We start from the raw sequence: 55,753 nt of genomic DNA, 5'->3' as shown, positions 1-55,753 counted from the left end.
GCCAGCCAGTGCGGCGACGATGGTCAGGCTTTGTGGACGCCTGAAGGCGGCCAGCAGGAAACTGAGGAACAGCGCCGGCAGCATAAAGGACAACGAGGCTTCAATCACCGGGTATTGCTCCAGCGGCCCGTTACCGAACAGCGCTCCGATGGCGGTGCCCGCTACCCACGACAGCCAGGAGCACAGTGAAATGCCGAGCATCCAGTTCTCGCTCCAGCTGCGGTTATTGCGCATCAGTTTGGCGGTAGCGGCGGCGAACACTTCGTCGGTCAGGCCGAACGCCCAGAGTGCGGTTTTACCGGCCGACATGCGTGAGACGATGCGGTGGCGCAGAGCGGGGCCATACAGCAGATGCCGTATGTCCATGGCCATCACGGTCAGCGCGGAAACCCACAGCGACATGCCGGCGCTCAGCAGGGCGGTGATCACGAACTGGCTGGCGCCTGCATAGATAATGCAGGAAAAGAAGATGCTCTCCAGTGGGGAGAACCCTAGCTTAACGGCGCTCAGGCCAAAGGCAAAGGCCACCGGCACATAGCCGATGACGATCGGTAAACTGTCGACGATGCCGTGGGTGAAGGTAGAACTGACGGCTGGGGGATTGAGGTTTTCTGCAGCTTGGCTTTGCATTTTTATTAGTGTCGCAGGATATAGAGATCAATAGTTCATCTGCAGAACATTACCAGAGAGTGAGTAATGTTTATACCCTGCGGCGCTAATAAATTCCCGATATGACTATTCGCTTGCTAATCAGATTGTCGCCGGTCCTTGCGGATCGTGGTGCTTGCCGCGCCACCAGGTCAGCAGGTTGAGCAGGCACAAAACGCCCCCGGCCACGGCAACGCCGGTCCAACCCGCATGTTGATAGGCCGAGGCAGACAGCAGTGAGCCGAGTGCACCCCCGATGAAATAGCTGGTCATGTAGCCGGCGGTCAGGCGGTTGCGCGCTTCCGGCATAATGCGGTAAATCACGCTCTGGTTAGTGACGTGTACGGCCTGCACGGCCAGGTCGAGGATCAGGATACCGGCGATCAACGCCCACAGGGATTGTTTAGCGAAAGCGATGGGTATCCAGGAAAGCAGCAGCAGGACCAGGCCCACGCTGGTGGTTAAACCGGCCTTACCCTGATCCGCCAAATGCCCGGCGCGTGAAGCCGCCAATGCGCCGGCAGCGCCGACCAGGCCAAACAGACCAATCACCCCTTCGGAATAACCAAACGGCGGAGCCGCCAGTAAAAAGGCCATCGAAGTCCACAGCACGCTGAAGTTGGCGAACGACAGCGCCCCGAGTATCGCGCGGGTACGTAGCAGCGGGGTCCCGCAAAACAGGGTGAAGATCGATTTCAGCAACTGCGGGTAATTCAGCCCCGAATGCTGCTTGTAACGCGGCAGTGCGCGCCACAGGATCAATGCCATCAGGATCATCAGCACGCTGGCGACCCAGTAGATGGTACGCCAGCCGCCGAGTGACGCCAGCGCTCCGGCTACGGTGCGCGCCAACAGAATGCCGAGCAGCAGGCCGCTCATGATAATGCCGACGGTTTTGCCGCGTTTCTCCGGATGGGCCAGGGTGGCCGCCAGTGGCACCAGAATTTGCGCCACCACCGAGAACAGCCCGGTAAGCGCGGTCCCGAGGATCATCATCGGCAAGGTCGTGGAACTGGCGGTGATCAGCATGCCGCCCGCCGCCAGCAGCGTCATAAAGACGATCAGGCCGCGGCGTTCAAACATATCGCCGAGTGGCACCAGCAACAGCAGGCCAACGGCGTAGCCCAACTGGGCGGCAGTGACGATAAAGCCGGCCTGATTGACCGATAAATCGAAGTTCTGGGCGATGGTTTCCAGCAGCGGCTGGGCGTAATAGTTACTGGCGACCGCCAGACCGGTGGCGATGGCGATCAGCACGATCAGCGCCGGGCTGAGACCCGGCTGTGAATGTTGTTGGCTCATAAGATATTAATCACAGGGAAAAGTTAGCCGAAGTATCGGGCACGACAGCCGGCGAATCCAATGTATAATTTTCATTTGATCAATCTCATTTTGCGATAGATGCCATGAACCTGAAACAGATACGCTTTGCGTTGGCGGTAGCCGAAGAGCAGAGCTTTACCCGGGCGGCGCAGCGCTGCCATACGGTGCAGTCAGCCCTTAGCCACCAGATCGCCAAACTGGAAGAGGAGCTGGGCTGTACATTGTTCGAACGCACCTCGCGGCGAGTCAGGCTGACCACCGCCGGGCAGGCGTTTATTCAACCGGCGCAACGGCTGCTGGCGGCGAAACAGGCGCTGGTGGAAGAGGTGGTTGCCGCCAGCGGCACGGTATCCGGCACCCTGACCATCGGCACTATTTCAACCATAAACGCGATTGATCTGACCGAAAAACTGGGCAACGTTCATCGCCATTATCCGGCGGTGAATATCCGGCTGTACGTGGGCATGAGCGAAGCATTGCTGGAAGACGTCCGCCAACAAAAGACGGACGTGGCGTTTGTCGGTCTCTGGCCGGGGGATATTGATATGCTGCCGGTGTCGCATCGGCAGCTAACCGATGAGCCGCTGGTTGCGCTGGTGGCGGCGCAGCATCCGCTGGCCAGTCGTCAACGGGTCAATCTGCAAACCCTGTCAGAAGTGCCGCTGGTGGACTTTTACAGCGGGACCGGTGCCCGGCGGCAGACCGATCGTGCGTTTCAGGCGGCGGGTATTAAGCGGCATGTCAGTTTTGAAATTGACCATATCGAATGGCTGGAAAATCTGGTGCGGCGTGGGTTGGCGGCAGGCATTGTGCCCATCTCGACGGCGCAGCGTTTGAGTTCGCTGGTGTCGATCCCGATCGAGGATGGTCCGCGGCGACAGGTGTACTGCGTATGGCCGCAGCCGCTGTCCAGAACCGCCGAGCGGTTTTTGCAGTTTAGTGGGATAGCTATTGCTGAATGAATAGAACGGGGCGCAGTGGTGAACTGCGCCCCGGTGTTATTACTTCTTCGCGGCTTCGGCGGCGGTTTTCACCCAGCCATCAAAGGTGGCCTGATGCGCCTTGATCCAGCCATTAACGTGGCCCTGGATATCGGCTTCTGACGCCTGACCTTCATGCATCCGCAGGTTCTGCGCATTCACGTCGCTAATCGGCAGTTTCATGATGGCAAACAGCTTGGCGGCTGCCGGGTTGGCTTCGGCCCATTTCTTGTTGGCGGCGATGCGCATGGTGTTCACCGGGAACCCATAGTTGGCACCGTTTGGCAGCTTGGTATCCATATCTTTCATTTCGCCCGGCATGGCGGAAAACGGCACCTGCAACCAGACGACATCACGGCCCGGTACCAGCACGTCGCTCACCCAGTATGGCGTCCAGGTGTAATACAGCACCGGTTTGCCTTCTTTGTAGCGCGTAATGGTATCGGCAATCATCGCCGCATAGTTGCCCTGGTTGTGCTCGACGGTCTTATCCAGGCCGTAGGCCTTGATGTGGTGGTTAATCGCCGCCTCACAGCCCCAGCCCGGCGTACAACCGGTCAGGTCGGCCTTGCCGTCACCGTTGGTGTCAAACAACTTGGCGATCTTCGGGTCTTTCAACTGCTCAACGTTGGTGATGTGGTATTTATCGGCGGTTTTTTTGTCGATCAGATAACCCTGCGCCGCGCCGTTGACATAAACCCCTTCACGGTAAAACTTGGCGTCACCGCCGGCGGCCTTGTACTGATCGGCGTGCAGCGGATCCCAGTTCACCGCCAGGAAGGTTGCGTCGCCAGAGGCGATAGAAGTGTAGGCGACGTTATAGTCCACTTCACGGGTGTCCTTGACGTCATAGCCCAACTTTTCCAGCGCCTTGCTGACCAACAGCGTCTGGAAGGTTTCTTCAGATATGGTGCTTTGCACCGGCTGAACGCTAATGCCTTTACCCGGCAAGTCCGCGGCGGAAACCGCCTGTGAGCTAATCAATGTGGTGAGGGCAACCGCCCAGATTCCTGTAGTGCGCATAGTGAAATACCTTTTTTATGTTATGAAGCCGGGATTTCCGGCACGTCGGGATTATTTCGCTGCCGCAGCAGCGGTGCTGACCCAGCCGTCAAAGGTGGCCTGGTGGGCTTTAATCCAGCCGTCTACGTGGCGTTGTATATCGTCGGCGCTGTTCTCGCCCTTGTGCATCCGCAGGTTCTGCGCATTTACGTCCGCCAACGGCAGCTTCATGATGGCGAACAGCTTGGCCGCCGCCGGGTTGGCCTGCGCCCATTGCTTGTTGGCGACGATATGCTCGTTATTGACGAAGAAGCCGTAATTTTTGCCGTTCGGCAAGGCGGTATCCTTGTCTTTCAACGAACCCGGACTGGCGGAGAACGGCACGGTCAACCAGACCACATCGCGGCCGGGCACCAGCTCGTCGCTGACCCAGTACGGCGTCCAGGTGAAGTACAGCACCGGTTTGCCCTGTTTATAGCGGGTCAGGGTGTCGGCGATGATGGCAGAGTAGTTACCCTGGTTCTGAGTAACCGTGTTGCTCAGGCCATAGGCTTTGATATGCGTGTTGATCGCGCTGCCGCACACCCAGCCGGGCTCACAGCCGGCCAGATCGGCCTTGCCGTCACCGTCTGCGTCAAACAGCCTGGCCAGCTTGGGATCTTTCAATTGGGAAATATCGCTGATGTGGTATTTATCGGCGGTTTTCTTGTCAATCAGATAACCCTGCGCTGCATTAGTGATATAGGCGCCCTGGCGATAAAACTTTTTGTCGCCGCCGGCGCTTTGGTACATGTCGGTTTGCAGCGGATCCCAGTTCACCGCCATATAGGTGGCGTCACCGGAAGCGATTGAGGTGTAGGCAATGTTGTATTCCACCTCGGCGGTCGGCTGGACGTTATAACCCAGCTGGGTCAGCGCACGGTTGACCAGCTCAGTCTGAAAGCTTTCTTCGGCGAGGGTGCTTTGCAAGGGTTTAACCGTGACGCCTTTGCCGGGAAGTTCGACGGCGAACGCCTGTGTGCCAAGCAATGAAGTCAGGGCCAAAGCCCAAATTCCTGTCGAGCGCATAGTGGTTCCTTCGATTTTATCGGTGCCCCCGACGCTGGCCGGGGGCAGGGCAATTAAGGCTTTTTGATGAAGGGCCGGGTGACCAGGCCGATGGGGCCGTGTGCGTACCAACGCCCCATGCCTTTACTGCGGCGATCGCGCCCCAGCGACTGGGTGAGACGGTCGAGAATAATCGCCAGGATCACGATACCGACCCCGCCGACGGCGGCCAGCCCCATATCGAGGCGGCCGATACCGCGCAGCACCATCTGGCCCAGACCGCCGACGGCGATCATCGAGGCGATCACCACCATCGACAGTGCCAGCATCAGCGTTTGGTTTACCCCGGCCATAATGGTCGGCATCGCCAATGGCAACTGCACTTTAAACAGCAGTTGGCGCGGGCTGGCACCAAAGGATTCAGCGGCTTCAATCAGATCTTCCGGCACCTGCTTAATGCCCAGAATGGTCAGACGCACGATGGGCGGCAGGGCGAAGATAATGGTGACCACCACTCCCGGCACGTTACCGATACCGAACAGCATGACGATCGGCACCAGATAGACGAAGGCCGGCGTGGTTTGCATGGCGTCCAATAACGGCCGTATGACCTTGCCTGCGTGCTTGCTGCGCGCCAGCCAGATGCCGAGCGGCAAGCCGATGACGATACAGAAGAACAGGGCGGTCAATACCAGCGCCAGCGTCACCATGGCCTGCGACCAGGCACCAATAGCGCCAATGGCAATCAGTGAGACCAGCGTGGCGGCACCCATACCGAGGCTGGAGAGCTGCCAGGCAATCAGCGAGAACAGCAAAATGGCGATCGGTGCCGGCATGCCCAGCAGCAATTGTTGAAAACCGCTGAGGATAAAGTCGACCGGTACGCGGATCCCCTGGAACAGCGGGCGAAAGTGCAGCACCAGCCAATCAATGCCGTGGGTGACCCAGGAGTCAAACGGTACCCAGGTCTTGTGGAACGGATCGAGCAGGTTGAAATGCTCCGGCTGAGCCGGTGCGCTGTTAAGCCAGTCGGCGCCCTGAGCGGCCTGATTAGCGGCGTCATGGCTTGCCGGTGGCGGCGCGCTCGACCAGGCATCGCCGGCGGGAGCCGCTGAATTTGCAGCGTCAGTGGCCGGTGCGGCACTGGCACCAGCGTCGGCAGGCGCAGTGGCCCATGGATCCTGTGTAGTATCACTCATTCGTTGGGCCCTCTTTATCCAGGGCCTGCAGCAGCATGGCCTTGGAAATAATTCCGATATAGTTATTTTCTTCGCAGACCACAGGTACCGCGCAAGGCGCCAGAGCGACCAATGAAATCAGTTCGCTTAGCGGCATGTCGGCCGGTACCGGGGCGGGAGCTTCCAGCAGGGCGTCATCCAGCGTCAGATTGGCCGCCAGCGCCTGCTTGAGTGAATCTACCGACACCACGCCGATAAATTTCTTTCCGCGTTCAACAACATAACCATAATCGCGGTCTTCATCCCGCAGCAGCTGTAACGCTGAGCGCGGACCAAAACCGGGGGTTTTACGAATAAGCGCGACCGGACGACGCTTGGCGATATCCTTGGCGCTGAAAACATGGCTGACATCTACGCCACGGAAGAAGGTGCGTACATAATCGTTGGCCGGATTATTTAATATTTCCTCCGGCGTACCGACCTGAATCACCTCACCGCCCTGCATAATGGCAATACGATCGCCAATACGCATCGCTTCGTCCAAATCATGGGAAATAAAGACGATGGTACGCTGATGTTGGGCCTGTAATTTGACCAGTTCATCCTGCATTTCGGTACGGATTAATGGATCAAGTGCTGAGAAGGCTTCATCCATCAATAATATATCCGGATTATTAGCCATGGCACGAGCTAATCCCACGCGCTGACGCATCCCACCTGAAAGTTCATCGGGATAAGAATGAGCATAATTCTCCAGTCCGACCTGACGCAGGGCCTCGAGGGCTTTTTCCTGACGTTCCTGCGGCGGAATACCGGCTAATTCCATACCGAATGCGGTGTTATTCAACACATTCATATGCGGCATTAAAGCGAATGATTGAAACACCATGCTGATCTTATTTCGACGTACGGTGCGCAGTGCGCTGTCGGATATTTTCGATATATCTTCACCGTCAATCAGCACCTGGCCGCGGGTGGGTTCTATCAGACGATTGAGAAGGCGTACCAGGGTGGATTTTCCTGAACCGGAAAGCCCCATGATGACGAATATCTCGCCTTCTTCAATGGCCAGAGAGGCGTCTTTTACGCCTAGTGATAACCCGGTTTTTTCAAGCAGTTGATCTTTTGTCAGACCTTTCTCAATCAGTTTGAATGCGCGATCCGGATGTTCGCCAAATATCTTATACAGGTTCTTTACTTCGAGTTTAATTGCCATGCAATTTGCTGTTTCCTCTGATGAATTATCAAACGATAAAAAATGTCCCAATAGAAAATAATAGTCGCCTATACCCTAACACAGTGAATATCTGAGACAACCCTCAATGTCCGATGAATGGGATATTAGCGATTTACATCAACATTTCGATTGGCTATGGTAGTGGGGTGGATATTCAATTATTTTAATCTGATATTCGCCTTAAACTCTTGGTTTTAGGTAAAAATAATCCTGCTGCAATAATCTTGTTATTTCCCCGTTCGGCACTGAATTCAGACAATAAAAAACCCGACCATAGGCCGGGTAAAAGTCATCAGTATTTCATTAATTTCAACGACAGGTGCCGATATCGAGGGGATATCGTCGCAGTCATATTATCCGCTTAATATGACAGCCAGATGTCAGATTAAGCCTTGCGATACAGACGGCGTGGATGACCGATATTGCCGTACATCATCTCTACGCGCACGAACTGGGTAGCGACGCAATATTCCAGATAACGCCGGGCGGTGGTTTTGCTGATACCCACCTGTTTGACCACGTCTTCCACCGCGTGCGCCGCCTCCGGCTGTTCGATAAACAGCGCCTGCACCAACTCCAGCGTATTGGTTTCAATGCCCTTGGCACTGGGTTCGCTGGAGAACTGTTTGGATTGCAGGTTATACAGCGCGTCGACGTTGCTTTGGTCAATCACCTTAAAGGTGCGCTGGGTTTGAACAAACTGCATAAAACGTTCCAGCGAGTTGCGCAGCCGCTTATAGGATACCGGTTTGATGATGTAGTCGAAGGCACCGTTGCGGATAGCCTGGCTGCAGGTGTTCATATCGCTGGCGGCGGTAATGAAGATCACCGAACAGCCGGGGTTTTTCACCGCAGCTTCTTCCATCAGCTCGATACCCTGGCCGTCCGGCAAAAAGTTATCCAGCAGGATCAACCGCGGCTGGTGGGCGTTGACCTTGGCTCTGGCCTCGGCCAGCGTAGCGGCATAAGCCACCACCCGCAGAGCAAAGTTTTGCTCGATAAACTCGGCGTGCAGCGTGGCCAACTGCGGCTCATCTTCAACGATCAAAACGTCCAGTGCTTCTGGTTGCATCATTCGGGTGCTCGAAACGGGTTATAAGGTTTTAGGGATAAATAAAGAAAAAATGGCCCCGTGCGGCTCGTTGTCCGACACTTCTATACTGCCATGCGCCTGCGCTACGTGGCTGGCGACCAAATGCAGGCCGATGCCGTGGTCACCTTTATCTTCTTTGGTGGTGACGCCTTGCTCGAACAGCGTATCACGCACCTCGGGCGCAATGCCGATACCGCGATCGGCCACTTCAATCACCAGCTCATTGCTGATATCGCTAATATAGAGTTCTACCGCCTCGTGTGGCTCGGCGCAATGCAGCGTAGCGTCTACCGCATTATCCAGCAAATTGCCGATGATCGACATCAGTTCGGTTTCATTCAGCGCCGCCGGAATTTGTCGTAGCTGGCAGGCGGGATCGAAGCGCAGCTCAACGCCTTTTTCCCTGGCGCTGGAGTACTTGCCCAACAGCAAACCACAGAGTGCCGCCGAGCTGAAACGCTGCGAAATAAAGTCGAGAATTTCTTGCGCGCCTTCCGATTGAGCCTCCACATAGCGGATCGCCTCGTCGTAGCGCTGCATATGCAACAGCCCGGCCAGGGTGGCAGTCCAGTTAAGCTGCTCATGGCGCATGATACGCAGGTTGTCAGCGTAGCGTTTGACCTGACTGAGCTGGCTGCTCAGAGTATTGATGTCGTTCTTGTCGCGGAAGCTGATCACCCAGCCCTGCAGCTCTTGCTCCTGCATAATACGCACCCGGCTGGCGATAACCCGCACGTGGTTAAAGCGGCAAACCTCGTCGTGGGTGTCGTGCCCCAACTGGGAAGCGCCGAAGAAGTCCGGTTGTGACTGGATAATCTCGCCGATATTGCGGCCCATCAGCGCGGCGGCAGGTTGGCGCAGCTCCAGCAGTTCACGTGCCGCGTGGTTGATGGTGATGATCCGCAGTTGCGGGTCGACGGCTATGACGCCTTCATAGATGGCCTCCAGCAAGGCTTTTTGCTGACGCACCAGTAGCGCAATTTCTTTGGGTTCCAGCCAGAACATCTGGCGTTTTAAATTCTTCGACAACAGCCAGGAAAAAACAAACAGGGCGATTAATAACAACACAATGGATCCAACGATTTGCGTCAGGGTTCTGGCATTCAGATTGTCGATATGGGATTTCAGATAGCCGACCGAAACAATGCCGATGACGTTGTTATGCTCATCCATAATGGGCGCTTTACTGCGCAATGAAATGCCGATGCCACCTTTGCGGATGGAAATAATACTTTTCCCTTCCAGAACCTCTTTATTATCGCCCCCGACCATTGGGGTACCGACACGGTTGGTATATTCAGAGTGGTAAAGATGCCGGGTTTGTTTATCGCCGATCACGATATAGCTGGCATCGCTGCTGGCTCGTATTTTTTTCATCAGCTCGGCGATTTTTACCGGGTCGTTTTTTTCCACCGCGCTGACCAGCGAGGGGATCAGGGCAATCTCTCGCGCCTGTACTTGCGCCCGCGCGCCGAGATCGCGGTGCAACTGGGCATCGAGCTGATAGTAGGTATAGGCGCCAATAAAGCTCAGCAGCAGGCAGGAGAAGGCGACCAGGCACAAGAATAGCTTGATTTGAAATGAGAGTTTTATGCGCATGGTCTGGGAGGCACCCTGAGAAATCCTGAGCACTTACCCTATCATGAGTCGGGGTTCATGTAATATTGCGCCGGATCAACTTGTGATCGCCGCCACGGGTTTATTCTTGGCGGGTCGCTGCATTCACGGCCGCAATAAAATTGATAACTTTTAAAGTTTAAATAACATTAACACCATTAAAACCACGCTGTATTTTACATAACCTCAATTAACACCATAGAAACCATAACCACCATTAAAAACCCTTTTTTATTTTGAACAAAATCACAGCAGATAATCCGTGCGTTTCTCTATGATGGCTGAACAAACTAATAAGAGGCCAGATTATGAGCACAACAGATGATTCTTACCTCGTCGCCAAAGATAAAGCCGCTGAAATACCATTGCGTGAAAAATGGTGGCACATACTGGATAACTACAAAGTAGGGATTATTCCGTTGCCGTTCTTTGTTCTGGCCGGCGTGCTTATTTTACTTGATTGCCTGGAAGGGAAATTACCCAGCGATATCGTAGTGATGGTCGCAACGCTGGCCTTCTTTGGCTTTGCCTGCGGTGAGTTCGGTAAACGCCTGCCGCTGATCGGCAAAATGGGGGCCGCGGCGATCTGCGCCACCTTTATTCCTTCCGCACTGGTGCATTACGGCCTGCTGCCGGATGTAGTGGTGGAGTCGACCACCAAATTCTATAAGTCGACCAATATTCTGTACCTGTATATCTGCTGCATTATCGTCGGCAGCATTATGAGTATGAATCGTCAGGTGCTGATCCAGGGCTTCCTGCGCATCTTCGTACCGATGCTGTGCGGTGAGATTGCCGGCATGCTGGTGGGCATGGCCGTTGGTATGGCTCTTGGGCTGGAACCCTTCCAGATCTTCTTCTTCCTGATCTTGCCAATCATGGCCGGGGGCGTCGGTGAGGGCGCGATCCCGCTGTCGATGGGCTACGCGGCGATTTTGCATATGGAGCAGGGGGTGGCGTTAGGCCGTATTTTGCCGATCGTGATGCTCGGCAGTCTGACCGCCATTGTGCTTGCCGGCTTGCTGAATCAACTCGGTAAACGCTACCCGCACCTGACCGGTGAGGGCAGCCTGATGCCGAGCAAGCAGGGTGACAGCGAAATGAGCGCGGTGGATAAAATCAGCGGCAAGGTGGATGTCAGCACCATTGCCTGTGGCGCGCTGTTGGCCATCCTGCTGTACATGGTCGGGATGCTGCTGCACCGCATGATTGGCCTGCCTGCACCGGTTGGCATGCTGTTCGCGGCGGTAGCGGTGAAGCTGGCACACGGTGTTTCCCCACGCATTCAGGAAGGTTCGCAGGTGGTGTATAAGTTCTTCCGCACGGCGGTGACCTACCCAATCCTGTTTGCCGTTGGCGTAGCCATCACCCCATGGCAGGAACTGGTTAACGCCTTCACTCTCCAAAACCTGGTGGTGATTGTCAGCACCGTTTCCACCCTGGTGGCGACCGGTTTCTTCGTTGGTAAAAAAATTGGCATGCACCCGATAGACGTGGCGATTGTCTCCTGCTGCCAGAGCGGGCAGGGCGGCACCGGTGATGTAGCCATCCTGACTGCCGGTAACCGCATGTCGCTGATGCCGTTTGCCCAGATCGCCACCCGTATCGGCGGTGCGATCAACGTCTCACTCTCTTTGTTAGTCCTGGCCAAATTCTTCGTATAACAAAAAAAACTCAGTTTTCTTTGCCTTTCCCCGCCCCCGCGGGGATTTTTTTTGCCTGTGTCATCGCTCTTGCGGGCAGGCTCTGGGTTTTGCGTCAATACTTAGCGCTGCCAAATTTACAATAAGGAGTCGTTATGTTCTGGAAACGTTACCTGCTGGGGGCGGCGTTGGCCGTCATGTCGCTGCAAACTCTGGCCGCTGCGCCACAGGTGAAAACTCCCGCGCCGGGTTTTTATCGCATTATGCTGGGCAGCTATGAGGTCACCGCTTTGTCCGATGGTGTGCTCCGTTTGCCGGTGGAAAAACTGCTGCTTAACAGCTCGCCAAAGCAGATTGAAAACGCCCTGGCCGAGCGCCATCAGAAACTGCCGGTGATCACCTCGGTCAATGCCTATCTGATCAACACCGGCAGTAAGCTGATCCTGATTGATACCGGCGCCGGCAAGTTGCTGGGGGACGGGTTGGGCAAGCTGGTGGCCAACCTGAAGGCCGCCGGCTATCAGCCGCAGCAGGTGGACGAAATTTATCTGACCCATCTGCATCCGGATCATCTCGGCGGCCTGTCGCAAAACGGCAAGGCGGTATTCCCGAATGCGGTGGTGCATGCCAGTCAGCAGGATGCCGATTTTTGGCTGAGCGAGAGCCGATTGAAGCAGGCGAAAAGCGAAGACAGAGCCTCGTTTGAAAGGGCAATGGCGGCGATCAAACCCTATCAGGCTGCCGGGCACTTTAAATCTTTCGCCAGTGACGGTGAGTTGTCGCCAGGGATCAGCGCGTTCGCGACTCACGGCCATACGCCGGGGCACAACATTTATCTGGTCGAGAGCGAAGGTAAAAAGCTGCTGGTGATTGGCGATCTGATCCATGTGGCGGCAGTGCAGCTTCCCGATCCGCGCGTTGCCATAAGTTTCGACAGCGATGCCAAAGCGGCGGTGGCTCAGCGCCTGCGAGTCTTTGGTGATAGCGCCCGGCAGAGTGTGCTGGTGGGCGCTGCGCATCTGTCATTCCCGGGATTGGGTTATCTCAATCAGCAGGGTGAAGGCTACAACTGGGTCCCATTGGACTACGGCACAATGTAAGCCATTGGCCGCCCTTATGGGCGGTTTTTTAGTGGTTGCCTGCGGTGAACACCTTGCTGAACCAGTCGATAAATACCCGTACCCGGGGTGAAAGTTGGCGGCTGCGGGGATACAACAGCGATACCGGCATTGGCGTGGAAGGGAATTGTGGTAACAGCGGCAGCAGACTGCCGCTGGCCAAATCGTCGCGCAGGTGATAGCGCGGCATCTGAATAATCCCCAACCCCATACGAGCCGCAGCCACCAGGCTTTCCGCCGCGCTGACCGACACCGTACAGGGCAATATTAGCTGCTGCGGCTGGCCTGCGACGTTAAACTCCAGTGGCATTATGCTGCCGCTGGCCGAGGAGCGAAAACCCACCATGCGGTGCCCTTCAAGTTCATCGATGCCAAGCGGCGTGCCGAAGCGTTGCAGATAGTCCGGTGCCGCGCAGGTCACTTCTTCCAGCTCACCCAGCCGACGCGCCACCATATCGCTGTCTTTCAGTTTACCTACGCGGATCACGCAGTCGATGCCTTCCCGCACCGGATCCACCAGCCGATCGCCTTCGCTCATAAACAATTCGATATCCGGGTATTGCGCCAGAAAGTCGGGCAACCCCGGCAGCAGAAAGTGCCGTGCCAGCGTGCCATGCACATCAATGCGCAACAACCCACGCGGTTTTGCACCGGCAAAGGCCATCTCGGCATCTTCGATATCCGCCAGAATAGTCAGGCAGCGCTGATAGTAAGCCTCGCCATCCAGCGTTGGGCTGACGTGGCGAGTGGTGCGCTGCAGCAGCCGCACCTGCAACCTGGCCTCCAGTTGTTTGATGGCATCGGTCACCGTCGAACGTGGCAGAGCCAGATCCTGCGCGGCCTGGGTAAAGCTGCGTTGTTCCACCACGCGGGTGAACAGACGCATGGCATCAATTCTGTCCATGTGATTGTTCGCTTTATTCGAATAGTGATAACGAAGATTAGGGGATTATCCGCCATTGCGAAAGGTGCATGATGATCTCACGCCAGCAAGTCTGCCGGCGCAGCGCCGACGAGGAGAGATCAGATGAACACCACCCCCCAACAAGTTGCCATCGTAACCGGCGCATCACGCGGCATCGGTGCCGCCATCGCCGAACGGCTGGCCGCCGACGGTATGACAGTGATCGTCAATTATTCAGGTAATCAGGCTTTGGCCGATCAACTGGTGCGCAAAATCGAGCAAAATGGCGGCCGCGCGCTGAGCGCCAAAGCGGACGTCAGCGATGCCGCAGCGGTGGCAAAAATGTTTGACCACGCCGAACAGGCCTTCGGCGGCGTGGATATTTTGGTCAACAACGCCGGGGTAATTGCATTGGCCCCGGTGGCGGAAATGAGCGATGCCGATGCCGATCGGCTGATCGACATCAACCTGAAAGGCACCTTTAATACTCTGCGTGAAGCGGCGAAACGTCTGCGCGACAATGGCCGCATCATCAACTTTTCTTCCAGCGTGGTCGGGTTGTTACAGCCGAGCTACGGCATGTACGCCGCCAGCAAGGCCGCCGTTGAGGCGCTGACCAGCGTGCTGGCGAAAGAGCTGCGCGGGCGTAATATCACCGTCAATGCGATAGCGCCAGGCCCGACCGCCACCGGATTGTTCCTGGACGGTAAAACGCCGGAGCTTGTCGAACGTCTGGCGAAAATGGCACCGCTGGAGCGTCTGGGCCAGCCGCAGGATATCGCCGCGGCGGTATCATTCCTGGCGGGTGCCGACGGTGCCTGGATCAACGGCCAAACCCTGCGTGCCAACGGTGGCATTATCTGATGCTTGCGGCCGGTTTTTCCGCGGCGGGATCGGGTATCCTGTGGCAGGAAATCCACCGCGAGGAAGCGTTTAATGGTAGGCCGCAGTAGAAGAAGGAAAACGGGCAGTCAGATCGATGATGGCGTCCGTTCGCCCTGCAATAATGTTTGCCAGATCGACACCGAAAAATCGTGGTGCCGTGGCTGTTGGCGCACGCTGGATGAAATCGCCGCCTGGTCGAGTGCCGATGACGATGAAAAGCGAGCCATCTGGCAACGCATCCGGCAGCGTGCCGTGATCTCTGAATGAATATATTGAGGATGTAAGAGAGGGACTTACTATGCCAATAATTACTGTTTTGATACCTGAAAGGCTTGAAGGTCGAATAATAGCGGCAGCAAAACAAAGTGGTATAACTTCTAACAGTTTTATTTTACAGGCAATTACCGAGAAAATTCAGAGAAGAGAACTGCGCCGCAATTTTGAGGATGAGGCAGAAAATCGTTATGCCAATCTAGTGGCAACGGGAAAAACGCTTTCCTGGGGCGATAGGCGAGGTTTTCTCGAAAGTAATGTGCAGCTAGCAAAAGAATGAATTGTAGGGGCGCTGCATGCTGCGCCCGTTCACCGGTTATCGTTATAAGGCGAAGTTATTCGCCCCTGCTATTAACCTCAGAAATCCCAGTCGTCATCCTCGGTATTGACCGCTTTACCAATCACGTAAGACGAGCCGGAGCCGGAGAAGAAGTCGTGGTTCTCATCGGCGTTCGGCGACAGCGCCGACAGAATCGCCGGATTGACCTCCGCCATCGACGGTGGGAACAGCGCTTCGTACCCCAGATTCATCAGCGCCTTGTTGGCGTTATAGTGCAGGAAGGTTTTCACGTCCTCGGTCCAACCCACCCCGTCGTACAGCTCTTCGGTGTAACGCACCTCGTTGTCATACAGATCCTGCAGCAGATCGAAGGCGAAGTTTTTCACCTGTTGCCGGCGGGCGGCATCGACCTTCTCCAACCCTTTCTGGAATTTATAGCCAATGTAATAGCCGTGTACTGCCTCGTCGCGGATGATCAGGCGGATCAGATCGGCGGTGTTGGTCAGTTTGGCGCGGCTCGACCAGTACATCGGCAGGTAAAAGCCCGAATAGAACAGGAACGACTCGAGGAACACGCTGGCGACCTTCTTCATCAGCGGATCGTCACTGCGGTAGTGGGCCAAAATGATGCTGGCCTTTTTCTGCAGCGCACGGTTTTCCTCGCTCCAGCGGTAGGCGTCGTCGACGTCCGGCGTTTGGCACAGCGTGGAGAAAATCGAGCTGTAGGAGCGGGCGTGTACCGCCTCCATAAAGCTGATATTGGAGTACACCGCCTCCTCGTGCGGCGTAATGGCATCGGCGATCAGCGCGGGTGCTCCGACGGTATTTTGAATGGTATCGAGCAGCGTCAGGCCGGTGAACACCCGGATGGTCAGTTGCTGTTCCTTCGGTGTCAGCGTGGCCCACGAGGGAATATCGTTCGACAGCGGCACCTTCTCCGGCAGCCAGAAGTTGGAGGTCAGACGGTTCCACACCTCCAGATCCTTGTCGTCTTCGATGATGTTCCAGTTGACTGCGCGCACCAGCTGCGCCGGTTTAATGCTATTCATAATTTGCCTCACAGTGCGCAGGACACGCAGCCCTGCACCTCGGTGCCTTCCAACGCCATCTGGCGCAGGCGGATGTAATAAATGGTTTTGATGCCTTTACGCCAGGCGTAAATTTGAGCGCGGTTGATGTCGCGCGTAGTGGCGGTGTCGCGGAAGAACAACGTCAGCGACAATCCCTGATCGACGTGCTGGCTGGCGGCGGCATAGGTATCAATGATCTTTTCCGGCCCGATGTCATAGGCATCCTGGTAGTACTCCAGGTTTTCGTTGGTCATATAGGGCGCCGGATAATACACGCGACCAATCTTGCCCTCTTTGCGGATCTCGATGCGTGACACAATCGGATGAATGCTGGAGGTCGAATTATTGATGTAAGAAATGGAACCGGTTGGTGGCACCGCCTGCAGGTTCTGGTTGTACAGCCCGTGCATCATCACTGACTGGCGCAGTGCCAGCCACTCTTCACGGCCTGGAATGGCGATATTGGCGTCGGCGAACAGTGTGCGAACTCGCTCGGTTTGTGGCAGCCAATCACGCTCGGTGTATTTGCTGAAATACTCACCGGAGGCGTAGGTGGAATCCTCAAAGCCGCCGAAGGCGCTGCCGCGTTCAATCGCCAATTGGTTAGAAGCGCGAATGGCGTGGTAAGCAACGGCGTAGAAATAGATATTGGTGAAATCAATCCCTTCCTCCGAGCCATAAAAGATGCGTTCGCGTGCCAGATAGCCATGCAGGTTCATCTGGCCCAGACCGATGGCGTGCGAGCTGCGATTGCCTTCGGCGATCGACGGCACCGAACGAATGTCGCTCATGTCCGCCACCGCCGTCAGCGCGCGGATCGCGGTGTCGACGGCTTTGCCGAAGTCCGGCGCATCCATGGTTTTGGCGATATTCAGCGAGCCGAGGTTGCAGGAGATATCCTTGCCCACCTGGTCATAGCTCAGGTCATCGTGGTAAGTGCTGGCGCGGTTAACCTGCAAAATCTCCGAGCACAGGTTACTCATATTGATGCGTCCGGCGATCGGGTTCTCACGATTGACGGTATCTTCAAACATCATGTACGGGTAACCAGATTCGAATTGGATCTCCGCCAGCACCTGGAAAAACTCACGCGCATTGATGCGTGATTTGCGGATGCGCTTGTCATCCACCATTTCGCGATATTTCTCGCTGACGCTGATTTCCGAGAAGGGCACGCCATACACCTGCTCGACGTCATACGGCGAGAACAGGTACATCTCTTCATTATTTTTCGCCAGCTCGAAGGTGATATCCGGGATCACCACCCCCAGCGACAGCGTTTTAATGCGGATCTTCTCGTCGGCGTTTTCGCGCTTGGTATCGAGAAAACGCAGGATATCCGGGTGGTGAGCATTGAGATAGACCGCTCCGGCTCCCTGGCGTGCGCCCAGTTGGTTGGCGTAAGAGAAGGCGTCTTCCAGCATTTTCATGATCGGAATAACGCCGGAGGATTGGTTCTCAATGCGTTTGATCGGCGCACCGACTTCACGGATATTGGTCAGCAAAAATGCCACGCCGCCGCCGCGTTTCGACAGTTGCAGCGCAGAATTCACCGCCCGGCCAATCGACTCCATGTTGTCTTCAATGCGCAGCAGGAAGCAGGAAACCAGTTCGCCGCGCTGCTGTTTGCCGCAGTTGAGGAAGGTTGGCGTCGCCGGCTGGAAGCGACCGGAGATCATTTCTTCTACCAAATCCTGCGCCAGTGCGGTATCACCCGCTGCCAGCGTCATGGCGACCATGCACACCCGGTCCTCGTAGCGTTCCAGATAGCGTTTGCCGTCAAAGGTTTTCAGCGTGTAGCTGGTGTAGTACTTAAAGGCCCCGAGGAAGGTCTCGAAGCGGAATTTTTTCGCGTAGGCCTGCTGGAATAGCTGCTTGATAAAGGCGAAGTCGTATTGCGCCAGTACGCTTTGCTCGTAATAGCCTTCTTCCACCAGATAACGCAGCTTTTCTTCCAGGTTGTGGAAGAACACGGTGTTTTGATTCACGTGCTGCAGGAAGTAGTGCCGCGCCGCCAGCCGATCCTTGTCAAACTGGATGCGGCCTTCGGCATCATAAAGATTTAGCATCGCGTTGAGCGAATGGTAATCCAGCGCGCTGGTAGCGGGCCTGGTCAGTTCTGTCGTTGCCAAAATGCGGTTACTCCCTGTCGAACGTTTGCAACGTCTTGTGTGGTGCCGAGCAGTTCAAAACGGTAAAGAAAAGGCACCTGACATTTTTTGGCGATGATGTCGCCGGCAATGCCGTACGCTGCACCGAAATTGGTATTCCCGGCGGCGATGACGCCGCGCAGGAAAGCGCGATTCTGTGGATCGTTGAGAAAGCGGATCACCTGGATCGGCACGGCTCCCACGGCGCTGCCGCCGCCATAGCTGGGCACGATCAAAATATAGGGTGTTTCCATCAACAGTTTGCTGCGGGCACCGGCGATCGGTATGCGCATCGCCGGCAAGCCCAACTTTTCAACGAACCTGTGGGTGTTCTCCGAGCTGCTGGAGAAATAGACCAGCGGGTTCATGGTCGGCCTCAAGGCACCAGGGCGTGAGCCAGTGCGCCAATTTTGTCCGGGCGGAAACCGGACCAGTGATCGTCACCGGCGATAATCACCGGAACCTGCTGATAGCCAAGGGATTTGACATGGCTCAGCGCCTGTTGATCCTGGGTGAGGTCGATCACCTGATAACCAATCCCTTGTTTATCGAATGCGCGATAGGTGGCGTTGCACTGGACACAGTCCAGTTTACTGTAAATAATAATGCTCATGATTCGCATTTACCTTTTTAGCTGAAGGAAAGGCGGAAAGGTCAGATAACGGAGCATTGAACGGCGTTTCTGACGGCGTTACCGACCGCGACATATTCCCTGCGGTTGATGGCTTAAATACTATATGTAGATATTTGTTTTATCAACCACGCTATATATGGTGTTTTGTTGGGTTTTTCGCGCAGGGCGCAGCGGGGCTGGAACAGCGGTGGGTAAATTTTTTTTGCAGAGGGTTATTGACGGAAAACCCCTCTCGCCGCGAGAGGGGAAGTGCGGTTTTATCACTGACGCATGCTGATGGCCAGGCGGTTAAAGGCATTCATGATGCTGATGGCGAAGGTCAAATCGGCAATTTCCACGTCGCTGAAGTGCGCCTGCAGTGCTTCAAACGCGCTGTCCGGTGCGCCAGTCGTGGCGATCAGCGTGACGGACTCTGCCCATTCCAGTGCTGCACGCTCGCGCTCACTGAATTCATGGCTGACGCGCCAGCCTGCCAACTGGTCCAGTTTGGCGTTATTGACGCCGCTTTCGCGTAGCGTTTTGCCGTGCATATCCAGGCAGAAGGCACAGCCGTTGATCTGCGAAACACGCATGAACATCAGTTCAATCGTCGCTTTGTCCAGCGCGCCTTTCTCCAGTGCCATCAGGGCGCTCACCATGCTTTTGTACGGTGCGGGGGAGAGTGCGGAATAGTTCAAACGTTGCTTAATCATGGTCAACCTCGGTGTGCGAATAACAGGAACATGACGCTACTTTAACGGTGATATGGACTATACTATAGGGCCATAAAATGATTATTTAACCGGGCCATAATGCACTGTATCCATCAGACCAGCAGTATTGGGCATATGTGTGTGCGACGTTGCTTGAGTGAGCATCTCCCTCTCCTTTGGGAGAGGGCCGGGGTGAGGGGCTTTTGCATCAGTGTGCTTCCCCTCACCCTAACCCTCTCCCAAGGGAGAGGGGACTATTTCGCCTTGATTTGTAGCATTAAGACGTGATGCGTCCGTTTCTTTCCTCCCTAACGCTGGACAGTCGGCTTGCCGACCCGCTGTACCGGCAGATTTATCTGCGAATTAAAGATGCCATTGCGCAGGGAACTCTGCAGGCGGGCAGTCGGCTGCCTTCGGTTCGTGGACTGGCGAGCGATCTGGGCGTGGCGCGCGCGACGGTAGAAAGTGCCTACGCTCAGCTGATTGCCGAAGGTTTTCTGCAAAGTCGGGGGCAGGCGGGAACCTATGTTTCCCCGCAGTTGCAAAACCTGCCGGTGCGTGCGGCGCTGGCGGTGGAGCCTTTGCCAACGGTGACGGCGAATGCGCTGCATCCGAACGGCGCCACACAGCCGTTTCAACTGGGGCTACCGGCGTTGGATGCCTTTCCTCGCGCACTGTGGCAGCGGATTGTCGGCCGCCAGTTACGCACCAGCCCACTGGCTGCTCTGGCCCATCCTTCAACTCAGGGATTGCCTGAGCTGCGTGCGGCGATCGTCAATTATTTACAGCTTTCGCGCGGCATCAGTTGCCGACCGGAACAGGTGTTTATCTGCGCAGGGTATCAGGCGCTGCTGGATCTGGTGATCGGTACCCTGCTCAAGCCGGATGATCAGGTATGGCTGGAGGATCCGGGCTATCCGGTGACGCTGCCGCTGTTTCAAGCCGCCGGCATGCGGCCGGTGGCGGTGCCGGTTGATGAACAGGGCATGAACATTGCCAGCGGTATGGCCAGGGCGCCTCAGGCTCGGATGGCGGTGCTGACGCCGACCCACCAAAGTCCATTGGGGGTTTCGCTTAGCCTGGCGCGGCGCATGGCATTGCTGGAGTGGGCGCAACAGCAGGCGGCATGGGTGATTGAAGATGACTACGACAGTGAGGTTCGTTACCACGGCAGGCCGTTGCCACCGCTGAAAAGCCTCGATCGTCAGGGGCGGGTGCTTTACGCCGGAACCTTCAGCAAAACGCTGTTCCCGGCATTGCGCATGGCGTACTTAGTGGTACCGGCAGGGCAGGTGGAAGCCTTTGGGCGTAGCAGTCGGCTGCGCGGCTGCGGTTGCCCGCCGTTGTTACAGGCCAGCGTGGCGGACTTTATTGAACAGGGGCATTTCTATCGCCATTTGAAACGGATGCGGCCAATCTACCGTCAACGCAGAGCGTGGCTGGCGCAAGCGCTGGAACAACAGTTGGCGGAGTATTTGACGGTGGCGTCGCAGGACGGCGGCATTCAGCTATTGGCTCGTTTTAAACAGGATGGAGAGGATCGGCGCTTGGCGCAGGACGCCTGGCAGTGCGGTCTGTCGGTGCAGGCGCTATCGGACTGGCGAATCACAGAGCCTACAGGTACTGGCTTGCTGATGGGGTTTGCCAACTTTACTCAGCAGACCGAGACGGAGCGTGCGGTGGCCAGATTGGCTGAGTTGTTCAAAGGCAGAAATTAAACGGCCCACGGTTTCCCGTGGGCCAGACGCACATCTGTTTTATCTTTATGACTGCAAGGGGTGTTAACGCCGGGCCAGCAGTACGCCAAGGACGATGCCGACAGCGGCCCCGATCCCAACGCCCTGCCAAGGTTTGTCGCGCACGTAGCTGTCGGCTTGTCCGACGACATCGCGGGCGTGCTGTGTCAAATTGCTGGAGCCATTGAAGCGCGCACGGGCATCGCGTAAAACGCCTTTTGCCTTGCTGTGCAGCTCTTTCAGTTCCTCCTTGGTCTTGTCACCGGATTCGCGTAGCACCTCATCCAGCGTATCCGCCAGCAGGGTGACGTCTTGATCGATGTCGCGTTCTACTTTTTCTGATCTCTTAAACATTCGATTCTCCGTTTCGACACATGTCTTTTAAGTGTAGACCATTATTTAAAATGTGTTGGCGATCACGGAAAAAAACGGCCTGTCCGATGGTCATGCTGTCGCTGTACATTTGGTTACTCGGCGAAACCAATCACTCACGGAAGCGGCTCATCGATTCCTCTAGTATCTGCTTCAACGGCCCAACGGGGCTTACTGAAAAAACACTCTGAGGAATTAAAGATGAAAAAAGTATTAGCCCTGATCGTTGCTGCTACCATGGGTCTGTCTTCTGTTGCCTTCGCTGCCGATGCAGTAGCTCCAGCGGCTGCGGCTCCAGCTGCAACCACTACCGCTGCACCAGCCGCTGCTGCTACCAAGGCACCAGCTAAAGCCACTCACCATAAGAAAGCGCACAAGAAAGCCCCAGCTCAGAAAGCTCAGGCCGCTAAAAAGCACCACAAAGCGACCAAGAAAGCCCCAGCACAGAAAGCCCAGGCCGCCAAAAAGCACCACAAAGCGACCAAAGCCGCTCCAGCACAGAAAGCCCAGGCCGCTAAAAAGCACCACAAAGCCACCAAGCCAGCTGCAGCTCAAAAAGCCCAGGCTGCTAAAAAACACCACAAAGCCACCAAAAAAGCCGCTCCAGCCGCTAAATAAGTGAAGTCTGCGGGTACCGCAGCATCCAGACAGTATTAAAACACCCGGTTTTGCCGGGTGTTTTCTTTTGAGGGCTAGCTCATGATGATCAATCGTTATTTATTCGAAGTGATTTTCAGCGCCGTCACCCTGTGTGGGTTAATTGTCGCCTGGGAGCTGTTCCTGGCCGACGGTTTTCTCTGATTACTGCGCCAGCGTGGTTTCATGCAGGTGCCGCCAACACAGCCCGGTTTGGGTCTGTTCGAACACCACGGTGGAGTTGCGTAGCGTTGCCGCCTGTCCCGGCAACATTTGCTTTTCACGGTAGCTGACCACCGCACCGGTCGGCCATTCGGCCACTAATGTCATCTCTTCTATAGTGATTTCCAGCCCCGGTTTAGCGGCGCGATGCGCGTGGAAAAAGGCGCTCAGTGCGGCGAAATCCAGCCGACTGCCGTTTAGCGCGATCATGCTGAATGCCGGGTCAAAACGTGCCAATAAGGCCTGTTCTTCCCCTGCACCTTTCTCCAGCCAGTTTTCAATGGCGACATGAGCGTCGATCACTTCGGTAAAATAGCGGTTCATCAGTTTTCCTGTTGAGTATTGAGATGGCGCACGATGGCGCGGTTAGCGATGCGCAGACACAGCAGCAGTGGGATCAGCGTGCTGGCGGCGGCCAGGTAAAAACAGCTTTGGTAAGCGACGGCGGGGGAGAAATGTTCAAGCAGCAGATTCAGCAGCAGGCTGAGCAGGGCGACCCCCAGGCAAAAGCTGAGCTGTCGATTGATATTCCACAGGGCGCTGGCATCTGCCAGTTGCTCATCGGCAATCTGCAGGAAAGCGCTGCTTTGCGCGGTGCTGCTGCACAGGCTGCCGCCAAAGCCCATCAGGGCGAAGGCCGCCAGCTGCAACCCATGATCCCCGGCATGGGTAATTTGCGACAGCGCCAGAATGCCCAACCCCTGCAGCAGGCAACCGGCGATAAACAGCGGTCGTGGGCCAAGGCGGTTAAACTTCTTGCCGGTCAGCGTGATGGCCAAAAACGAGGCCAGCGACCAGGGCAGCATCAGGCTGCCGACCTGTGCGGCGTGCATGCCCAATTGATTTTGCAGATACAGCATGGCGACCAGGCTGACGCCGATAAACAGGCCGGGAATGCATTGATAAATCATCATTGAAGTGCGCAGCAACGGATCCTGCATCAGCCGCAAATTCAGCAGCGGTTGGGCAATGCGCAGGCTGCGTCGCAGGTAATAGACCAGCATCAGTGCCCCGGCAGCCAATAACACCATGCCCTGTGCCAGGCCATCGGCTTCACCCAGCCGGGTCAGACCCAGCAGGATTAGCGTCAGCGCAGCGCAGGCGCTGAGCAGCCCATTGAGATCGAGCGGCCTGCGCTGCGGATCGACCGTCTGCGGGCGTAACCACAGCGCGGCCAGCAGCAACGCCAGCGCCGCCAGCGGTAGGTTGGCGAAGAATACCCAACGCCAGTCAAGACTGTCGACAATCAACCCGCCCAGCGCCGGTGACAGCGCCGGTGCCAGCAGGCCGACCAGCATAATGGCGGCGGAAAGCCCGGCGCGTTCGTGGCTGCGATACAGTTGATAGGTCAGCGTTTGGCCGATAGGGATCAGCAAACCGCCGCCCATACCTTGCAGTACCCGCCAACCAATCAACTCGCCAATTGAGCTGGCGTAGCCCGCCGCGGTTGTCGCCAGCATAAACAGCGTCAGCGACAACAAAAATACCCGTCGTCCGCCGATGCGCTGTGCCAGCCAGGCGCTGAGCGGGATCACCAGCGTCAGGCCGAGAATATAACCGTTACTGACCCAGGCCAGTTCACCGACCGAAGCCTGCAGCGCATGGCCGATCGACGGATAAGCGACATTGGCGATAAACATGTTGATCAGATCGACAAAAAATCCGAGCAGATAGACGATTGCGACTTTGATGCGATAGGGCATGAGGCCTCCGGTTGAAGGCCCGCAGTGTAGCGGGTGGGAAACTGCGGATAAATCGGCTGCGAACGATTACACTGTCAAAATAATTTTGACAATAACGGGCAACACTATGCTTAACCTGCAGCGTTTGGCGATCTTTGTGGCGGTGGTGGATGCGGGCAGTTTCACCGCCGCAGCGGTGGCATTGGGGCAAACCAAGGCGGTGGTCAGTTTCAATGTCAAACAGTTGGAAAGCGAGTTGGGCGTCTCGTTGCTGGTGCGCAGCACCCGGCGGTTGGCGTTGACCGATGCCGGTGAACGCTTTTATCAACGCTGCCTGCGGCTACTGCAAGACGCGGAGAATGTGCTGGATGACGTGCGCCGCGATCACCACGGCCTGAGCGGGGTATTGCGTATCACCACCACGCCGGAATACGGCGCACAGGTGGTGGTACCGGCGCTGGCGGCATTTTCCCAGTTGCATCCGCGCTTGCGCATTCAGCATGTTTCTTCTTCTTATCATGCCGATTTGATTTCGGAGCGCTTCGACGTGGCGATCCGGCTGGGGCAACTGGCGGACTCCAGTCATCACGCAGCGCGGCTCGACAGTTTTGCCATCCTGCCGGTCGCCTCACCGGCGTATCTGGCCCGTCATCCTGTTGGCTCGCTGGCGCAACTGGCGCAGGCGCAGTGGATTGCCCACAGCCGCCTTAGTTCACCGTTGAGCTGGCAGGTGATTACCCCGGAACGGCAGGCGGTGCTGTTCAAGGTTGAAGACGCCGCCACACTGATGGGGGACAGCGCCGCTGCACTGCTGGCGTTTGCCCTGCACGGTGCCGGGGTGGCATTGCTGCCCGAATGGCTGGTGCGGCCCGCCATTGCCGAAGGCAAGCTTTGCCCGCTGCTGGCAGACCATCAATTCCCGATACAAAGCATTTATGCACTGTATCCAAACACGCGTCACGTGCCGGAAAAGGTGCGGGCGTTTATTGATTTTCTGCGGGCGCGGGTAGCCACGGGCGAATAAACGTCATTATGGCTGCCACTGTCTTCTGGTGCACCCATTCACGCTGCGTATTGGAGGAAGCGCATAACACCGCTGCGTCTTTCTCCTCTGCGGCCAAAATTTGGCGGCCATTCGGCTGACAAAGCGGAATAAAATCGAAATGGTTACCGTTCGACAGCCGTAGTGCATCAATCGGTTGCTGCCCTGCGTCTTTGGCCAGCGCGGCACCGCCAAGGCCGGGTATCCGGTTATCTGGTTCGAAATGTTGAGGTTCGATGACCAATAAAGGGGCATTGAGCCGACGCAGGCTGGCAGGCAACAGATAAGGCACCATGCCGGGATCGAGGGCAACGGCAAAGCGGATGCGCGGGTCGGTATAATCCGCATCAAATTGCCGGGCGGAAAGCGCAGCCAAATCAACCTTGGCCTGGGTATAAAACTGGCAGTTGGGTGACTGTGGGGCCTGTCGGCAGCCGCTGATGAAATCGGCCAGCCGGACTCGTCCGCCGATGGCGGCAATGGCACTGTAACCGCCCTTGGAGTGGCCGATAACGCCAATCATCTGGCGATTAATGATTTTATCCCACTGGGGATCGGCGGTGATGGCGCTGATCAAGGCGGAAATATCTTCGGTCTGTAACCACAATTCGGCGGAGAGCGCCGGGACAGAGTTGCCGGTGGTGCTGCCGGGGTGATTGGCCGCCACCACGATCACTCCCTGTTGGACTAATGCCGCCGCCAGCCAGCCCTGACTGCTGTTATTACCGCCGCTGCCATGGCTGATAACGATCAGCGGGAAACGTCCACTGGCCACAACGGCATCCGGTTGGCTGTTGATACCGGTAAAGACCGGATTCGCCCCGATGGCCCTTTGTTGAGCGGTCTCGGTGGTGGGGTAGTAAATTCGGCTGTTCAACGAACGTGAACCGGCCTGAAAGACTTGATCGTGGGTGGCGACCTGATAAGGGGTAGCGCTGGCAACGCCGCACAGCAGTATCCACAACAACAACAACGCTCTGTTCATTTTCACTCCTCAAAATGTTGACCTTGCGAGGGTGGCATTGGCGGCGCTATCCGGCGACCTCGATCGCGATCCGGGTCGTTAAATGATTGTTTTGACAGTACACTGCCGGTTCTGTGTGAACACAACAAGATGCCGATAATGCCACTTATTCCGCTCACTTTTCTGTTTGGTTTGCTGTGCCTGGGGCTGTTGTTCCGTCTGGGACGACCGCGGCCGCAGCTTTGGGTTTTCCAGCTATTGCTGCTGTTATGTGCCTGGCAAAGTCTGCTGGTGGGTGTCCGCTACGGCTATGGCGTGACGCAACTCAACCGGTTGCAACCGTTCGGCGCGGTGGCGATCCCTGCGTTGACCTATCTGGCCTTTTTGGTCAGTACCCAGGGCCGGCTTCGCTGGCGTGAGCTCGGGCACCTGACGCCGCTGGGCCTGACGCTGTTAGCCAGTCTGATCGCGCCTTTCTGGCTGGATACCTTGATTGTGAGCGCTTATCTGGGTTACGGCCTGGCACTGCTGTACGCGTTGCGGCGCGGTGAGAACGGCTTACAGCAGGTGGCGCTGGCGGAAAGTTGGCTCAGTTACCGGTTGTGGCGCGGTCTGGGCATGCTGTTAATAGCCATCGCGTTGGCCGAACTGGTGATTGCACTCGATTTCTCACTGTTCGATGGCCGGCACGCAGCTGTGCTGGCGACCCTCGTTAACGTGCTGGTGGCCTTGAGCCTTTATCTGGTGTTGTCCCGTAGCCGTCCCCTGGACCATCCGGTGGAGTCGCTGCCGGAGTCGACGCCGGAGGTTACCGAAGACGAAGAGCAATTGGCCGAGTGGTTTGACCGGGTACAACAGCGGTTGCGTCAGGATGATCTTTATCTGGAGCCTGAGCTGAACCTGGCCCGATTGGCGCGCAAAGTGGGCTTGCCGGCGCGTCGGGTGTCACAAGCCATCAATCGGCATGCGGGCATGAATGTGTCGCAATATGTGAATCAGCTGCGTGTCCACCAGGCGGCGCAATGGCTGCTTGCCAGTGATGATCCGGTGACCGATATCATGCAGGCGGCAGGCTTTACCACCAAGTCGAACTTTAACCGTGAATTTTTGCGTATTTATAGTGTTAATCCGAGCGAGTGGCGCAGGCAACAAACGCGTAGTTAAATAATAATTCGTTATAACTCTCACATTTATCATCGGATCCCATCGGGGTATGCTGAGCACTGTTGCTTACCCCGTTCGATGCGAGCCACCTTCGATGACCGCAATCAGTTCCAAAGAAAACCATCTCCAACTGAATAAACGTATTTTGTCGGTCGTGATGTTCACCTTCGTTTGTTACCTGACCATCGGCCTGCCGTTGGCGGTGCTGCCTGGGTTTGTGCATAACGATCTGGGCTACAACTCGGTACTGGCCGGTTTGATTATCAGCGCCCAGTATTTCGCTACCTTGTTTAGCCGCCCGCATGCCGGACGCTATGCCGATCAGCTCGGCCCGAAAAAGGTGGTGCTGTTCGGCCTGGCCTGCTGCGGCGCAAGCGGCCTGTTTTACGCTGCGGCTTTTTGGTTCAGCGGCCTGCCGTTACTGAGTTTAATCCTGCTATGCGTCGGCCGGGTGTTTCTTGGCGTCGGCGAAAGCTTTGCCAGCACCGGCTCCACGCTGTGGGGTATTGGTCTGGTGGGGCCGCTGCATACCGCCCGGGTGATCTCGTGGAATGGGGTAGCGACATACGGTGCCATGGCGGCCGGAGCGCCACTGGGCGTTTATCTCAACCAGCATTGGGGATTGGCCGGGGTGGCGGCGCTGATTGTGCTGGCGGTCGCGATTTCGTTGTGGCTGGCGAGCGGTAAGCCCAATGTGACGATCGCCGCCGGTCAGCGCATTGCCTTTAGCGCCGTGTTTGGCCGCATCTGGGCTTACGGCCTGGGGTTGGCGATGGGCACCGTGGGTTTTGGCGTGATCGCCACTTTCATTACCCTCTACTATGCTGATAAGGGCTGGAGCGGGGCCGCGTTCTCACTGACGCTGTTCAGCGTTGCCTTTGTCGGTATCCGCCTGATATTTAGCCAGACGATTAATCGCCACGGCGGCTTGAAAGTCACGCTGGTGTCGTTCCTGATTGAGATTATCGGGTTGTTGATGATTTGGCAGGCCGGCGATCCGCTGATGGTGCAGGCCGGGGCTTTGTTGGCCGGTGCCGGTTTCTCGCTGGTATTCCCGGCGCTGGGCGTGGAGGCGGTGAAACAGGTGCCGCAGCAGAATCAGGGTACCGCGCTGGGCACCTACTCGGCGTTTCTCGATCTGGCGCTGGGGATCACCGGGCCGTTGGCCGGTTTGCTGATGAGCCGCATGGGCGTGCCATCAATCTATCTGGCGGCGGCGCTGATAGTGTTTCTGGGCGTGCTGTTGACGCTGCGCTTGCTGCTGCAAAACCGGCAAAATCTATAGTTAAGGATTATTCCTAAACCCACATCCATACCGAAAAATTTATTGTTTCATCTCATGATTACGGTAAGGTCGCTCAGCGGTCCAGAACGAGAGGAGAAATCGATGTATTTACGGCCGGATGAAGTGGCTAGAGTGTTGGAGAATACTGGCTTTGAGCGTGATTATGTCACCGACCAGTCTTATGGTTACCGCAAGGGTGAGCACTACGTTTATGTGAATCGTGAGGCGCGGATGGGTAGAACCGCGTTGGTGATCCACCCGGCGCTGAAAGAGAAAAGCGTGCATTTTGCCACGCCGACCTCGCCGGTGCGCATCAGCAATCAGTACCTTGAGTTTCCCCTGGATTTAAGCAGCGATGCCCCGAGTGCGCGTTACGGCATTCCCCACGGCTTCAGCTCGCGTGATGCGCTTTCGCGCTATATCTACAGCATGTTCCAGTAATGCCTCCCCCGCCAGCGGGGGACACAATTTTACCAATTCGCAATCGCTTCCTGATTAAAACGCTCATTGTAAGCGCGGCGAAACTGCGCCAGTTCGAAAGCGTCGATATCCAGATCGGCAAAGTAAAACAGCGCGGCCTCGGTGTGTTCGGCATGCAGCTCCGGCGACAGCCCGGCGCGTATCAGCGTTTCCCGCCACAGAGCTATCTGGTGGTCATCCGCCTGTTTGATAAAGGTCAGATAGATAAACAGCAAATAGGCCGCCTGGTGCATCTCTTCGGTGTAACCGTTGTTCAGCACGCGGATAAACGTCTGGCTATTGCGGCTGCCCATCTCCTGAATCATGGATTCAATCAGCATCGGTTTTACTTTCAGCAGGTGGGCCAGAGAGTCGATGGCTTTGCGAGTATCGGAAGTCAGAATGCGGTAACCAATAATAAATACAACGATCAGGGCAGCGATGATGATCCAGGTCATTTATGATTTATTACACTCTCATTGCGCCAGTATTTGGCAGGAGGCGCTGCGTGACAGCGCCCGGTGTCAACGCTGTTCGCCGCTGAAATTGTCGGCTGCCCGCTGTTGATGACGCAGGTGGTGGTTGAAGGTGGCTGCATCCTTGGCCAGCGCGTCCAGATGGGCGCCCAGCATTTTGATTTGCTTCACTAACGCGTGCTGCTCCGGCACTGAACTGGCGGTGCTCAGCTTGCGCACCAGCTGCTCATTTTGCATACGCAATGCGACTTCACGCTGTTTAGCCTCTTCCAGCAACTGCTGCAGTGCCTGATAGCTGTGCTGCCATTCACGGTGCTGCTTTTCGAAGCTGGCCTGCAACTCGCTCATGGCATTTTGAAACTGGGTTTCCAGCTCGCGCATTTTCATGGGATCGATCCTTTGCGGCACTCAATAATGGTTTAGCAGTATAACGAAAACTGCACAGAACCTCACCCGTTGACGACAATTGCGGAAAATTCCCGGCTTGCAACCGCGGCAAGCCGTCTTACAATCAGGTTCATCCCCGGCATTAAAGGCCCAGTCTGAGAGTGGCAGAAAGATGAGCAACCAGGACAAAGACTTTTTTGAACAGGCGATGGCGGATGTCATCCCGTTATCCAGCGCCCCCGAGACCCTGTACCTTAAACCGCAGGAGACGATGGATAAAAGTGCGCGGCGTGAGGCGCAGGCACTGCGGCAGGAAAACTTTCTCAGCACCGGCTTTCTCGAACTGATCCCTTGCGAAGTCCCGCTGGAATACAAAGGCGAGGGCATTCAGCAGGGAGTACTGGACAAGCTGAGCCATGGCCGCTATCCGCCGCAGGCCAGCCTGAACCTGCTGAAACAATCGGTGGAGGCTGCGCGGCAGGCGCTGTTTCGCTTTATTTTGCAGGCAGAAAAGCAAAACCTGCGTTCGCTGCTGATTGTCCACGGCCGTGGTCGGGAAGAAGAGAGCCATGCCAATATCATTCGCAGCTATCTCGCCAAGTGGCTGGCACAGTTTGAACAGGTGCAGGCTTTTTGCCGGGCGCAGCCGCGTGACGGCGGTGAAGGTGCCTGCTATGTCACGCTGCGCAAATCGGCCCAGGCCAGGGCGGATAATTTCGAGCGCCACGCCAAGCGCAGCCGTTAGGGGATTGCGGAGGAACAGCCGGCAGCGTTGCCGCCGGCTGGAATAGGCTATTTATTAAAGAATTTATGGTCCAGCGAATAACGCCCGGCACCGGTGACCGCCAGCAACAGCAGCCCGCCGATAATGCTGATATTTTTAAAGAAGTTTATTTCGTTGCCCATCATTTCCATGCCGGTCATTTTCCAGAACGGGTGACCGATAAAAGCGGTGCCCAGGACATAGACGGCAAAAATAACCGCAATAGGCCGGGTAAATAATCCGAGAATAAGCGCGATGCCAAAAAAGAACTCAACCACCACGGCGATAATCGCCGCCAAATAGGGCATTGGCGTGCCATAACCTTCCATTGCGCTAACGGTTGCACCAAAACCGATCAATTTCATCCAACCAAAAATGATAAACAGGATCATCAATAAGATTCGGGATAGCAGAATAACGCCGTCTTTTGAGCCTTCACCCATTTTGAACTCCTCAGCCACTGTCACAATTATGTTGTGTTGCTGATTAAATAGTAGACTAATATCAGGTTTGTTCTAGACCCGTCATCTTTCAAGCTGCAGCGTTGTTACCTGCTTACAAGGCCCATCCATGGTCCTTGCCCTTTCAGGGCCGCTGCAAGCAGCGTTCAAATCTGTTCCCGACAGATTTGTCGCTCACCCCAGTTACTTACTAAAGTAAGCGCCTGGGGATGAGCGAGCTGGGCGCCTAGCTGCAGCTTGAAAGCTATAGGGTATAAATTTATGTATTTTTAAAATGGGATAAATTTATGGATCTTGAAATTCTGGCAGACGAGAAACGTTTTTATATAAACGATCGGCAGGGAAAAATGATCGCCGAGATATCCTTTGTACCGAGCGGAGACAAATTAACCATTATCGATCACACCTGGGTGGATGAGGTATTGAAAGGTCAGGGCGTCGGTAAAAAGCTGGTGGCGCTGGTGGTGGCGAAAATGCGGGCGGAAAACCGTAAAATTATTCCGCTGTGCCCGTTCGCCAAACATGAGTTTGACACCACGCCGGAATATCAGGATATCCGTGCCTGAAGGCTGGGCCATAGGTGGCTTTGGGGGAGGCAGCCTCCCCAATATTGGATATGTTAAGGATTTACTGTGGCAGGGGATAACTACGCGGGTTTATGGGCGGCCAGAATAAAAATCATCGGGCGTTCTTTCTCTTCGTCCAGCGCGGGGTTTTCTGCGATTTGCTGTGCCGAAGGGCCCCATTCATTGAGATAACTCACGACGAAACCTTGCTGCACCAGCAGATTAAGGTAACTGCCGAGCATGCGATGCTGCTTGATCACTCCTTCCGCCAACCAGTTTGAAATGCGTTGCCCCTCCTGCTGATAACCGTTGACCGGCCAGGATTTTTTCCCGTTTTCGTCCATCAGCCAGCCCTGCTGTTTTGGGGCGGTGTAAATCGGGTGTTCGGCGGTGAAAATAAACTGCCCGCCCGGCACCAGCGCCTGATAAACCGTGGCGAACAGGCGTGCCAGATCTTTGATGTAGTGCAGCGTTAGTGAGCTGTAAGCCAGATCAAAAGACTGCGATGGCAATTGAAGCTGTTCCAGATCCTGTTGGCGGTATTCAATACCGCTATCCTCTGTCATCGTCCGTGCCTTATCGAGCATTTTCTCCGACAGATCTAAGCCCAAAGCGCTGGCGGCGCCCTGTTCACGTGCGCTGCGGCAGAACCAGCCATAACCACAGCCAAGATCGACCACTTTTTTACCCTGCAAGTCCGGCAGGATGCTACGGATGCTTTGCCATTCCGGTGCACCATCCAGCCCGTGTACCGAGCGGCTGAGCTGGGCATAACCGTCGAAAAACGCCTGATTGTCATAAATATTCTGTGTCATAACGACTCCTGTTGGGGTAAACCGCTGCCGGATATTCGGGCAGTGCTACCATATTATCCGCACATCCAACTGATTCCTATAATAAAGGTAGTGATAACCCGTGTCGGCTGTCGCATAATCGTCGACCGGAAAAAGCATGAAAACTAACCTCAGGAACGGATATGAAGATGATTTCGGTGCGTCAGTTACCCGAGTTTAAATCTCAGGCGATTCGCTACTTCCAACAACATTGGGCCACGGAAGAGACCCTGATGATGTATGAGGATGCCATCACCCGATGCATTGGCGCGGTCAATCCGTTGCCACAGTTGCATTTGTGCACCGATCTGGAAGGCTACTACGAGAAACAGGGGTTTGCCTTCAATGGGCTGGGCTATCACCCCTGGGGTGAGGCTTCGCGAGTGTATACGCGGACATTGTGAAAAGCCCGACATCTGCTGTGGACTGTTGTCTGAGTGCGATTACAGCCGGCGGCGATGATTATTCCCGCCGAAGAGATGCCCATCCCCCCACGAGTGGTTCAGCGCGCTGGAAAATGCCGGGTGGGATGCGCCATCGCCGAAGGAACGCACATCACGCTCACGTTGGAACTGGGGCTGATGCACGGAGGACAAGCGCACCGGTCCGGGGGCCAGATGACGTTCGGATTGCAATCCGCTGCTGCGCTGGGGCAGGGCATGTTCGACATGACGTTCCGGCTGGCGTGTCGTGGTACGCACTGGGCCTGCGTAACGCTCGGCATTGCGATGCGGATCGAAGGTCGGTGAACGGAGACCCTGATGATCCAGCGGCGTGGCATGCCGTGGGGTAAAGTTGCTGCGCGCCGGTGCGAAGTGCGGTTCGCTGAAGGGCGCGCGTGGCCCATATCCGTTGTGATGCCAACCGTTATTGCTGATAAAGGTCCGGTTGTTATATACCACTACCGGGCTGCCGCCCCAGTGCACACCCCAGTTATTATCGAACATCGACCCGACCATGACCCCGGCGGTAAAGCTGATCAACCCGGTAGCTACCATGTCACTGGTGCTGTAAGCCGGTGGTGGCGCATAGCCCGGATAGTAGGCCACTGGCGGATTGCCATAAACGGCGGTGCCGTAGCTGGGCACATACACCACGCTTGGCTGAGCCGGTTTGATGACGATGGTCTGGGTCGGTGCAGCCGTGGTTTTATTGGCCGCAGTCGCGGGCGTGCCTGCCGCGTTATTAGCGGTAACGATAACTTGCTGTTGTGCGTTGCTTTTCAACGCACCACTGTTGCTGGCGCGTTGACGCAGTAGCTGAACGGCGTTCATCACGTCGCTCGGATCCTGGCTATAAGCGCTGCCCAGAGCCTGAGTCCAACCCGGATTCTGTGCCATTTGCTGCAGCACGTCGGGGAAGGTCACCATGGCTTTTACCGCCGGCGCCCAGGGCTGCGCATTAACTGCCTGCGTCAGTGCGTTGCCGGTCAGGCTTTTGTTCTGCAGCAGCCAGGTATTGGCGGCGGTAACCTGATCGGGTGTGGTGCTGGCTGCCAGGACCTGTGCCAGCAAATTATCCGGGAACAGGGCGATCGGACCGAGCAGTGAGTACAACTGCTGAGTGCTTGCGGCACTCTGTGGTAGGCCGCTATTTTGCACCAGTGGTACCGGCGCGGTGGCAGATGACGAAGACGGCGGTGCAGGGCGGTCTTGCGCTCGGTCGCAACCACTCAGCGCCAGCAGCGCCATCAGAACCCAGGGTAATTTTTTCATGTTGAACATGCGATGCTCCTCTTGTTGAGCCGAGGATCTCTTGAGCCATTCAGGGGGAAGCGCCGACCTGGCTGCGGCGTTTAACGCCATTCCCCGCTCAGTTTCTCGGATGCCCCAGAATCCCATGTTCACTCATTGGGCGATATTTAAACCGGGTCCGGAATCGGACCGCCGGGTCAGAAGCGGTAGGTCACGCCGGTCCATAGCATGCCGCTGCCGCTTTTATCCACCATCGGGCTGTCGGTGATGCTGTTCGCCAGGTGGGTATAGCGCCCGGTGATAAAGGTCGTCCATTGCGGGGTGAGCTGGTAGCTGGCTGACAGTTCCAGATAGGGCGACCAGGACGAGCCGGCCTTATAAGCAGAGAGTCCGCTGCGCGCCGACTCATCGGAAGAAACGCCATAGTAGTAATCATTGGTTTTGCCGTTGCTGTAGGTGACGCCAACGCCGGGCCGAAGTTGCCAATCACCGCGTTCGATCGGGTACAGATAGGCGACGTCGCCGGTAAAGCCGTTGCTGTTGTTCAGCATATCGGTCGCCAGCTCGGTACGGAGGGTGCCCCAACTGGCCTGGTGGCGATAGCCGATACCGCCCATCATGGTGGCGTGGCGGTTGTTCAACTGCTTCATGGCGTCGTTGTCGCTGTCGGAGGCCTTGAAATGCAATGGAGAATAGTAGGCGTTCAGGCTGAGCTGATTCTGCTGGTCCTTCCACAGATAGGCTCCGGCGCTAAGCCCCTGCACGAAGAAACGGTCACTGTCATAACCGATCACCGGCAGTGGCATTACCCGGTCCTGTTCCCCCTGATAAGGGCTGGGGCTGACCAACACCGACGCACCCAGTGTCCACGGGCTTTGCGCCCAGGCGGGGTGGCTTAAGCAACCCGCGCTCAGCAGGATCCAGGTTAATTTCTGTTTTTTAATCATCATGAGGCCTTTTAAAAAAGTGCGGGCCAAAGCGGCCCGCCAGGGTTAATCGGGTCATTTACGGCCGAAGCGACGTTGGACGACAACGAAGAATACCGGGACCAGGAATATCGCCAGCAGGGTGGCGCTGATCATGCCGAACATGACGCCGGTGCCGACTGCGTTCTGCGCGCCGGAACCGGCACCGCTGCTGAGAACCAGCGGCAGCACGCCAAGGATAAAGGCCAGCGAGGTCATCAGAATCGGACGCAAACGCATGCGGGTGGCTTCAAGGGTGGCGGCAATCAGCGGTTTGCCCTCTTTCTCCATCAGATCCTTGGCGAATTCGACGATAAGAATGGCGTTTTTGGCTGACAGGCCAATGGTGGTCAGCAGGCCGACCTGGAAGTAAACGTCGTTATTGAGGCCGCGTAAGGTGGCCCCCAACAGCGCACCGACCACGCCGAGCGGCACCACCAGCATCACGGCAAACGGGATGGACCAGCTCTCATACAGCGCCGCCAGGCACAGGAACACCACCACCAGCGAGATGGCGTACAGCGCGGGAGCCTGGTTGCCGGAAAGTCGTTCCTGATAAGACATGCCGGTCCAGTCATAGCCGATGCCCTTCGGCAGTTTGGCCGCCAGTTTTTCCATCAGCATCATCGCCTGGCCTGAACTGCGCCCCGGGGCCGGTTCACCCAGAATTTCCATCGAAGGCAGACCGTTGTAACGCTCCAGGCGTGGTGAGCCGTATTCCCAGTGCGCGCTGGCAAAGGCGGAGAACGGTACCATCTGGCCGCGGTTACCCTTCACGTACCACTGGTTGAGATCGTCCGGCAGCATGCGGTACGGCGCATCGGCCTGCACATAGACCTTTTTCACCCGACCGCGATCGATAAAGTCATTAACGTAGGTGCCACCCCAGGCGGTGGACAGCGTCTGGTTGATGTCGTCAACCGAAACCCCCAGCGCCTCGGCCTTGGCCTGATCGACATCGACCTTGAACTGCGGCGTGTCCTCCAGGCCATTTGGGCGGATCTTGGTCGCCACGTTGGGGTATTTACCGGCCATAAACAGCAATTGGTTACGTGCCTTGGTTAACGCAGCATGGCCGAGGCCACCGTTGTCGATCAGCTCGAAGTCAAAGCCGGTAGCGGTGCCGAGATCGGTAATCGCCGGCAGGTTAAAGGCAAAGGCGATGCCTTGTTTGATCGTGTGGGCAAAGGCCATATTGGCGCGCTTGATGATCGCCTCAACCTTGTTTTTCTCCCCCGGACGTTGGCTCCAGTCCTTCAGGCTGACAAACGCCAACCCGTTATTCTGGCCGTTGCCGTTAAAGCCGAACCCGGCAACGGTGAAGACCGAATTGACGTTAGCCTTCTCCTTGTTCAGGTAGTAGTGGGTTACCTGGCCCAATACGGCCTCGGTGCGTTGCTGGGTGGCGCCGGCCGGCAGTTGGATCATGTTCATGAATACCCCCTGATCCTCGTCGGGCAGGAAGGCGGTGGGCAAGCGGATGAACAGCAGCGCCATACCAATCACAATCAGAAGGTAGATCAGCAGCATACGACCGGTATGGTTGAGGATATTGCCGATGCTGCCCTGATAATGTTGGGTGCTGCGGTCGAACAGGCGGTTAAACCAGGCGAAGAAGCCGGTTTTGGGCGCATGCACGCCGGGTTTCAACAGCGTGACGCACAGTGCCGGAGTCAGGATCATCGCCACCAGTACCGACAGCACCATGGCGGAAACGATGGTGACCGAAAACTGGCGATAGATGGCGCCGGTTGAGCCACCGAAGAACGCCATGGGAATAAATACCGCCGACAGCACCATGGCGATGCCCACCAGTGCGCCCTGGATCTGCGCCATCGATTTGCGTGTGGCCTCTTTGGGCGGTAACCCTTCCTCCGTCATGACCCGTTCGACGTTCTCGACCACCACGATGGCATCATCCACCAACAGGCCAATGGCCAGCACCATGCCGAACATTGTCAGGGTGTTAATCGAGAAGCCGAAAGCCGCCAGAATGGCAAAGGTCCCCAGCAACACCACCGGCACCGCAATGGTCGGGATCAGCGTGGCACGGAGATTTTGCAGGAACAGATACATCACCAGGAACACCAGGATGATGGCTTCGATCAGCGTTTTCACCACTTCACCGATCGAGATTTTAACGAACGGCGTGGTGTCATACGGATATACCACGTGCATCCCGGCCGGGAAATAAGGTTCCAGACGACCAATTTCAGCCTTCACCGCGTTGGCGGTATCCAGCGCGTTGGCGCCGGTGGCTAATTTAATCCCCAGCCCGGCGGCCGGTTTGCCGTTGTATTCGGCGCTGGTGGTGTAGTTTTCGCTGCCCAGCGCAATGCGAGCAACGTCACGCAGATGCACCTGAGAACCATCCTGATTGACGCGCAGCAGGATATTGCCGAACTGCTGCGGCGAATTGAGGCGGGTTTGGGCAATGATCGATGCGTTGAGCTGCTGCCCCGGTACCGCCGGCAAGGCGCCGAGCTGGCCACCGGCAATCTGGTTGTTCTGCGCCTTGATGGCACGCACCACGTCTTCGCTGGTCAGTTGGTAATTATCCAGCTTGTTGGGATCCAGCCAGATGCGCATAGCGTATTGCGCGCCGAATAACTGTACCTGACCGACGCCGCTGGTACGGCTGATCGGGTCTTTGATATTGGCGACCGCATAGTCCGCCAGATCGGCCTGCGTCATGGCACTGCTGTCGGAAGTGAAGGCGGCCACCATCAGGAAACTGCTGGAGGCCTTCTGCACGTTAATCCCCTGATCCTGCACGGTCTGCGGCAGCAGCGGCATCGCCAGTTGCAGCTTGTTTTGCACCTGAACCTGAGCAATGTCCGGATCGGTGCCGGTGGCAAAGGTCAGGGTGACCGTGGCGTTACCGGCGGCGTCACTGTTGGACGACATGTACATCAGGCCGTCCAGGCCATTCATATTCTGCTCAATCACCTGGGTGACCGTATCCTGCACCGTCTTGGCGTCGGCCCCCGGATAGGTGGCGCTGATACTGACCGCCGGCGGCGCGATGGTCGGATACTGCGCGATCGGCAGCTTCATGATGGACAGGGCACCGGCCATCATGACGATGATGGCGATGACCCAGGCAAATATCGGGCGGTTGATAAAGAAATTAGACATGCCTTGGCGCCCCTTAACCGTGATAGACGTCAGACAAGGCCTGAGCGGTGTCCGGCGTCTCTTCCGTTGCCCGTACCTGCATGCCCGGCTTCAGGCGCATCAGGCCGCTGACGATCACTTTGTCGCCGGCCTGCAACCCCGACGTCACCAACCATTTGTCGCCAATCGCCTGGCTGGCGATCACCTGACGTAACTGTGCTTTATTGTGGGCGTCGACAATCAGCGCCGTGGCTTCGCCGCGCGGGTTGCGAGTGATACCTTGCTGCGGCACCAATAGCGCGTGTTTCTGTTGCCCCTGGTCAATCTCGGCGCGGACATACATGCCGGGCAGCAGGCTATGCTGCGGATTAGGGATGATCGCGCGCAGGGTAATGGAACCGGTGCTTTGGTCAACGGTGACGTCGGAGAATTCCAGGGTGCCAGTCGGCTGATAACGCTGGCCGTTATTCAGGATCAGGCTGACCGGCACTTTGCCGCCGTTGTGGGTAATGGTACCGGAGGCGATAGCCTGTTTAAGCTTGAGGAAATCGTCGCTGGACTGGGTGACGTCAACATACATCGGATCCAATTGTTGCACCGTCGCCAGCGCGCTGCTCTGGCTGGAGGTCACCAGCGCACCTTCGGTGACGCTGGATTTGCCGATGCGCCCGGAGATTGGCGCAATAACCTTGGTGTACTGCAGGTTGATGCGTGCGCTTTCCAGTGCTGCGCGGGCAGCAATGACGTCGGCATCGGCCTGCCTGGCTTGAGCCACGCTGGTGTCGAATTCCTGCGGGCTGACGTAGTTTTTGGCCCGCAGCGGTTGCTCACGCTTTACGGTCAGATGCGCTATTTCGCTGCTGGCCTGGGCCTTTTTCAGATCGCCCAGCGCGCTGTCGCAGGCGGCCTGATAGCTGGCCGGGTCGATCTGATACAGCGATTGACCGGCCTGCACGTCACTGCCTTCAACGAACTGGCGCTTGAGGACAATACCGCTGACCTGAGGCCGGACTTCCGCCGTGCGGTAAGCATTGGTGCGACCCGGCAGTTCTGTTTTTATTGCCAGTGGCTGAGAGCGCAAGGTGACTACACCGACCGGATGCGGCGGAAGCTGCGTGGCCTTAGGGTTTTTATCTTTACAACCGGTAAGCAGCAGACCGCCGCACAGCAGTAAGCTGCCGGTTAAGCATAATGCGTTTTTGTTCATGATTATCCCGTTGGCCAGAGGGTATCGCAATGCGGTCTGGCGGCTGATTAAATACAGAAAGAGATTGATTGCGGTGTATTTTACGGAATAATCACAGCGGAAAGAGTCCGAATTCGGACTGGATAATGATGGGCATAGGATTTTATTACTCTATTATTGCCACTGTGTGTAAGCAATAAGAAAGCAAGAAAGACAATATCAGTAGTGTCCGTTGCCGCTGGCATCCCCAGCGGCCTTTTTTAATAACGCTGAGGCAAATTAAACACCTGAGTCAGGTGGCCTTTCTCCATGGCGATATAACCGCCGGTCTTCAAGTCACTCAAACATTTTAATATGGTGCTGCGCGCCAGTGTGGTGCGTTCCTGAATATACCTCAATGCCGAATAGTCGAGCCTTGTGCTTTCTGGCGCATTGATCAATTCCAATAGCTTACCGCGGATGGCGTCATAAGCATGGTTATTCAGCAAGTGCAGGTCACGCAGGCTGGCGAAATGCAGTTGATAAGCCAAAATGCGAGAAACGTCGGCCCATAACATGGGGTGCTGGTCGAGCTTTTGCAGCACCTTGCTGCCTGCCACCACATGGATCTCACAGTCTTTTTCCAGATGCAGATAGGTTTGTCCCACCGGGTGCAGCAGTTCCGCCAGGCCGATGATATGCGGCGCGTAGATGGTGGTCATCAGCAGATCGTCCGACTGACGATGCAGGTTGACCGCACCCTGCAATAGCAGGAATACCTGAGGATTTTTACCGCTGAACTGACGTGAGCGTCTGGCGGTCACTTCGACGGCCTCGGGTTTCAGCTCCGCCATCAGACGAGCAATGATGTCGCTCGGCTTATGCGGAATGATTTTTTGCAGCGCATCGTTGAAGTGGTCGTTGCCTGGAGCACTCCCGGCTGCATGCGGCTTGTCTGTCACCTTGATTCCCCGTTAATCAGCGCGTTAGCTTGTAGTCTATGCGTGTTGTACCGGCTGAGTATAGGGGAGGCTGCTTAATTCGGGGAATTAAACGTTCTTTATCCTGGGCGTAACCCACTGCCGGGGGAATGACTGGCAGTGGGTATAGCTGAGAATGGGGTTACTTGATCATTTTTTGCAGTTTGGTTTTCTGCTCTGGCGTCAGGGTTTGCATTACGTCAAACAAGTAGCGGTAACGGATATATTCCGCCTGTTGTTGATAAATGCCCATTTCAGCAATGCGTTTTTTTACCGTAGGCTCGTCCCACTGAGAGGAGCCAAGCACTTTCAGAATGGCGCCGTTGTCGACCTTATCCGTTTTGATGCTGTCGAGCTGCAGTTGCGCCTTATCGCGAATAACATGTATTTCCTGACGCTGTGTTTGGCTCAGATCCAATACACCGGCCAGACGACTGGCGCTTTGCAAGCCTTCGGCGGCAAAAACAGAACCGGCGGAAAATAAACACATGCCGGCGATCAGCATTTTTATTCTTTTTTTCATTATCTACTCCTTATATTTGTCTCATGGCGATATTACGCATTAATTTAAACTCAGTGCGGTTGCGAATGTTTCAAAATATATTAAAATTGAAGGTTTTTATTTTATTTCATAAGGTTGTGCCCAGAGTCCGAAATTGGACTCTGGGTTTATTTAAATAAAATGCCGGGAGTGGTAGCCGTATGCGTTAATGGATGCTGGCGGTTAGACCAATCGATGTTCGTGCAGCTTAATGGTATTCATGATGCTGTCCATCATCACCTGCACCCGGTGGGGTAACACGCCACGTTGACGGTAAATAAGATACGCCTGCATATCGATGCAGCGTTCGCGCTCAATGCAGGGCAGCAGTGAACCGGACTCCAGCGCCGAGGCCACCGAGTAGTAAGGGGCATAAACAATGCCCAGCCCCTGCTTGGCTAACTCAATAGCCGGTAGAATATTGTCGCAGATGCTGGTGCCGTTGACCGCTACATTGACCAACTGCCCCAGCGAGTTGTAACAGCTCCAGGTATTACGGCTGCCGCCCAATACCCGCAGGGTGATGCAGCGATGCTGCGTCAATTCAGTCGGCTCCACGAGCGGAGAGTGGGCGATATAATCCGGCGATGCAAACAGCCCCATCCGGAAGCGGGTCAGTGGCCGGGCGATCAGGCTTTCATTCTGTGGCTGGAAGAAGCTAATCAGCAGATCGCTGTCACTGTCGAAAACCGCGCCATATTTTTTCTCACGCTCATCCGGATTGCGGGTCACCAGGTCGACAATCAGTTCGGGTGACTCGCGCAGCAACGGCGGCAGTAGATAACGGGTCAGAAATGAATGGATGCCGATCGGTGCGCCAAGCGTCACCATGCCATTCAGGCTTTGTTTATAGGTGCCGGACATATCGAGCAGGTCGTTATGCTCATCCAATAGCTGAGCGGCGCGGCGTAAAAACTGTTCACCAAACTCGGTCAAAGACAGCGTTCGTGGGCTGCGTAGAAATATCTCCAGGCCAAGTCGCCGTTCCAGTGCAGTCAGGGTGCGCGACACATTGGATTGCGGCATATCCAGCAGCTGTGCCGCCTTGCTGACGCTGGCGGTTTCGGCGATGGTGCGAACGATCCTGAGTTCGTCGATCCTGAAGTCTTTTGCTTTCACGCGGTGAGCCATTCTGAGTTTGTATATCAAAAATGATATACATTTTTGCCGTTATTGTCATATGACTTATCACTGACCGGCGGGTATTCTTTTGGTCAATTATTTGCTATGCATTAAAATTGACATGGAAGATTATAATGAAAAAAACCTGCGCGATAATTTTACCCGTGGCGTTAACATTGACCGCTTGCTCATCATCGGTCACTGAAAAAGAGAAATACTCGACGTTTCTGCCTGATTATAATGATATTACCAAGAGCCAATCTGCCTCCGGTAAGGACGTATTATATTGGAAGGATAAGAACGTTGATTTTTCCAAATATAAATATCTGGTTTACCAGCCGATGATCTATTTCCCACGGCCAAAGCCTAGCGAGATGGTGAGCCAGCAGGCGCTTGATAATATTCTCAGTTACACCAACAGGCAGTTCAAGCAAGCTATGGGGTCGCATTTTACCCTGGAGGATGTTCCGCGTGAAAATACGCTGATTTTCCGTGGAGCTATCACGGCGATCGACACGCAGAAGAAGGGGCTACAGGTGTATGAGGTACTGCCGATTACGCTGCTGGTTGCCGCAACGCAAAGCGTAACCGGCCACCGCACCATGGAAAGCGCCGTTTATATGGAAGGTGAGTTTATAGACGCTTCAACCAACCAGCCGGTAATCAAAGTGGTGAGGAAGGCGTCCGGAGAGAATCTGAATAATGAAAAGTCGCAGTTAAAAGTGGCCGATGTGAAAAATGCCATAGATACCATTGCCAATGATATTAAAGAATATAAGACGTCATAGACGTCGGTAATTAGTTTGCCTTATTAACCAGGGTTTCGCATGTTTCTAGATTACTTCGCTTTAGGCGTATTGATCGCCGTGTTTTTAATTCTGTTTTACGGCGTGATCATTATCCACGATATTCCTTATCTGCTGGCCAAGAAACGCCAGCACCCGCATCAGGATGCCATCCATGTGGCAGGCTGGGTCAGCCTGTTTACTCTGCATGCCATTTGGCCACTGTTATGGATTTGGGCGACCTTATACCGGCCGGAACGGGGCTGGGGAATGAGCGACAAAGCTGAGCAACCGGATGTGTTGCAGGCACGAATTAATCGGCTTGAAAGTGAATTGCAGCGTATGCAGACGCAGGTTGCAGCTCAAAGCTCGTCGTCCAATAAAGGTTAAGCAAACAGTATGGATCTCTTAATTATTCTCAGCTACGTTGCGCTGAGCTACGGCGTATTCAAACTGTTCCGTATTCCGGTCAATAAATGGACGGTGCCGACGGCGGTGCTTGGCGGTATTTTCATTGTGGGTGCCTTAATCCTGGGCATGAATTACAACCATCCTTATACCTACCGGGCGCAGAAGATCGCGATATCCGTGCCGATCGTCCCGCAGGTCTCGGGGATGATTGTTGAAGTCACCGATAAAACCAACGTGTTACTGCGCAAAGGGGAAGTTCTGTTTCGCCTTGATGATACCCGCTACCGCGCCCGACTCAACAAACTGCAGGCGGAGCTTGCCGGTGCGCAGGCGGATGTACGTGGGCGCCAGGCAGCATTGAATGAGTCTGCCGCTAATGTTCAGCGGGTGAATGCCGAGTATGAGCGAGCACGCAAGGATTATCAGCGCTATGCCAAAGGCGCGACCATGGCGGTCAACCCTTTTTCTGAGCAAGACATCAGCCATGCGCAGCAACAATACCAGGCGCAATCCGCCGCGCTGCAGGCCGCCAGGGCCCAGCATCAGCAGGCGAAGGAACAGCTTTCGGGCCACTACAACGGTGAAGATGCCCATATCGCCAGCCTGAAGTCACAAATTGCAGAGGCCACTTATAACCTGGAACAAACCACTATTCGCGCACCCAGCGACGGTTATGTTACCCAGGTACTGGCCAGGCCGGGTACCACCGCAGTGCGTTTGCCTTTCAAGCCGGTGATGATTTTTATTCCGCAGCAAAAACGGCAGGTGGTGGCGGTATTCCGGCAAAACTCGATCCTGCGTTTAACCGAGGGCGATAAAGCCGAGGTGGTATTTAACGGCTTGCCGGGCAAAGTCTATGGCGGCTCGGTGACGCGAGTGTTGCCGGTGGTACCGGACGGCAGCTACCAAGCCAGCGGGGCATTGCAGGGGTTAAATGTCGGCGCCCAACAGGAAGGGGTTTACGTGATGATTGATCTGGCCCCCAGCAGGGAACTCGACAAACTGCCCGATGGCGTGACGGCACAGACTGCAGTGTATACCGAGCACTTTGAGCATCTTTCCATTATGCGTAAAGTCCTGCTGCGCATGACCAGCTGGATGCATTATCTGTATTTGGATCACTAGCGTTATCTGTTTTACAGGCACAAAAAAGCCCGCAACGTGAATTGCGGGCTTTTTCGTTATTGTCACTGGATCTATCTGGTATCACCGGTGACCTATTTGGGCTGGGGGAATCTGAATAAATTGATTAGTTTGTTGTAATCATTGATAAAAATTGAGTTCAGACTTGTAGGGTATACCTAAACGTATACCAATGCAGGAAAGTGACACCAATTTAGAGGTTGATTTTAGAATCCGGCATCAGCAGTTAACGGCTTTGCCCATGCTCGTTTGATGAGCTGAATGTCAGGCTTGAAGCACGGAATGTGGCGGATGCTTACCCCGGGCACACCGAATTGCTCAAATCGTGCCGTGAAGTAGTTAGCGAAGCAGGTTCATCACCATTGCCGACTGTTTTTAGTTCCGGCAGCGTCCACATTATGAACAAGCCTCTGCCCGTTTCCCAAATTGTTCTGAAAAAAAAGATTTATGTAAAAACTATGCACACTGTTCACATTGTGATTTATTCTTTTAATATCAAATGATTAACGAAAGTTCACTCATCACTCGACTGTGCACTAGTGTGCACCCATTGATTAAATGGGACATTCTTGTCGATGGCAGCACTATCTTCCAGCCTCGCCGTAGTTATACCGGGCATAACTATTACGTGCTCATTGAAGACAGGCCGCCACGCTCGAGATCCTGCGGTGCGAAATAGTAAAGCACAAGGGCACCGTTGAGCGACGGGATATCAACATCTATATCACGGTGGAAGACGAAGTAGATAAAATTTACGTTGATAATATTAATCGAATTTAAAAATAGTTTCACACAACTATTAATATAATAATGGATATAACGATGCTCCAAAAAAATAGGCTGAGAAATATAGCGCTAAATAAGACGCCTCTCTTGGTGAAAAAACGAGAGGTAAAGTTGGTGAAATTAATTCTGAACATAGTAACCTGCCCATTCAACATTCCAATCATAAACCCCAGGTGAAGACAGAGTTCCTGCTACTATTGATTAATGATATCAGAAGCTCGTACCCTATTTTTACGAAGGAAACTGCGCAAGCGGTCTGTGACATCTTCATTGCTTTCGATATCAATAGCCCTGTTAATTTTGTAAGTGTAAAGCGTCGACTCTGTGGCGTAATAATGACAATAGCCGTAAATTAACCCGTTTTTGGGGTGGTATGCGCTGATGTTGATATCAGTTTCAATGACAATCCCATGTTCACTGGAATAGGTGACGTGCAGGTTGACCGCGACTTTGATGGTGCTGGCATCATCAAGCCAGGCTACGTTTTTGTTTTGAAACGACCTGTTATTATTGGAATTAATCAGTGAGCTATCTTGGTGCACATCAACGAAAGAGGAAGGTAACTCTTCGTTTTTTTCAGGATGAGGGCATTGTTTAAAAAATAGAGGCAGGAAGATAATGGCAAAAAGCATCAGTAAAGCGAAAACATAATCGAGTAAACCCATAAAAAATCCTTTTATTGAGTTTTATTAGAACGAACAGTCCTTTTCCCTATACAAGAATTACTTGATCTCTCTATGACAACTAATCAGATGGTATACGAGATTTCATTAATTTTAAACCCCTTAATGCTATTTTAAGATTCCTCTTGTTTGATGGGAGTTGAAGTGACAATAGCTATAATAAACAATGGCCATACCCTATAGCCAGATTGTAAAATCGAGATGATATGATGGCGATAAGTTTTCAATTCTCATTAAGTAATTAAAAAAACTAGCGCCACCTTAATGCCGCCCGGATAAAGGGCGGAATAAAGTTTAATATCTTCCGCTAACGGGTAGCAGGCTTTTTGATAGTGCCGGTGCTGGCATTTTTTCCCGCTGTTGCAGGATATATTTCCGCAATACGTAAGGTATAAACCATTGTGGCGTTGGGCGGCACGCTTGGCGGGTAACCCTTGGTGCCGTAAGCCAGCTCTGGGGGAACAACCAGCGTTAAGGAACCGTGGTTCTTCAATTGGCCAAGCGCTTCACTAAATAGCGGTGGGAACTGAGCTATAGGCTGCGAGAGCACGGCTCCGCTGCTCTCCATATCCTGGATCACCGTGCCGTCGGTCAAGGTTTCCTTAATCACTACGTCCAACGTCGCGCCTGGGCTGACGGTGCTATCCCCGCCATAGTCGACTCGATACCAGGCACCGGAGGCCGTTTGCCGGACATTCTTGTCCTGACGAAAGTGGGTCAGGTAACTGTCCCCTTTTTTGGTCTGTTCGGAAATTACTTTATCGCGGGCCGATGTCACCTGCTTTTCTGATGCTTCCAGCGCCAGGTTAAGCTCGTCATCGGTCATTTTTTTATGCCCGATAAAGGTGTCGATAATGCCGGTCAGCATGATTTGCTTGTCAGTACTCACACCCCATTTTTGTCGTTCATTCTGCATTTGCAAAATTTCTTCGCCTAAAGATACCCCAGCGGCATAATTCTGCCGTGATTGCTGATCTGCGAGGATCTCGGGAGTAACCGCGGGGGGCGTTCGCTCCTGTAACTGGTTTATCTCTGTGCGTAAACCAGCCAGTTCCGCCACTTTGCTTTCCAGTGAGGTTTGTACCGTCAGATGCTGGTTTTGCAATTTATCCTGTTGTTGGCGCTGGTTGTCGTTTTTGTCATTAAGGGCAATCAGCTGCTCTTTCAAATTTTCGTTACTTAGGCTGAGCACGCGATGATCCTCGATCGATTTGGCGAGGTTGGCCTGTAACACCGTTTTGTCATCGGTGATTGCTTGCAAGCGCGTGTTCAGCGCATCGGCGGTGGCCGCGGCATTTTTTTCAGCCTGCGCAGTAGTGGCCACCAACTGTGCCTGTAAGGTGGTGACTTGCGTTTTGAGTGCCTTATTGTCTAACCGTGTTTTTTGCTCACGGGCGGTAATGGTGTCCAAATCTTGCTGCGCATGTGCAAGGTTGGCCACCGCCTGCTGTTCTGTCGGCGTTATCGCCAGCGCCTGCCGCAGGCCTTGCGCCAATCGGCCTAGTTCATTGAGGTCTGGCACGAGCACTTTTACTGTTGGTGGAGCGGCTGCACTTTTGTCATCCATTTTTTTTTGCAAAGACAGCAGTTGTTGTTTCAACTGGAGATTGGCGATGCGCTCGCGCTGCAACTCGGCTTCTTTGGTTTGCCAACGCAAGGTATTAGCCGGTGCTTTCTGTTGCGCGGCATTTTTTTTTACCGGCGTTTTTTTAGTTCCTTTACCTTTTTCCACCGTTGGGGCTTTTTCTTCTGCAACCTGGCTATTGTTGCCCTGATACTGTTCGGCAAACTGCAACAGGGCGGGCACGCCAGCCAGCGCAAAAGAAGGCAACAGGGCGTAGCTGCCGACAATGCAGTAGGCGAATGCCGAGTAGCGCAGACCGGTCAATAAAGAGTGGGCGTTCATCTCAGCGCCTCGCCGCGTTCGGCCAGGCTGGACAGCACCGCCTGGTTGATTTGCGCACAGAGTAAATTGACGCGATAGCGGTATAAGGCGTCGACCGTATCCTGAGTTTCCGTATTGACGTGCGTTCGCAGATTGGCGTATTGAGCCGCGCCGCTCATCAGGCGATCAAAAGCCTGCTTACTTTGCGTATAGCTTTCCGTTTTTAGGCTGCTCAATGCTTCCAGATCCCTCTGGCATTGCTGCAAGCGCTGCGCTTCCATTTCAGCACGTGGATCGACCGCTTGCACTTTGGCCGCCGGTTTTGTCGTGTTTTTCTTTTGATTCTGGCAACCGTTCAACAGCACTATGATTGCCAGCACTGCGCAGCCTAAAACGGTCGATTTGTTGAGCGCACTGATCTTCATTTTTATTCGCTTCCCTTGCTCTTTGTTGTTATGTACACACCATCACCGCCGATTAGCCAACCAACGATATCGGTCGATAGGCTGTCGGTTGTCGGTATACCCGAACAAAATTAAGCCCGCCGTTGAGCAGCCAATAATTCAATTCAATATTTTTTATTAGATTGAGTTTTCGCATCACCGTACGTTTATGCGCACTGACGGTTTTCTCACTGATTTTAAGGTGACGGCCAACCGCGCCTGGGTTAATCCCCAGGGACAAATAACGCATCACTTCGTATTCCCTGGCAGACAGGGTGCTATTAGTTAAATCTCCAACTACAGGCTCCGGTAGTGGTGCAGTCACCTCATCAATAGAGGTTAACATCGCCTCCAGCAAAGCAAGGATGTTACGGGCCGGCAATTTACGGCTGATGGTCCTGATTCTTTCCCCTTTTTCGATATCGCCGAGCACTATTTGTTGGTTACTTTCCTCAATGATAAATACGCACTGTCGCGGTGAGAAAAAACGCTGATAAATTTCGAGCGGTATCGTATTTTCGTGGGTTACGGCGGATAAAAAGATCACATCAGCAGTGTGCTTGTACAGCAGGCTTTCTGTGATATTCACCTTAATGCCCAGACCGTGAAAGTAGCCAAACAGGGTCTGCCGCAGACCTTCTGTGAAGTACCGGTTTTGATCGGACAGTAAAATAGTCAGCGTTGGCGTCATTGCGATACTTCTCATCGTTCCTTGGCAAGGTGATTCTGTTTTTACTCGGTTGCTACTTTCCATAAGTCCATCATTGCTGGGTGTAACGCAGCTCGCAGGCGGGTTTATCATGTGGGTAATGGTATTGCTCATGGTAGTGTATTGGCAAAATAATCTTATTAAATAATGTTTTATAGTTTTTTATTTCAATTTTTTTTGATTATTAGTTTTTTGCTCTTATCTGATGCGCGCTGGAGCTTGGGTTTATTTTTTTGTATCGTCACTAATGTGCGTGCCACGCCAATGATTAATGGATTATCTCGCAGCCACTGTTGGTTATTCGGAGATGTTAAGCAGGGGGAGTTGCGAAAGAGGAGAGCCCGTCGCGACACAAGGCCGCGACGGTGCAGTTTAGTTTTTAATAACACAAATCAGGTAAGGGCTCGTGAATGATTTAATAAACATCGTATTGTCATTAAGCATTACCATGTTGACGTGGAAGTCTACCCCGAGTTTTTGTGGCATAAAGTAATTTTGCCAAATTTCATCCGGTGTATTGTCTGTCACACGGGTTAATTCTTTGGTGAAAGTGATTTTTTTCATCCCGTTTAATATCATGGATGAACTGTTAAAGTTAACTTGGCGAGAGAGCGCATAGATATTTCCGTTTGTTTCTACTGTTCCCCTGACGATGAAAAAACCATGTTCGTTATCGACAAGTGAGATAACCTGGGTAGCGTTGATGACAATCGGAATGGCCTTGTTATTTTGCCAGAAACTTGACTGGGAAAAATTGGTTTCGCATGTAAAAGGTGGGGTGTTTCCCCCGCTATGGCTGAACATAAGCCAGGGAAGAAAGAAACTGAGAGAGAGCGCGAGTAAGGCCAAAACAAATTTTTTTTTCATTTTTATCACTCTATCTTCTTGAAATTTTGACAGTGGCTATAGTGATCGTTGTCGATAACATCGCAAACGGAAAGTAAGGTAATGTTGTTTAACTTGCTTTTATATTTCTGCTCGACATAGGAAATATCTCGCCTTACTGTTTTACAATCGACATTCTGTTCGGCAATCTGCGCTTTAACCCTTTGCATCAGTCCGGCAGAACGCTCGGCGTCGCCCAAAGTGGAAACGACACATTGATTTTCTTGATAGAGGAAAACTGCCGCAGGCTTTGGATAGAATACAAATGTTGATACTGCAGCCGTGCCAATAGCGGCTGCGAGCAAAAGAATCAGTGCCCTGACATTTTGCTTTTTGCTGTTTTTGGGCAGGGGAGGATTATTATCCTGCTGTTGCTCATGGCATTGCTGAGGTGGTGCGAGGGGAAGCTCGGGTGCTGCTTTTTCTTCAATGACCGCATTAACGAAATGGTTATCGCTCTCGACCTTATCGACAGCGGGCTCATTCGCCGTCGGTTTTTCTTCCGTTACGCTGTCAGCCTCGCTTGGCAGTAATGCCTCTTCGGCGCTTTTGGCCAGCGTTGGGGTGTCCTCCTCTGCAAATTGTGCAAAGCCGTCGACCGCCTGAACCTCGGCATTCATCATAAAGCCCACTTTGGGAATGGTCAGGATGATTTTCTTGGCCATACCCAAGGAGCTAAAAGCTTTGCGCAGCTCACTGATACAGTTATTCAAACTGGCATTGGAGTCGGCAAAGCCGTAGTCGGTCCAGACTCGGGTGAGCAGATTGTCCCGGCTTATCTCTGTCCCGTTGTTTTTTATTAATTCAATAAGTAGCCGTGCGGCTGGGTTAGTCAGGTCTATAAATATTTTCTCATCGTCATAAAACGAGAGACACTTTTTATTAGCATCAAAAATAATGGACAGGTTTATCAGGTATTTCATTTTTATTTTCTTATTAATTCAATGGTTTTTTGGTGTTGTCGTAACCAAGATGGCTGGCTTGGTTGGGAATGAATCTACAAGATAAATCCTAGTTTGGTCAAATTTGTTTTTTTTTGTGTTTTTATATTTGTTTTTCAATGGCAACAATTAATTAATTGACTGGTTGTTTTTTAATCATTATGGGCGCAAGTGCTAATTAAATCCATGTAATTAGTTTTAAAATCTGTTTTTTATTGATTTTGTGGATTAAATTGTCGCAACTGTTAGTTATGGTTACCATTTGTTTCGTTACCAGGGAGTGTGAGTACTGGTGATGGGATAAGTTGAGGTTTATTTAATTACAAAATCCTTCTTATCCTTAATCTGAATGCGGTGACTTACTAACTAATTAGTTTTAATAGGATATTAATAAATGAAATTGAATAAAATCATGATGGCAGCGGTACTGGCATTTGGCGCTGTGTCTGTGGCACAGGCTGCTGATATCAAGGATCAAGGACACGGTACCGTTACTTTCACCGGTTCTATTATTGATGCGCCTTGTTCTATCGATCCAGCCTCTATTGACCAGACTGTCGACCTGGGCGCGGTATCTAACGTGGCTTTGACTGATGGCGGTAGATCCAAGCCTCAGAACTTCGACATTAAACTGGTGAACTGCTCCGTAGAGACCGGTAAAACTGTGACCACCACCTTCAACGGGCCAGCAGGTGGCATTAAAGGCAGTTTGGGTATGACCGGTACCGCCAAGGGGGCCAGCATTATGATGACTGATGGCAACAGTAATGTGATTGAACTGGGTACAGCAACGACTGCGCAGGCTCTTACAAATGGCAATAACACCCTGTTGTTCACAGCTTATCTGCAAGGCAACCCAAATGGGACTGAGCCAGAAGCTAAAAACGTAATTGTAGCAGGTGACTTTAAGAGCGTAAGCAACTTCACCCTCAACTACCCATAAGCTCCAGATTGTTCCGCTCAATGCATGCGGGGTTCCCGCATGCATTTCTCACGAAGTTTGCCGCTGATGGAGTGGGCTAATGTTGCCGAAAGTGCAGTGTGTGGTGGTTTCTTCCCTGTTGTTCATGGTGTCTGGCAGCCTGGCTTGGTCGGCAACCCCGGCAGGATGGGGGCGTGTCAACATGCAAGGATCTATCATTGAAACGGCGTGCGCCATTGATACCCAAAGCCGCGACCAGACGATTGATATGGATACCGCGCCGGTCAGCCAGATAGCGCGTGACGGCCAGGGTGTCAGTCGCCCGTTCAGCATTCGGTTGGTTAACTGTGTTTTGGGCCGCATCGATCCAAGGCTGCCGGACTGGCAGCGCTTTCAGGTGACCTTTGACGGTCGCGCTGACACCGGCGGGTTCGGTGTTGAAGGCGAAGCGAATGGCGTGGCGCTGCAAATTACCGATGCCGGCGGCAATATCGCCAACCCAGGGCAGGCTCTGCCCGCCGGCGAAATTATCCCCGGCGATAAAACGCTGAACTATTCGATGCGTCTGGTGGGGAATAATCAAGTCTTAAAGGCCGGGGAATATTATTCCACCTTGCGCTTTAAAATGGATTATTACTGAGGTTATTTGTGGCTCTGCCACCCGTGTTTTTGCGTATTTATTTTTCCATGCCGGATCATTGGTGTGGCGAATTTTAATGTGTATTGACAGCGAATTACTGCGTGATAAATAAAGGCCTGAGGATTATGGATAACCCGTCTTTGATTGCATTTCCGTCCCGCCCGCGGTTGCTGGGGATATTGGTTTCCATTATTTTTGGTGGAGGTTGTTATTACGCCTATGCGGATGACATTCAATTTAATACCGATGTGCTGGACGTCAAAGATCGCAATAACATCGATCTGGACCAGTTCTCTCGTGGCGGCTATATCATGCCGGGCGATTACAGCATGAAAGTGCGCATCAATAAGCAAGAGCTGCCGGAACAGCCGATCACTTTTTATGTGCCGGACAATGATCCAAAAGGCAGTGAAGCCTGTATTACACCAGCAATGGTCGAACAGTTCGCGATCAAGCCCGCGCTGCAAGACAAACTGACCTGGTGGCACCAGGGGCAGTGCCTGGTCAGTACCAGCCTGGATGGCATGGAGGCGCGGGCAGAGCTGGGCACCGCCACTCTGTACGTCAGTCTGCCGCAGGCTTACCTGGAATACAGTGCGGAGAACTGGGATCCGCCGTCACGCTGGGATGAAGGCATTCCCGGGTTGTTGGTGGATTATTATCTCAATGCTCAAACGCAGCGCCAGCAAAAACAGGGCACGCAAGATTATAACCTCAGCGGTAACGGCACTGTGGGGGCCAACATGGGGGCCTGGCGCCTGCGCGCAGATTGGCAAGCCCGGGTTGATCATCAAACCGGGTCGCATCAGTCCTCGCAGAATAAATGGGACTGGAGCCGCTATTACGCCTACCGGGCGATCCCGAGCCTCGGTGCCAAGATGACCGTCGGCGAGAACTCCCTGTACTCCAATATTTTTGACAGTTTCCGCTTCGCCGGTGCCAGTTTGATCAGCGACGACAGCATGTTGCCGCCGAATCTGCGCGGTTATGCACCGGAAGTGACCGGGGTGGCACGCACCAATGCCAAAGTGGTGATCAGCCAGCAGGGGCGGGTGGTGTACGAGACCCAGGTCGCGGCCGGGCCGTTCCGTATTCAGGACATCAACGACGCGGTTAGCGGCCAGTTGGACGTGCGGGTGGAAGAGCTGGATGGCAGCGTGCAGCAGTTCAAGATGGACACGGCCAGCATTCCCTACCTGACCCGACCGGGCCAGGTGCGTTACAAGGTGGCCAGCGGCCGACCTTCGGACTGGCAGCACCGGGTTAACGGCCCGGTGTTCGCCACCGGGGAGTTTTCCTGGGGCGTGAGTAACGGCTGGTCATTGTTTGGTGGCGGTGTGGCGGGCGGTGATTACAACGCGTTGGCACTGGGCGTAGGGCGTGACCTGCTGATGTTTGGTGCTCTGTCGTTTGATGTGACCGAGTCGCGCGCGCAATTGCCGTATGAGGGCCAGACGCTGACCGGCGGCTCGTACAGGCTGCAGTATTCCAAGCGTTTTGACGAGACCGACAGCCAGGTGACCTTCGCCGGTTACCGCTTCTCGGAGCAGGACTTCCTGTCGATGAGCGAATACCTGGATGCACGTAACTACGGTGCGCGCTCGGGCAGCAGCAAGGAGCGGTACAACATCACCTTTAACCAGCAGTTCCGTGACCTGGGGCTGAGTGCCTATCTCGACTACAGCCACCAAACCTATTGGGACCGCCCGGCCAACGACAGGTACACCCTGACGCTGTCGCGCAACTTTGATGTTGGCCGGTTCCGTAACCTGAGCCTGTCGGCAACCGCGTACCGTAACAAGTACAACAACACCAATGACGACGGCATGTACCTGTCGCTGTCGGTGCCCTGGGGTAACAGTGGTTCAGTCAGCTACAGCGGCAGCGTTAACCGCAACGACAACAGCCATGAGGTCGGGTACTACGATCGGCTGGAGAACGGCGACAGTTACCAGATCAGCAGCGGTTGGGCGCGCAGTGGGGGGACCGCCAACGGCTATTACAGCCACCAGGGGGATATTGCTCAGGTTAACGCCAACGCCAGCTATCAGGACGGACGTTATTCGTCGCTGGGCGTGTCGGTACAGGGCGGGGCTACTGCCACGCTGGAAGGCGCAGCGCTTCACCGCAGCAGCATGATCGGCGGCACCCGCATGTTGGTGGATACCGACGGCGTGGCGGGTATCCCGATCCGCGGATACGGGGGAAGCAACCTGTCTAACCGCTTTGGCAAGGCGGTGGTGGCAGACGTCAGCAGCTATTACCGCAACCAGGTAAGCATTGACCTGAATACCCTGCCGGAAAACGCCGAGGCCACCCAGTCGGTGGTGCAGGCCACCCTGACCGAGGGCGCGATTGGCTACCGTCAATTTGCGGTCATCGCCGGTGAAAAAGCCATGGCGGTGATTCGCCTGGCGGACGGCTCCACGCCGCCGTTCGGTGCGACGGTATTGAACACTAAAAAGCAGGAGGTTGGGATGGTTAACGACGCAGGCAGCGTTTACCTGAGCGGCATTAACCCGGGTGAACAGATGACGGTGCACTGGAGCGGTAAACCGCAGTGCCAACTGACGCTGCCACCGCAGATCCCGAACAGCGGCACTACCGATTTACTGTTGCCTTGCATGCTGATAGCTCAGGTAGCAGAAGCACAGACGCTTTAACCCAGAATTCACTTTTTAAACGAGTAACAGACCATGATTTTGATGAACAAAACCACAGTAATCAGTGCGCTACTGTTGAGCGCACTGGCGGCACAGCAGGCTCAGGCCGCGATTGCACTGGACCGCACCCGGGTAATTTTCAACGGCGACAGCAAGTCGGTGAGCCTGAACATCAGCAATGAGAACAAACAGCTGCCGTACCTGGCGCAAGGCTGGATTGAAGACGCGCAGGGCAACAAAATCGTCAGCCCGTTGACGGTGCTGCCACCGGTGCAGCGGGTGGAGCCGGGGGCCAAAAGTCAGGTCAAGGTACAAGGGCTGCCAGCGGCTGCCGGGCTGCCACAGGACCGCGAGTCGCTGTTCTATTTCAACCTGCGGGAAATTCCACCGAAGAGCGACAAGCCGAACACCCTGCAACTGGCGCTGCAGACCCGCATCAAACTGTTCTACC

Annotated in this window: 57 protein-coding genes (2 of these 57 only partly in view); 22 read left to right on the top strand and 35 right to left on the bottom strand. The window is 54.5% G+C overall.

The window, feature by feature from the left end; translation table 11 throughout:
* Together ACSOSI_RS20340 and ACSOSI_RS20335 are read right to left on the bottom strand one after the other, a co-directional pair.
* On the bottom strand, nt 1-630 hold the 5' portion of the coding sequence (locus ACSOSI_RS20340; RefSeq protein WP_012146445.1) for an AzlC family ABC transporter permease. The gene continues 117 nt to the left of window position 1, outside the view; the window shows 630 of its 747 coding nt (coding positions 1-630); its start codon is at nt 628-630; its stop codon lies beyond the left edge, outside the window.
* 120 nt (nt 631-750) lie between these two features.
* Nucleotides 751-1,950: an MFS transporter gene (locus ACSOSI_RS20335; RefSeq protein ID WP_012146444.1), complete on the bottom strand. Its 1,200-nt coding sequence runs from the start codon at nt 1,948-1,950 to the stop codon at nt 751-753.
* Between the two features lie 104 nt (nt 1,951-2,054).
* On the opposite strand from ACSOSI_RS20335, the gene ACSOSI_RS20330 reads away from it, so the two are divergent.
* The gene (locus ACSOSI_RS20330) at nt 2,055-2,933 is read left to right on the top strand and encodes a LysR family transcriptional regulator (RefSeq protein ID WP_476706055.1); all 879 of its coding nucleotides are present in this window, start codon (nt 2,055-2,057) and stop codon (nt 2,931-2,933) included.
* A gap of 39 nt (nt 2,934-2,972) precedes the next feature.
* Here the strand turns inward: ACSOSI_RS20330 and proX (ACSOSI_RS20325) are convergent, their stop codons facing one another.
* From proX (ACSOSI_RS20325) to ACSOSI_RS20300, 6 genes are all read right to left on the bottom strand, one after another.
* Nucleotides 2,973-3,974, bottom strand: a complete 1,002-nt coding sequence (gene proX / locus ACSOSI_RS20325; protein WP_012146442.1) for a glycine betaine/L-proline ABC transporter substrate-binding protein ProX — start codon at nt 3,972-3,974, stop codon at nt 2,973-2,975.
* Nucleotides 3,975-4,025: 51 nt separating this feature from the next.
* Nucleotides 4,026-5,021 carry a glycine betaine/L-proline ABC transporter substrate-binding protein ProX gene (proX, locus tag ACSOSI_RS20320; RefSeq protein ID WP_261278044.1) on the bottom strand — a complete coding sequence of 332 codons (996 nt, stop codon included), beginning with the start codon at nt 5,019-5,021 and terminating at the stop codon, nt 4,026-4,028.
* Nucleotides 5,022-5,074: 53 nt separating this feature from the next.
* A complete protein-coding gene (proW, locus tag ACSOSI_RS20315) occupies nt 5,075-6,199 on the bottom strand; it encodes a glycine betaine/L-proline ABC transporter permease ProW (RefSeq protein WP_012146440.1) in 1,125 nt (374 codons plus the stop codon).
* On the bottom strand, nt 6,192-7,394 hold the full coding sequence (gene proV / locus ACSOSI_RS20310) for a glycine betaine/L-proline ABC transporter ATP-binding protein ProV (protein WP_012146439.1): 1,203 nt from the start codon (nt 7,392-7,394) through the stop codon (nt 6,192-6,194). Before proV ends, proW begins: the two co-directional genes overlap by 8 nt.
* A 406-nt stretch (nt 7,395-7,800) precedes the next feature.
* Complete coding sequence (locus tag ACSOSI_RS20305; protein WP_115183947.1) at nt 7,801-8,487, bottom strand: response regulator; 687 nt, start codon at nt 8,485-8,487, stop codon at nt 7,801-7,803.
* A gap of 21 nt (nt 8,488-8,508) precedes the next feature.
* Entirely contained in the window at nt 8,509-10,107 is a 1,599-nt protein-coding gene (locus ACSOSI_RS20300; protein WP_017893768.1) for an ATP-binding protein, read from the bottom strand.
* A 326-nt stretch (nt 10,108-10,433) separates the two neighbouring features.
* On the opposite strand from ACSOSI_RS20300, the gene ACSOSI_RS20295 reads away from it, so the two are divergent.
* Both ACSOSI_RS20295 and ACSOSI_RS20290 read left to right on the top strand, forming a co-directional pair.
* The gene (locus ACSOSI_RS20295) at nt 10,434-11,789 is read left to right on the top strand and encodes a 2-hydroxycarboxylate transporter family protein (RefSeq protein ID WP_017893767.1); all 1,356 of its coding nucleotides are present in this window, start codon (nt 10,434-10,436) and stop codon (nt 11,787-11,789) included.
* Nucleotides 11,790-11,923: 134 nt separating this feature from the next.
* Complete coding sequence (locus ACSOSI_RS20290) at nt 11,924-12,868, top strand: MBL fold metallo-hydrolase (protein ID WP_476706054.1); 945 nt, start codon at nt 11,924-11,926, stop codon at nt 12,866-12,868.
* A 28-nt stretch (nt 12,869-12,896) separates the two neighbouring features.
* On the opposite strand, the gene ACSOSI_RS20285 is transcribed toward ACSOSI_RS20290, so the two are convergent.
* Complete coding sequence (locus ACSOSI_RS20285) at nt 12,897-13,790, bottom strand: LysR family transcriptional regulator (protein ID WP_476706053.1); 894 nt, start codon at nt 13,788-13,790, stop codon at nt 12,897-12,899.
* 123 nt (nt 13,791-13,913) lie between these two features.
* Between ACSOSI_RS20285 and ACSOSI_RS20280 the strand changes: the two genes are divergently transcribed.
* The 3 genes from ACSOSI_RS20280 (at nt 13,914) to ACSOSI_RS20270 (ending at nt 15,228) form a co-directional block, all read left to right on the top strand.
* Nucleotides 13,914-14,654, top strand: coding sequence for an SDR family oxidoreductase (locus ACSOSI_RS20280; protein WP_153859308.1), 741 nt, complete (start codon nt 13,914-13,916; stop codon nt 14,652-14,654).
* A 72-nt stretch (nt 14,655-14,726) separates the two neighbouring features.
* Nucleotides 14,727-14,942, top strand: coding sequence for a DUF1289 domain-containing protein (locus ACSOSI_RS20275; protein ID WP_012146432.1), 216 nt, complete (start codon nt 14,727-14,729; stop codon nt 14,940-14,942).
* Nucleotides 14,943-14,973: 31 nt separating this feature from the next.
* Nucleotides 14,974-15,228: a CopG family transcriptional regulator gene (locus tag ACSOSI_RS20270; protein WP_476706052.1), complete on the top strand. Its 255-nt coding sequence runs from the start codon at nt 14,974-14,976 to the stop codon at nt 15,226-15,228.
* Between the two features lie 77 nt (nt 15,229-15,305).
* Here ACSOSI_RS20270 and nrdF read toward each other — a convergent pair whose 3' ends face one another.
* The 5 genes from nrdF to ACSOSI_RS20245 all read right to left on the bottom strand — a co-directional run bounded on the left by nrdF (nt 15,306) and on the right by ACSOSI_RS20245 (nt 19,774).
* Complete coding sequence (gene nrdF, locus ACSOSI_RS20265) at nt 15,306-16,277, bottom strand: class 1b ribonucleoside-diphosphate reductase subunit beta (protein WP_012146430.1); 972 nt, start codon at nt 16,275-16,277, stop codon at nt 15,306-15,308.
* 8 nt (nt 16,278-16,285) lie between these two features.
* On the bottom strand, nt 16,286-18,430 hold the full coding sequence (gene nrdE / locus ACSOSI_RS20260; RefSeq protein ID WP_476706051.1) for a class 1b ribonucleoside-diphosphate reductase subunit alpha: 2,145 nt from the start codon (nt 18,428-18,430) through the stop codon (nt 16,286-16,288).
* A complete protein-coding gene (gene nrdI, locus ACSOSI_RS20255; protein ID WP_017893761.1) occupies nt 18,412-18,816 on the bottom strand; it encodes a class Ib ribonucleoside-diphosphate reductase assembly flavoprotein NrdI in 405 nt (134 codons plus the stop codon). Before nrdI ends, nrdE begins: the two co-directional genes overlap by 19 nt.
* A gap of 8 nt (nt 18,817-18,824) precedes the next feature.
* Entirely contained in the window at nt 18,825-19,061 is a 237-nt protein-coding gene (gene nrdH / locus ACSOSI_RS20250; protein ID WP_476706050.1) for a glutaredoxin-like protein NrdH, read from the bottom strand.
* Between the two features lie 281 nt (nt 19,062-19,342).
* The gene (locus ACSOSI_RS20245; RefSeq protein ID WP_012146426.1) at nt 19,343-19,774 is read right to left on the bottom strand and encodes a carboxymuconolactone decarboxylase family protein; all 432 of its coding nucleotides are present in this window, start codon (nt 19,772-19,774) and stop codon (nt 19,343-19,345) included.
* A gap of 284 nt (nt 19,775-20,058) precedes the next feature.
* Here ACSOSI_RS20245 and pdxR point away from each other — a divergent pair, with 284 nt between their 5' ends.
* Nucleotides 20,059-21,492 (top strand): MocR-like pyridoxine biosynthesis transcription factor PdxR, encoded by a 1,434-nt coding sequence (gene pdxR, locus ACSOSI_RS20240; RefSeq protein ID WP_476706049.1) that lies wholly within the window; start codon nt 20,059-20,061, stop codon nt 21,490-21,492.
* A gap of 63 nt (nt 21,493-21,555) precedes the next feature.
* Here the strand turns inward: pdxR and ACSOSI_RS20235 are convergent, their stop codons facing one another.
* Nucleotides 21,556-21,864, bottom strand: a complete 309-nt coding sequence (locus ACSOSI_RS20235) for an ElaB/YgaM/YqjD family protein (RefSeq protein ID WP_012146424.1) — start codon at nt 21,862-21,864, stop codon at nt 21,556-21,558.
* A gap of 219 nt (nt 21,865-22,083) precedes the next feature.
* On the opposite strand from ACSOSI_RS20235, the gene asr reads away from it, so the two are divergent.
* The gene (asr, locus tag ACSOSI_RS20230) at nt 22,084-22,500 is read left to right on the top strand and encodes an acid resistance repetitive basic protein Asr (RefSeq protein ID WP_012146423.1); all 417 of its coding nucleotides are present in this window, start codon (nt 22,084-22,086) and stop codon (nt 22,498-22,500) included.
* 183 nt (nt 22,501-22,683) lie between these two features.
* Here the strand turns inward: asr and ACSOSI_RS20225 are convergent, their stop codons facing one another.
* Together ACSOSI_RS20225 and ACSOSI_RS20220 are read right to left on the bottom strand one after the other, a co-directional pair.
* Nucleotides 22,684-23,064, bottom strand: coding sequence for a DUF4440 domain-containing protein (locus tag ACSOSI_RS20225; protein WP_476706048.1), 381 nt, complete (start codon nt 23,062-23,064; stop codon nt 22,684-22,686).
* A complete protein-coding gene (locus tag ACSOSI_RS20220; RefSeq protein ID WP_476706047.1) occupies nt 23,064-24,443 on the bottom strand; it encodes an MFS transporter in 1,380 nt (459 codons plus the stop codon). The genes ACSOSI_RS20225 and ACSOSI_RS20220 overlap by 1 nt, the downstream gene beginning before the upstream one ends.
* Nucleotides 24,444-24,549: 106 nt before the next feature.
* On the opposite strand from ACSOSI_RS20220, the gene ACSOSI_RS20215 reads away from it, so the two are divergent.
* Nucleotides 24,550-25,446, top strand: coding sequence for a LysR family transcriptional regulator (locus tag ACSOSI_RS20215; RefSeq protein ID WP_261139965.1), 897 nt, complete (start codon nt 24,550-24,552; stop codon nt 25,444-25,446).
* Here the strand turns inward: ACSOSI_RS20215 and ACSOSI_RS20210 are convergent.
* Complete coding sequence (locus ACSOSI_RS20210; RefSeq protein ID WP_476706046.1) at nt 25,406-26,449, bottom strand: alpha/beta hydrolase family protein; 1,044 nt, start codon at nt 26,447-26,449, stop codon at nt 25,406-25,408. The genes ACSOSI_RS20215 and ACSOSI_RS20210 overlap by 41 nt on opposite strands.
* 129 nt (nt 26,450-26,578) lie before the next feature.
* On the opposite strand from ACSOSI_RS20210, the gene ACSOSI_RS20205 reads away from it, so the two are divergent.
* From ACSOSI_RS20205 to ACSOSI_RS20195, 3 genes are all read left to right on the top strand, one after another.
* Nucleotides 26,579-27,592, top strand: coding sequence for a helix-turn-helix domain-containing protein (locus ACSOSI_RS20205; RefSeq protein ID WP_476706045.1), 1,014 nt, complete (start codon nt 26,579-26,581; stop codon nt 27,590-27,592).
* Nucleotides 27,593-27,686: 94 nt separating this feature from the next.
* On the top strand, nt 27,687-28,877 hold the full coding sequence (locus ACSOSI_RS20200) for an MFS transporter (RefSeq protein ID WP_017893754.1): 1,191 nt from the start codon (nt 27,687-27,689) through the stop codon (nt 28,875-28,877).
* Nucleotides 28,878-28,979: 102 nt separating this feature from the next.
* Nucleotides 28,980-29,318, top strand: coding sequence for a DUF2002 family protein (locus tag ACSOSI_RS20195; RefSeq protein ID WP_012146416.1), 339 nt, complete (start codon nt 28,980-28,982; stop codon nt 29,316-29,318).
* A 29-nt stretch (nt 29,319-29,347) separates the two neighbouring features.
* Here the strand turns inward: ACSOSI_RS20195 and ACSOSI_RS20190 are convergent, their stop codons facing one another.
* The gene (locus tag ACSOSI_RS20190; protein WP_012146415.1) at nt 29,348-29,794 is read right to left on the bottom strand and encodes a DUF1198 family protein; all 447 of its coding nucleotides are present in this window, start codon (nt 29,792-29,794) and stop codon (nt 29,348-29,350) included.
* 66 nt (nt 29,795-29,860) lie between these two features.
* Nucleotides 29,861-30,199 carry an MbeD/MobD family mobilization/exclusion family protein gene (locus ACSOSI_RS20185; protein WP_012146414.1) on the bottom strand — a complete coding sequence of 113 codons (339 nt, stop codon included), beginning with the start codon at nt 30,197-30,199 and terminating at the stop codon, nt 29,861-29,863.
* A gap of 172 nt (nt 30,200-30,371) precedes the next feature.
* Between ACSOSI_RS20185 and smrA the strand changes: the two genes are divergently transcribed.
* Entirely contained in the window at nt 30,372-30,944 is a 573-nt protein-coding gene (gene smrA, locus ACSOSI_RS20180; RefSeq protein ID WP_017893753.1) for a DNA endonuclease SmrA, read from the top strand.
* Between the two features lie 47 nt (nt 30,945-30,991).
* On the opposite strand, the gene ACSOSI_RS20175 is transcribed toward smrA, so the two are convergent.
* Nucleotides 30,992-31,405: a DoxX family protein gene (locus tag ACSOSI_RS20175; protein WP_012146412.1), complete on the bottom strand. Its 414-nt coding sequence runs from the start codon at nt 31,403-31,405 to the stop codon at nt 30,992-30,994.
* Nucleotides 31,406-31,710: 305 nt separating this feature from the next.
* On the opposite strand from ACSOSI_RS20175, the gene ACSOSI_RS20170 reads away from it, so the two are divergent.
* Nucleotides 31,711-31,989 (top strand): GNAT family N-acetyltransferase, encoded by a 279-nt coding sequence (locus ACSOSI_RS20170; RefSeq protein WP_012146411.1) that lies wholly within the window; start codon nt 31,711-31,713, stop codon nt 31,987-31,989.
* Between the two features lie 80 nt (nt 31,990-32,069).
* On the opposite strand, the gene ACSOSI_RS20165 is transcribed toward ACSOSI_RS20170, so the two are convergent.
* Nucleotides 32,070-32,804, bottom strand: coding sequence for a class I SAM-dependent methyltransferase (locus ACSOSI_RS20165; RefSeq protein WP_476706044.1), 735 nt, complete (start codon nt 32,802-32,804; stop codon nt 32,070-32,072).
* 161 nt (nt 32,805-32,965) lie between these two features.
* Here ACSOSI_RS20165 and ACSOSI_RS20160 point away from each other — a divergent pair, with 161 nt between their 5' ends.
* Nucleotides 32,966-33,226 (top strand): hypothetical protein, encoded by a 261-nt coding sequence (locus tag ACSOSI_RS20160; RefSeq protein WP_476706043.1) that lies wholly within the window; start codon nt 32,966-32,968, stop codon nt 33,224-33,226.
* Between the two features lie 39 nt (nt 33,227-33,265).
* Here the strand turns inward: ACSOSI_RS20160 and ACSOSI_RS20155 are convergent, their stop codons facing one another.
* The 7 genes from ACSOSI_RS20155 to ACSOSI_RS20125 all read right to left on the bottom strand — a co-directional run bounded on the left by ACSOSI_RS20155 (nt 33,266) and on the right by ACSOSI_RS20125 (nt 42,415).
* Nucleotides 33,266-34,546 (bottom strand): DUF3300 domain-containing protein, encoded by a 1,281-nt coding sequence (locus tag ACSOSI_RS20155; protein WP_476706042.1) that lies wholly within the window; start codon nt 34,544-34,546, stop codon nt 33,266-33,268.
* 167 nt (nt 34,547-34,713) lie between these two features.
* Complete coding sequence (locus ACSOSI_RS20150; RefSeq protein WP_012146407.1) at nt 34,714-35,466, bottom strand: MipA/OmpV family protein; 753 nt, start codon at nt 35,464-35,466, stop codon at nt 34,714-34,716.
* A gap of 51 nt (nt 35,467-35,517) precedes the next feature.
* On the bottom strand, nt 35,518-38,619 hold the full coding sequence (locus ACSOSI_RS20145) for an efflux RND transporter permease subunit (RefSeq protein ID WP_476706041.1): 3,102 nt from the start codon (nt 38,617-38,619) through the stop codon (nt 35,518-35,520).
* A 13-nt stretch (nt 38,620-38,632) separates the two neighbouring features.
* Nucleotides 38,633-39,805, bottom strand: a complete 1,173-nt coding sequence (locus tag ACSOSI_RS20140) for an efflux RND transporter periplasmic adaptor subunit (RefSeq protein ID WP_476706040.1) — start codon at nt 39,803-39,805, stop codon at nt 38,633-38,635.
* Nucleotides 39,806-40,044: 239 nt separating this feature from the next.
* On the bottom strand, nt 40,045-40,725 hold the full coding sequence (locus tag ACSOSI_RS20135) for a helix-turn-helix domain-containing protein (RefSeq protein WP_012146404.1): 681 nt from the start codon (nt 40,723-40,725) through the stop codon (nt 40,045-40,047).
* A 160-nt stretch (nt 40,726-40,885) separates the two neighbouring features.
* Nucleotides 40,886-41,266, bottom strand: a complete 381-nt coding sequence (locus ACSOSI_RS20130) for a Spy/CpxP family protein refolding chaperone (protein WP_012146403.1) — start codon at nt 41,264-41,266, stop codon at nt 40,886-40,888.
* Nucleotides 41,267-41,467: 201 nt separating this feature from the next.
* Nucleotides 41,468-42,415 carry a LysR family transcriptional regulator gene (locus ACSOSI_RS20125; RefSeq protein WP_476706039.1) on the bottom strand — a complete coding sequence of 316 codons (948 nt, stop codon included), beginning with the start codon at nt 42,413-42,415 and terminating at the stop codon, nt 41,468-41,470.
* 125 nt (nt 42,416-42,540) lie between these two features.
* Here ACSOSI_RS20125 and ACSOSI_RS20120 point away from each other — a divergent pair, with 125 nt between their 5' ends.
* From ACSOSI_RS20120 to ACSOSI_RS20110, 3 genes are read left to right on the top strand one after another with little or no spacing between them, the layout of a single operon-like run.
* On the top strand, nt 42,541-43,194 hold the full coding sequence (locus tag ACSOSI_RS20120) for a DUF3313 domain-containing protein (RefSeq protein WP_112362810.1): 654 nt from the start codon (nt 42,541-42,543) through the stop codon (nt 43,192-43,194).
* Between the two features lie 39 nt (nt 43,195-43,233).
* Entirely contained in the window at nt 43,234-43,581 is a 348-nt protein-coding gene (locus ACSOSI_RS20115) for a DUF3302 domain-containing protein (protein ID WP_112348568.1), read from the top strand.
* A gap of 9 nt (nt 43,582-43,590) precedes the next feature.
* Nucleotides 43,591-44,727, top strand: a complete 1,137-nt coding sequence (locus ACSOSI_RS20110; RefSeq protein ID WP_476706038.1) for an HlyD family secretion protein — start codon at nt 43,591-43,593, stop codon at nt 44,725-44,727.
* 998 nt (nt 44,728-45,725) lie between these two features.
* Here the strand turns inward: ACSOSI_RS20110 and ACSOSI_RS20105 are convergent.
* From ACSOSI_RS20105 to ACSOSI_RS20080, 6 genes are all read right to left on the bottom strand, one after another.
* Complete coding sequence (locus tag ACSOSI_RS20105; RefSeq protein WP_455872234.1) at nt 45,726-46,196, bottom strand: hypothetical protein; 471 nt, start codon at nt 46,194-46,196, stop codon at nt 45,726-45,728.
* Between the two features lie 325 nt (nt 46,197-46,521).
* The gene (locus tag ACSOSI_RS20100) at nt 46,522-48,120 is read right to left on the bottom strand and encodes an FKBP-type peptidyl-prolyl cis-trans isomerase N-terminal domain-containing protein (RefSeq protein ID WP_476706037.1); all 1,599 of its coding nucleotides are present in this window, start codon (nt 48,118-48,120) and stop codon (nt 46,522-46,524) included.
* Complete coding sequence (locus ACSOSI_RS20095; protein WP_476706036.1) at nt 48,117-48,524, bottom strand: hypothetical protein; 408 nt, start codon at nt 48,522-48,524, stop codon at nt 48,117-48,119. Before ACSOSI_RS20095 ends, ACSOSI_RS20100 begins: the two co-directional genes overlap by 4 nt.
* A gap of 52 nt (nt 48,525-48,576) precedes the next feature.
* Entirely contained in the window at nt 48,577-49,296 is a 720-nt protein-coding gene (locus ACSOSI_RS20090; protein WP_476706035.1) for a response regulator transcription factor, read from the bottom strand.
* Between the two features lie 327 nt (nt 49,297-49,623).
* On the bottom strand, nt 49,624-50,118 hold the full coding sequence (locus ACSOSI_RS20085; protein WP_476706034.1) for a FidL-like protein: 495 nt from the start codon (nt 50,116-50,118) through the stop codon (nt 49,624-49,626).
* Between the two features lie 5 nt (nt 50,119-50,123).
* Entirely contained in the window at nt 50,124-51,059 is a 936-nt protein-coding gene (locus tag ACSOSI_RS20080) for a winged helix-turn-helix domain-containing protein (protein ID WP_476706033.1), read from the bottom strand.
* A 412-nt stretch (nt 51,060-51,471) separates the two neighbouring features.
* On the opposite strand from ACSOSI_RS20080, the gene ACSOSI_RS20075 reads away from it, so the two are divergent.
* From ACSOSI_RS20075 to ACSOSI_RS20060, 4 genes are all read left to right on the top strand, one after another.
* Nucleotides 51,472-52,020: a fimbrial protein gene (locus tag ACSOSI_RS20075; protein ID WP_115183979.1), complete on the top strand. Its 549-nt coding sequence runs from the start codon at nt 51,472-51,474 to the stop codon at nt 52,018-52,020.
* Nucleotides 52,021-52,144: 124 nt separating this feature from the next.
* On the top strand, nt 52,145-52,639 hold the full coding sequence (locus ACSOSI_RS20070) for a fimbrial protein (RefSeq protein WP_242507618.1): 495 nt from the start codon (nt 52,145-52,147) through the stop codon (nt 52,637-52,639).
* A 125-nt stretch (nt 52,640-52,764) separates the two neighbouring features.
* Nucleotides 52,765-55,302: an outer membrane usher protein gene (locus tag ACSOSI_RS20065; RefSeq protein WP_476706032.1), complete on the top strand. Its 2,538-nt coding sequence runs from the start codon at nt 52,765-52,767 to the stop codon at nt 55,300-55,302.
* Nucleotides 55,303-55,335: 33 nt separating this feature from the next.
* Nucleotides 55,336-55,753, top strand: the 5' portion of a protein-coding gene (locus ACSOSI_RS20060; protein WP_115183981.1) for a fimbria/pilus periplasmic chaperone. It continues 332 nt past the right edge of the window; only the first 418 of its 750 coding nucleotides appear in the window; its start codon is at nt 55,336-55,338; its stop codon lies off the right edge, out of view.

The sequence above is a fragment of the Serratia sp. AR11 genome (assembly GCF_056376275.1).
This window is presented reverse-complemented; position numbering and strand designations above follow the sequence as displayed.

Coding starts and splice junctions, on each gene's coding strand:
- ACSOSI_RS20335 (WP_012146444.1), bottom strand. CDS start 1,950: ATGAGCCAACAACATTCACAGCCGGGTCTCAGCCCGGCGCTGATCGTG.
- ACSOSI_RS20330 (WP_476706055.1), top strand. CDS start 2,055: ATGAACCTGAAACAGATACGCTTTGCGTTGGCGGTAGCCGAAGAGCAG.
- proX (WP_012146442.1), bottom strand. CDS start 3,974: ATGCGCACTACAGGAATCTGGGCGGTTGCCCTCACCACATTGATTAGC.
- proX (WP_261278044.1), bottom strand. CDS start 5,021: ATGCGCTCGACAGGAATTTGGGCTTTGGCCCTGACTTCATTGCTTGGC.
- proW (WP_012146440.1), bottom strand. CDS start 6,199: ATGAGTGATACTACACAGGATCCATGGGCCACTGCGCCTGCCGACGCT.
- proV (WP_012146439.1), bottom strand. CDS start 7,394: ATGGCAATTAAACTCGAAGTAAAGAACCTGTATAAGATATTTGGCGAA.
- ACSOSI_RS20305 (WP_115183947.1), bottom strand. CDS start 8,487: ATGCAACCAGAAGCACTGGACGTTTTGATCGTTGAAGATGAGCCGCAG.
- ACSOSI_RS20300 (WP_017893768.1), bottom strand. CDS start 10,107: ATGCGCATAAAACTCTCATTTCAAATCAAGCTATTCTTGTGCCTGGTC.
- ACSOSI_RS20295 (WP_017893767.1), top strand. CDS start 10,434: ATGAGCACAACAGATGATTCTTACCTCGTCGCCAAAGATAAAGCCGCT.
- ACSOSI_RS20290 (WP_476706054.1), top strand. CDS start 11,924: ATGTTCTGGAAACGTTACCTGCTGGGGGCGGCGTTGGCCGTCATGTCG.
- ACSOSI_RS20285 (WP_476706053.1), bottom strand. CDS start 13,790: ATGGACAGAATTGATGCCATGCGTCTGTTCACCCGCGTGGTGGAACAA.
- ACSOSI_RS20280 (WP_153859308.1), top strand. CDS start 13,914: ATGAACACCACCCCCCAACAAGTTGCCATCGTAACCGGCGCATCACGC.
- ACSOSI_RS20275 (WP_012146432.1), top strand. CDS start 14,727: ATGGTAGGCCGCAGTAGAAGAAGGAAAACGGGCAGTCAGATCGATGAT.
- ACSOSI_RS20270 (WP_476706052.1), top strand. CDS start 14,974: ATGCCAATAATTACTGTTTTGATACCTGAAAGGCTTGAAGGTCGAATA.
- nrdF (WP_012146430.1), bottom strand. CDS start 16,277: ATGAATAGCATTAAACCGGCGCAGCTGGTGCGCGCAGTCAACTGGAAC.
- nrdI (WP_017893761.1), bottom strand. CDS start 18,816: ATGAACCCGCTGGTCTATTTCTCCAGCAGCTCGGAGAACACCCACAGG.
- nrdH (WP_476706050.1), bottom strand. CDS start 19,061: ATGAGCATTATTATTTACAGTAAACTGGACTGTGTCCAGTGCAACGCC.
- ACSOSI_RS20245 (WP_012146426.1), bottom strand. CDS start 19,774: ATGATTAAGCAACGTTTGAACTATTCCGCACTCTCCCCCGCACCGTAC.
- ACSOSI_RS20235 (WP_012146424.1), bottom strand. CDS start 21,864: ATGTTTAAGAGATCAGAAAAAGTAGAACGCGACATCGATCAAGACGTC.
- asr (WP_012146423.1), top strand. CDS start 22,084: ATGAAAAAAGTATTAGCCCTGATCGTTGCTGCTACCATGGGTCTGTCT.
- ACSOSI_RS20225 (WP_476706048.1), bottom strand. CDS start 23,064: ATGAACCGCTATTTTACCGAAGTGATCGACGCTCATGTCGCCATTGAA.
- ACSOSI_RS20220 (WP_476706047.1), bottom strand. CDS start 24,443: ATGCCCTATCGCATCAAAGTCGCAATCGTCTATCTGCTCGGATTTTTT.
- ACSOSI_RS20215 (WP_261139965.1), top strand. CDS start 24,550: ATGCTTAACCTGCAGCGTTTGGCGATCTTTGTGGCGGTGGTGGATGCG.
- ACSOSI_RS20210 (WP_476706046.1), bottom strand. CDS start 26,449: ATGAACAGAGCGTTGTTGTTGTTGTGGATACTGCTGTGCGGCGTTGCC.
- ACSOSI_RS20205 (WP_476706045.1), top strand. CDS start 26,579: ATGCCGATAATGCCACTTATTCCGCTCACTTTTCTGTTTGGTTTGCTG.
- ACSOSI_RS20200 (WP_017893754.1), top strand. CDS start 27,687: ATGACCGCAATCAGTTCCAAAGAAAACCATCTCCAACTGAATAAACGT.
- ACSOSI_RS20195 (WP_012146416.1), top strand. CDS start 28,980: ATGTATTTACGGCCGGATGAAGTGGCTAGAGTGTTGGAGAATACTGGC.
- ACSOSI_RS20190 (WP_012146415.1), bottom strand. CDS start 29,794: ATGACCTGGATCATCATCGCTGCCCTGATCGTTGTATTTATTATTGGT.
- ACSOSI_RS20185 (WP_012146414.1), bottom strand. CDS start 30,199: ATGAAAATGCGCGAGCTGGAAACCCAGTTTCAAAATGCCATGAGCGAG.
- smrA (WP_017893753.1), top strand. CDS start 30,372: ATGAGCAACCAGGACAAAGACTTTTTTGAACAGGCGATGGCGGATGTC.
- ACSOSI_RS20175 (WP_012146412.1), bottom strand. CDS start 31,405: ATGGGTGAAGGCTCAAAAGACGGCGTTATTCTGCTATCCCGAATCTTA.
- ACSOSI_RS20170 (WP_012146411.1), top strand. CDS start 31,711: ATGGATCTTGAAATTCTGGCAGACGAGAAACGTTTTTATATAAACGAT.
- ACSOSI_RS20165 (WP_476706044.1), bottom strand. CDS start 32,804: ATGACACAGAATATTTATGACAATCAGGCGTTTTTCGACGGTTATGCC.
- ACSOSI_RS20160 (WP_476706043.1), top strand. CDS start 32,966: ATGAAGATGATTTCGGTGCGTCAGTTACCCGAGTTTAAATCTCAGGCG.
- ACSOSI_RS20155 (WP_476706042.1), bottom strand. CDS start 34,546: ATGTTCAACATGAAAAAATTACCCTGGGTTCTGATGGCGCTGCTGGCG.
- ACSOSI_RS20150 (WP_012146407.1), bottom strand. CDS start 35,466: ATGATGATTAAAAAACAGAAATTAACCTGGATCCTGCTGAGCGCGGGT.
- ACSOSI_RS20145 (WP_476706041.1), bottom strand. CDS start 38,619: ATGTCTAATTTCTTTATCAACCGCCCGATATTTGCCTGGGTCATCGCC.
- ACSOSI_RS20140 (WP_476706040.1), bottom strand. CDS start 39,805: ATGAACAAAAACGCATTATGCTTAACCGGCAGCTTACTGCTGTGCGGC.
- ACSOSI_RS20130 (WP_012146403.1), bottom strand. CDS start 41,266: ATGAAAAAAAGAATAAAAATGCTGATCGCCGGCATGTGTTTATTTTCC.
- ACSOSI_RS20125 (WP_476706039.1), bottom strand. CDS start 42,415: ATGGCTCACCGCGTGAAAGCAAAAGACTTCAGGATCGACGAACTCAGG.
- ACSOSI_RS20120 (WP_112362810.1), top strand. CDS start 42,541: ATGAAAAAAACCTGCGCGATAATTTTACCCGTGGCGTTAACATTGACC.
- ACSOSI_RS20115 (WP_112348568.1), top strand. CDS start 43,234: ATGTTTCTAGATTACTTCGCTTTAGGCGTATTGATCGCCGTGTTTTTA.
- ACSOSI_RS20110 (WP_476706038.1), top strand. CDS start 43,591: ATGGATCTCTTAATTATTCTCAGCTACGTTGCGCTGAGCTACGGCGTA.
- ACSOSI_RS20105 (WP_455872234.1), bottom strand. CDS start 46,196: ATGGGTTTACTCGATTATGTTTTCGCTTTACTGATGCTTTTTGCCATT.
- ACSOSI_RS20100 (WP_476706037.1), bottom strand. CDS start 48,120: ATGAACGCCCACTCTTTATTGACCGGTCTGCGCTACTCGGCATTCGCC.
- ACSOSI_RS20095 (WP_476706036.1), bottom strand. CDS start 48,524: ATGAAGATCAGTGCGCTCAACAAATCGACCGTTTTAGGCTGCGCAGTG.
- ACSOSI_RS20090 (WP_476706035.1), bottom strand. CDS start 49,296: ATGGAAAGTAGCAACCGAGTAAAAACAGAATCACCTTGCCAAGGAACG.
- ACSOSI_RS20085 (WP_476706034.1), bottom strand. CDS start 50,118: ATGAAAAAAAAATTTGTTTTGGCCTTACTCGCGCTCTCTCTCAGTTTC.
- ACSOSI_RS20080 (WP_476706033.1), bottom strand. CDS start 51,059: ATGAAATACCTGATAAACCTGTCCATTATTTTTGATGCTAATAAAAAG.
- ACSOSI_RS20075 (WP_115183979.1), top strand. CDS start 51,472: ATGAAATTGAATAAAATCATGATGGCAGCGGTACTGGCATTTGGCGCT.
- ACSOSI_RS20070 (WP_242507618.1), top strand. CDS start 52,145: ATGGTGTCTGGCAGCCTGGCTTGGTCGGCAACCCCGGCAGGATGGGGG.
- ACSOSI_RS20065 (WP_476706032.1), top strand. CDS start 52,765: ATGGATAACCCGTCTTTGATTGCATTTCCGTCCCGCCCGCGGTTGCTG.